47 protein-coding genes and 3 pseudogenes (1 of these 50 running past the window's edge) are annotated in these 57127 nt (G+C 65.0%); 22 read left to right on the forward strand and 28 right to left on the reverse strand.

Annotation, left to right across the window (positions count from 1 at the left end):
• Positions 1-188: 188 nt before the first annotated feature.
• Together ACVWW1_RS31965 and ACVWW1_RS31970 are read left to right on the forward strand one after the other, a co-directional pair.
• The gene (locus ACVWW1_RS31965) at positions 189-1829 is read left to right on the forward strand and encodes a flavin-containing monooxygenase (protein WP_456658609.1); all 1641 of its coding nucleotides are present in this window, start codon (positions 189-191) and stop codon (positions 1827-1829) included.
• A gap of 90 nt (positions 1830-1919) precedes the next feature.
• Positions 1920-3113 carry a serine hydrolase domain-containing protein gene (locus ACVWW1_RS31970; RefSeq protein ID WP_456658610.1) on the forward strand — a complete coding sequence of 398 codons (1194 nt, stop codon included), beginning with the start codon at positions 1920-1922 and terminating at the stop codon, positions 3111-3113.
• Positions 3114-3242: 129 nt separating this feature from the next.
• Here ACVWW1_RS31970 and ACVWW1_RS31975 read toward each other — a convergent pair whose 3' ends face one another.
• Complete coding sequence (locus tag ACVWW1_RS31975) at positions 3243-4610, reverse strand: sensor histidine kinase (RefSeq protein WP_456660722.1); 1368 nt, start codon at positions 4608-4610, stop codon at positions 3243-3245.
• Positions 4611-4615: 5 nt separating this feature from the next.
• Positions 4616-5290 carry a response regulator transcription factor gene (locus ACVWW1_RS31980; protein ID WP_456658611.1) on the reverse strand — a complete coding sequence of 225 codons (675 nt, stop codon included), beginning with the start codon at positions 5288-5290 and terminating at the stop codon, positions 4616-4618.
• A gap of 335 nt (positions 5291-5625) precedes the next feature.
• Here ACVWW1_RS31980 and ACVWW1_RS31985 point away from each other — a divergent pair.
• The 4 genes and pseudogenes from ACVWW1_RS31985 to ACVWW1_RS32000 all read left to right on the forward strand — a co-directional run bounded on the left by ACVWW1_RS31985 (position 5626) and on the right by ACVWW1_RS32000 (position 9026).
• Positions 5626-6205: pseudogene (locus tag ACVWW1_RS31985) on the forward strand (class I SAM-dependent methyltransferase).
• A gap of 260 nt (positions 6206-6465) precedes the next feature.
• On the forward strand, positions 6466-6876 hold the full coding sequence (locus tag ACVWW1_RS31990; protein WP_456658612.1) for a DedA family protein: 411 nt from the start codon (positions 6466-6468) through the stop codon (positions 6874-6876).
• Entirely contained in the window at positions 6873-7997 is a 1125-nt protein-coding gene (locus ACVWW1_RS31995; protein WP_456658613.1) for a UDP-2,3-diacylglucosamine diphosphatase, read from the forward strand. The genes ACVWW1_RS31990 and ACVWW1_RS31995 overlap by 4 nt, the downstream gene beginning before the upstream one ends.
• Positions 7997-9026, forward strand: a pseudogene (locus ACVWW1_RS32000) (glycosyltransferase family 4 protein). Before ACVWW1_RS31995 ends, ACVWW1_RS32000 begins: the two are co-directional and overlap by 1 nt.
• A 103-nt stretch (positions 9027-9129) precedes the next feature.
• Here the strand turns inward: ACVWW1_RS32000 and ACVWW1_RS32005 are convergent.
• From ACVWW1_RS32005 to ACVWW1_RS32015, 3 genes are all read right to left on the reverse strand, one after another.
• Positions 9130-10260, reverse strand: a complete 1131-nt coding sequence (locus tag ACVWW1_RS32005) for a threonine synthase (protein ID WP_456658614.1) — start codon at positions 10258-10260, stop codon at positions 9130-9132.
• Between the two features lie 176 nt (positions 10261-10436).
• Positions 10437-10931, reverse strand: a complete 495-nt coding sequence (locus tag ACVWW1_RS32010) for an HAD-IA family hydrolase (RefSeq protein ID WP_456658615.1) — start codon at positions 10929-10931, stop codon at positions 10437-10439.
• A 17-nt stretch (positions 10932-10948) separates the two neighbouring features.
• On the reverse strand, positions 10949-12109 hold the full coding sequence (locus ACVWW1_RS32015; RefSeq protein ID WP_456658616.1) for a DSD1 family PLP-dependent enzyme: 1161 nt from the start codon (positions 12107-12109) through the stop codon (positions 10949-10951).
• Positions 12110-12180: 71 nt separating this feature from the next.
• On the opposite strand from ACVWW1_RS32015, the gene ACVWW1_RS32020 reads away from it, so the two are divergent.
• Entirely contained in the window at positions 12181-13104 is a 924-nt protein-coding gene (locus ACVWW1_RS32020) for a LysR substrate-binding domain-containing protein (protein WP_456658617.1), read from the forward strand.
• A gap of 16 nt (positions 13105-13120) precedes the next feature.
• Here ACVWW1_RS32020 and ACVWW1_RS32025 read toward each other — a convergent pair whose 3' ends face one another.
• A complete protein-coding gene (locus ACVWW1_RS32025; protein WP_456658618.1) occupies positions 13121-15166 on the reverse strand; it encodes an acetoacetate--CoA ligase in 2046 nt (681 codons plus the stop codon).
• 186 nt (positions 15167-15352) lie between these two features.
• On the opposite strand from ACVWW1_RS32025, the gene ACVWW1_RS32030 reads away from it, so the two are divergent.
• Together ACVWW1_RS32030 and ACVWW1_RS32035 are read left to right on the forward strand one after the other, a co-directional pair.
• On the forward strand, positions 15353-16354 hold the full coding sequence (locus tag ACVWW1_RS32030) for a glycoside hydrolase family 3 N-terminal domain-containing protein (protein WP_207833929.1): 1002 nt from the start codon (positions 15353-15355) through the stop codon (positions 16352-16354).
• 97 nt (positions 16355-16451) lie between these two features.
• Positions 16452-16634, forward strand: a complete 183-nt coding sequence (locus tag ACVWW1_RS32035; RefSeq protein WP_207833927.1) for a hypothetical protein — start codon at positions 16452-16454, stop codon at positions 16632-16634.
• A gap of 88 nt (positions 16635-16722) precedes the next feature.
• Here the strand turns inward: ACVWW1_RS32035 and ACVWW1_RS32040 are convergent, their stop codons facing one another.
• The gene (locus tag ACVWW1_RS32040; protein WP_456658619.1) at positions 16723-17157 is read right to left on the reverse strand and encodes a hypothetical protein; all 435 of its coding nucleotides are present in this window, start codon (positions 17155-17157) and stop codon (positions 16723-16725) included.
• A 580-nt stretch (positions 17158-17737) separates the two neighbouring features.
• Here ACVWW1_RS32040 and ACVWW1_RS32045 point away from each other — a divergent pair.
• The gene (locus ACVWW1_RS32045; protein ID WP_456658620.1) at positions 17738-18346 is read left to right on the forward strand and encodes a helix-turn-helix domain-containing protein; all 609 of its coding nucleotides are present in this window, start codon (positions 17738-17740) and stop codon (positions 18344-18346) included.
• Positions 18347-18460: 114 nt separating this feature from the next.
• Here the strand turns inward: ACVWW1_RS32045 and ACVWW1_RS32050 are convergent, their stop codons facing one another.
• The 3 genes from ACVWW1_RS32050 to ACVWW1_RS32060 form a co-directional block, all read right to left on the reverse strand.
• The gene (locus ACVWW1_RS32050; protein WP_207840509.1) at positions 18461-18709 is read right to left on the reverse strand and encodes a hypothetical protein; all 249 of its coding nucleotides are present in this window, start codon (positions 18707-18709) and stop codon (positions 18461-18463) included.
• A 256-nt stretch (positions 18710-18965) separates the two neighbouring features.
• Positions 18966-19685 carry a Crp/Fnr family transcriptional regulator gene (locus ACVWW1_RS32055; protein ID WP_456658621.1) on the reverse strand — a complete coding sequence of 240 codons (720 nt, stop codon included), beginning with the start codon at positions 19683-19685 and terminating at the stop codon, positions 18966-18968.
• Positions 19686-19933: 248 nt separating this feature from the next.
• Entirely contained in the window at positions 19934-20590 is a 657-nt protein-coding gene (locus ACVWW1_RS32060) for a Crp/Fnr family transcriptional regulator (protein ID WP_456658622.1), read from the reverse strand.
• Positions 20591-21146: 556 nt separating this feature from the next.
• On the opposite strand from ACVWW1_RS32060, the gene ACVWW1_RS32065 reads away from it, so the two are divergent.
• The 6 genes and pseudogenes from ACVWW1_RS32065 to ACVWW1_RS32090 all read left to right on the forward strand — a co-directional run bounded on the left by ACVWW1_RS32065 (position 21147) and on the right by ACVWW1_RS32090 (position 28015).
• The gene (locus ACVWW1_RS32065; RefSeq protein ID WP_456658623.1) at positions 21147-22745 is read left to right on the forward strand and encodes a flagellin N-terminal helical domain-containing protein; all 1599 of its coding nucleotides are present in this window, start codon (positions 21147-21149) and stop codon (positions 22743-22745) included.
• Positions 22746-23132: 387 nt separating this feature from the next.
• Positions 23133-25851, forward strand: a pseudogene (locus tag ACVWW1_RS32070) (hybrid sensor histidine kinase/response regulator).
• 73 nt (positions 25852-25924) lie between these two features.
• The gene (locus ACVWW1_RS32075; RefSeq protein ID WP_456658624.1) at positions 25925-26368 is read left to right on the forward strand and encodes a chemotaxis protein CheW; all 444 of its coding nucleotides are present in this window, start codon (positions 25925-25927) and stop codon (positions 26366-26368) included.
• A gap of 43 nt (positions 26369-26411) precedes the next feature.
• A complete protein-coding gene (locus ACVWW1_RS32080) occupies positions 26412-26801 on the forward strand; it encodes a response regulator (RefSeq protein WP_176534294.1) in 390 nt (129 codons plus the stop codon).
• A gap of 35 nt (positions 26802-26836) precedes the next feature.
• The gene (locus ACVWW1_RS32085; protein ID WP_456658625.1) at positions 26837-27694 is read left to right on the forward strand and encodes a CheR family methyltransferase; all 858 of its coding nucleotides are present in this window, start codon (positions 26837-26839) and stop codon (positions 27692-27694) included.
• A 3-nt stretch (positions 27695-27697) separates the two neighbouring features.
• Positions 27698-28015 carry a pilus assembly protein PilZ gene (locus tag ACVWW1_RS32090; protein ID WP_092121804.1) on the forward strand — a complete coding sequence of 106 codons (318 nt, stop codon included), beginning with the start codon at positions 27698-27700 and terminating at the stop codon, positions 28013-28015.
• 157 nt (positions 28016-28172) lie between these two features.
• On the opposite strand, the gene ACVWW1_RS32095 is transcribed toward ACVWW1_RS32090, so the two are convergent.
• Positions 28173-28481: a hypothetical protein gene (locus tag ACVWW1_RS32095; protein ID WP_456658626.1), complete on the reverse strand. Its 309-nt coding sequence runs from the start codon at positions 28479-28481 to the stop codon at positions 28173-28175.
• A 153-nt stretch (positions 28482-28634) separates the two neighbouring features.
• On the opposite strand from ACVWW1_RS32095, the gene ACVWW1_RS32100 reads away from it, so the two are divergent.
• From ACVWW1_RS32100 to ACVWW1_RS32110, 3 genes are all read left to right on the forward strand, one after another.
• The gene (locus ACVWW1_RS32100) at positions 28635-29267 is read left to right on the forward strand and encodes a response regulator transcription factor (protein WP_173639567.1); all 633 of its coding nucleotides are present in this window, start codon (positions 28635-28637) and stop codon (positions 29265-29267) included.
• Between the two features lie 216 nt (positions 29268-29483).
• Positions 29484-31223, forward strand: coding sequence for an L-arabinonate dehydratase (gene araD / locus ACVWW1_RS32105; RefSeq protein WP_456658627.1), 1740 nt, complete (start codon positions 29484-29486; stop codon positions 31221-31223).
• 153 nt (positions 31224-31376) lie between these two features.
• On the forward strand, positions 31377-32096 hold the full coding sequence (locus ACVWW1_RS32110) for a ribonuclease activity regulator RraA (protein WP_456658628.1): 720 nt from the start codon (positions 31377-31379) through the stop codon (positions 32094-32096).
• A 274-nt stretch (positions 32097-32370) separates the two neighbouring features.
• Here ACVWW1_RS32110 and ACVWW1_RS32115 read toward each other — a convergent pair whose 3' ends face one another.
• The 7 genes from ACVWW1_RS32115 to ACVWW1_RS32145 all read right to left on the reverse strand — a co-directional run bounded on the left by ACVWW1_RS32115 (position 32371) and on the right by ACVWW1_RS32145 (position 40637).
• Positions 32371-34479 carry a S9 family peptidase gene (locus ACVWW1_RS32115; RefSeq protein ID WP_456658629.1) on the reverse strand — a complete coding sequence of 703 codons (2109 nt, stop codon included), beginning with the start codon at positions 34477-34479 and terminating at the stop codon, positions 32371-32373.
• A 177-nt stretch (positions 34480-34656) separates the two neighbouring features.
• A complete protein-coding gene (locus ACVWW1_RS32120) occupies positions 34657-35433 on the reverse strand; it encodes an ABC transporter permease (RefSeq protein ID WP_456658630.1) in 777 nt (258 codons plus the stop codon).
• Positions 35352-36380, reverse strand: coding sequence for an ABC transporter permease (locus ACVWW1_RS32125; protein ID WP_456658631.1), 1029 nt, complete (start codon positions 36378-36380; stop codon positions 35352-35354). Before ACVWW1_RS32125 ends, ACVWW1_RS32120 begins: the two co-directional genes overlap by 82 nt.
• 158 nt (positions 36381-36538) lie before the next feature.
• Complete coding sequence (locus tag ACVWW1_RS32130) at positions 36539-37603, reverse strand: ABC transporter substrate-binding protein (protein WP_456658632.1); 1065 nt, start codon at positions 37601-37603, stop codon at positions 36539-36541.
• Between the two features lie 23 nt (positions 37604-37626).
• Positions 37627-38679 carry an ABC transporter ATP-binding protein gene (locus ACVWW1_RS32135; RefSeq protein ID WP_456660723.1) on the reverse strand — a complete coding sequence of 351 codons (1053 nt, stop codon included), beginning with the start codon at positions 38677-38679 and terminating at the stop codon, positions 37627-37629.
• Positions 38680-38944: 265 nt separating this feature from the next.
• The gene (locus tag ACVWW1_RS32140) at positions 38945-39253 is read right to left on the reverse strand and encodes a GIY-YIG nuclease family protein (RefSeq protein WP_456658633.1); all 309 of its coding nucleotides are present in this window, start codon (positions 39251-39253) and stop codon (positions 38945-38947) included.
• A 199-nt stretch (positions 39254-39452) separates the two neighbouring features.
• Positions 39453-40637: a pyridoxal-phosphate-dependent aminotransferase family protein gene (locus ACVWW1_RS32145; RefSeq protein ID WP_176534284.1), complete on the reverse strand. Its 1185-nt coding sequence runs from the start codon at positions 40635-40637 to the stop codon at positions 39453-39455.
• 171 nt (positions 40638-40808) lie between these two features.
• Between ACVWW1_RS32145 and ACVWW1_RS32150 the strand changes: the two genes are divergently transcribed.
• Complete coding sequence (locus ACVWW1_RS32150) at positions 40809-41966, forward strand: IS110 family RNA-guided transposase (RefSeq protein ID WP_456655413.1); 1158 nt, start codon at positions 40809-40811, stop codon at positions 41964-41966.
• A gap of 493 nt (positions 41967-42459) precedes the next feature.
• Here the strand turns inward: ACVWW1_RS32150 and ACVWW1_RS32155 are convergent, their stop codons facing one another.
• The 3 genes from ACVWW1_RS32155 to ACVWW1_RS32165 form a co-directional block, all read right to left on the reverse strand.
• Positions 42460-43290, reverse strand: coding sequence for an LssY C-terminal domain-containing protein (locus ACVWW1_RS32155; RefSeq protein ID WP_456658634.1), 831 nt, complete (start codon positions 43288-43290; stop codon positions 42460-42462).
• Between the two features lie 132 nt (positions 43291-43422).
• A complete protein-coding gene (locus tag ACVWW1_RS32160; protein WP_456658635.1) occupies positions 43423-44148 on the reverse strand; it encodes a thermonuclease family protein in 726 nt (241 codons plus the stop codon).
• Between the two features lie 166 nt (positions 44149-44314).
• The gene (locus tag ACVWW1_RS32165) at positions 44315-46042 is read right to left on the reverse strand and encodes a hypothetical protein (protein ID WP_456658636.1); all 1728 of its coding nucleotides are present in this window, start codon (positions 46040-46042) and stop codon (positions 44315-44317) included.
• Between the two features lie 360 nt (positions 46043-46402).
• Here ACVWW1_RS32165 and ACVWW1_RS32170 point away from each other — a divergent pair, with 360 nt between their 5' ends.
• Positions 46403-47257 carry a caspase family protein gene (locus tag ACVWW1_RS32170; protein ID WP_456658637.1) on the forward strand — a complete coding sequence of 285 codons (855 nt, stop codon included), beginning with the start codon at positions 46403-46405 and terminating at the stop codon, positions 47255-47257.
• 183 nt (positions 47258-47440) lie between these two features.
• On the opposite strand, the gene ACVWW1_RS32175 is transcribed toward ACVWW1_RS32170, so the two are convergent.
• From ACVWW1_RS32175 to ACVWW1_RS32200, 6 genes are all read right to left on the reverse strand, one after another.
• Positions 47441-48361 carry an efflux RND transporter periplasmic adaptor subunit gene (locus tag ACVWW1_RS32175; protein WP_456658638.1) on the reverse strand — a complete coding sequence of 307 codons (921 nt, stop codon included), beginning with the start codon at positions 48359-48361 and terminating at the stop codon, positions 47441-47443.
• A 20-nt stretch (positions 48362-48381) separates the two neighbouring features.
• Positions 48382-49302: an alpha/beta fold hydrolase gene (locus ACVWW1_RS32180; protein WP_456658639.1), complete on the reverse strand. Its 921-nt coding sequence runs from the start codon at positions 49300-49302 to the stop codon at positions 48382-48384.
• 664 nt (positions 49303-49966) lie between these two features.
• Positions 49967-50215, reverse strand: a complete 249-nt coding sequence (locus tag ACVWW1_RS32185; RefSeq protein ID WP_456658640.1) for a hypothetical protein — start codon at positions 50213-50215, stop codon at positions 49967-49969.
• Between the two features lie 233 nt (positions 50216-50448).
• Positions 50449-50658 (reverse strand): cold-shock protein, encoded by a 210-nt coding sequence (locus ACVWW1_RS32190; RefSeq protein ID WP_029084280.1) that lies wholly within the window; start codon positions 50656-50658, stop codon positions 50449-50451.
• Between the two features lie 315 nt (positions 50659-50973).
• The gene (locus ACVWW1_RS32195; RefSeq protein ID WP_456658641.1) at positions 50974-53472 is read right to left on the reverse strand and encodes an adenylate/guanylate cyclase domain-containing protein; all 2499 of its coding nucleotides are present in this window, start codon (positions 53470-53472) and stop codon (positions 50974-50976) included.
• Between the two features lie 137 nt (positions 53473-53609).
• Entirely contained in the window at positions 53610-55673 is a 2064-nt protein-coding gene (locus tag ACVWW1_RS32200; protein ID WP_456658642.1) for an AsmA family protein, read from the reverse strand.
• Positions 55674-55883: 210 nt separating this feature from the next.
• Here ACVWW1_RS32200 and ACVWW1_RS32205 point away from each other — a divergent pair, with 210 nt between their 5' ends.
• Positions 55884-56558 (forward strand): Crp/Fnr family transcriptional regulator, encoded by a 675-nt coding sequence (locus ACVWW1_RS32205; RefSeq protein ID WP_176534276.1) that lies wholly within the window; start codon positions 55884-55886, stop codon positions 56556-56558.
• 244 nt (positions 56559-56802) lie between these two features.
• Here ACVWW1_RS32205 and ACVWW1_RS32210 read toward each other — a convergent pair whose 3' ends face one another.
• Positions 56803-57127 carry the final stretch of an AraC family transcriptional regulator gene (locus ACVWW1_RS32210; protein ID WP_456658643.1) on the reverse strand. 494 nt of this gene lie beyond the right edge of the window, so only the last 325 of its 819 coding nucleotides appear in the window; its start codon lies beyond the right edge, outside the window; the stop codon is at positions 56803-56805.

Raw genomic sequence — 57127 nt, forward strand, 5'->3', positions numbered from 1 at the left:
ATGGCTCGATTGAGCGGCCGCGTTCCAGAGATTGTCGGTTTCATCCAAGCCGCTCGGTCGCACAATCCGTAGCCTGCTCTGCGTCTCGGCGACAACGCCAGTCGCCGAGACCCAATTGACGCAACGCACCATCACCCGGCGACACGGCGGGTATGAGCGAGTGCGAAGCAAGACAACAGGAGGAAACGATGGCCGAGACCGTCACAAGGTCGAATGGAAGCAATGGTGCGCGTGCAACGACCAGGCTCGACGCCGTGGTCGTCGGCGCCGGCGTCGCCGGTCTCTATCAATTGTTCCGCCTGCGTGAGCAGGGACTGAGTGTGAAGGCGATCGATGCCGGTTCAAGCGTCGGCGGCACCTGGTACTGGAACCGCTATCCCGGCGCCCGCTTCGATTCCGAAGGCCACACCTATCAGTACCTGTTCTCCGAAGAACTCTACAAAGGCTGGAGCTGGAGCGAGCGGTTCCCGGGCCAGCCGGAGATCGAGCGCTGGCTGAACTACGTCGCCGACCGCCTCGACCTCAGGAAGGACATCCAGTTCGGCACCACGGTGAAGAGCGCGCACTTCAACGAGGCGACGCAGCGCTGGCAGGTCGCGACCGACAAGGGCGAGGTGATCGACACCCAGTTCCTGGTCACCTGTTGCGGCATGCTCTCGGCGCCGCATGTGTCCTTCCCGGGACAGGAGACCTTCAAGGGCGAGTTGTTCCACACCGCGCGCTGGCCCAAGGGACCGATCGAGCTCGCCGGTAAACGTGTCGGCGTGGTCGGCAACGGCGCGACCGGAATCCAGGTGATCCAGTCGATTGCCGGCGAGGTCGGTCATCTCAAGGTCTTCATCCGCACCCCGCAATACATCATTCCGATGAAGAACCCGAAATGGGACGCGGCGGATGCCGAGGCCTACAAGTCGAAGTTCAAGTTCCTCACCGAACGGCTGCCGAAGACGTTCACCGGATTCGAGTTCGACTTCGAGTACGTCTGGGCTGACCTGACGCCGCAGCAGCGCCGCCAGGTGATCGAGGACTGCTGGAATGACGGATCGCTCAAACTGTGGGTTTCGTCCTTCGCCGAATTGTTCTTCGACGAAGCCATCAACGCCGAGATCACGGAGTTCGTGCGCGAAAAGATGCGCGAGCGGATCAAGGACCCCAAGCTGTGCGAGCAGCTGATTCCGTCCGACTACGGTTTCGGCACGCACCGGGTGCCGCTGGAGAGCAATTTCCTCGAGGCCTTCCACCGGCCCAATGTCGAGATCGTCAGCGTCAAGAACAATCCGATCGCCCGCATCACGCCGGAGGGCATCCAGACCGCCGACGGCACGGTGCACGCGTTCGACGTCATCATCCTGGCCACCGGCTTCGACGCCGGAACGGGGGCGTTGACGCGCATCGACATTCGCGGTCGCGAGGGTCGATCGCTGAAGGATGATTGGGGCAGGGACATCCGCACCACGATGGGCTTGCAGGTTCACGGCTATCCGAACCTGTTCACGACCGCGGTGCCGCTCGCGCCCTCGGCCGCGCTGTGCAACATGACCACCTGCCTGCAGCAGCAGGTCGAGTGGATCGCCGACTGCATCAAATATCTGCGCGGCAAGAACCTCAACGTCATCGAGCCGACCAGGGATGCCGAGGATCAGTGGGTGGCGCACCACGACGAGACCGCCAACGCAACGCTGATCGCCAAGACCAACTCCTGGTACCTCGGCTCGAATGTCGAGGGCAAGCCGCGCCGGGTGCTGTCCTATTGCGGCGGCGTCGGCACCTATCGCCAGAAATGCGACGAGGTCGCCGCGAGCGGCTATCAGGGCTTTGCCGTGCAGTAGCTCCTGATCGCGATCCGGCGCTGCGGTTTCGATGACCGCATCGCCGCTCACGATTGATCACATCACAAAGCAGAATATGGGAGGACGACAATGAGCATGAATTTTGGTGCGGCGGCAGATGCGATTCTCGACGGCGTCGTGACATCCAACCCACGCGTTCCCGGCGTCGTTGCGATGGTGACCGACCGCCATCGCAACATCTACGAAGGCGCCGCCGGCAAGCGCCGCCTCGACCAGGCCGCGGACATGACGACCGACAGCGTGTTCGCCATCTTCTCGACCACCAAGGCGATCACCGGGACGGCCGTCCTGCAACTCGTCGAGGAAGGCAAGCTCGATCTCGATGCGCCGGCCAAGACCTACGCACCCGACCTCGGCAAGCTCCGGGTCATCGAGGGTTTCGACGACAAAGGCGAACCACGGCTGCGCGCACCGAAGCGCGACATCACCACGCGTATGCTGATGGTTCACAGCGCAGGCCTGGGCTACGACTTCATCAACCACACCTACAATCGCCTCGCGCAGGAGAAGGGGCAGCCCAGCGTGATCACGGCGTCCAAGGCTTCGTTGATGACGCCGCTGCTGTTCGATCCCGGCGAGCGATGGGAATACGGCACCAACCTGGATTGGTGCGGCCAGATCGTCGAGGCGATCACGGGCCGGCGGCTCGGCGAGGTCTTCAAGACACGGATCTTCGAGCCGCTCGGAATCCAGGACACGGCATTTGAGCTCACCGACGCGATGCGCCGCCGGCTCGCCGGCATTCACGCCCGCAACGCCGACGGCTCGCTCACGCCGATGGATTTCGAGCTGCCGGCCAATCCGGAGATCCATATGGGCGGTCACGGACTCTACGGCACCATCGGCGACTACATGCGCTTCATCCGGATGTGGCTGAACGACGGCGCCGGCGAGCATGGCCGGGTCCTGAAGGCCGAAACTGCGCGGATGGCGGAGAAGAACCATCTCGGCAACAGCAAGGTCACCGCCATCACCGGCGTGATCACCTCGCTCGCCAACGACGCCGAGTTCTTCCCCGGCCAGTCGAAATCATGGGCGCTCAGCTTCATGATCAATGACGAGCAGGCTCCGACCGGCCGTCCCGCCGGCGCGCTCGGCTGGGCCGGCCTCGCCAACCTGTTCTACTGGATCGATCGCCAGAATGGTTTCGGCGGATTCTGGGCGACGCAGATCCTGCCGTTTGGTGATCCGACATCCTTCATCGGCTACATCAATCTCGAGACCGCATTCTACGAGGCCCTGAAACTGCGCAAGGCGGGCTAGAACATTTTTGAACGGCCTGGACGCAGCTTCGCGTAAAGAAAACGCGCCAAAGCAAGAAACGAGAGCGCCGTTCCGATTCCATCGGAGCGGGCTCTTGTTTCGCGGCGCGCCGCGGCTAGTTCCGCTCGATCAGCACGCCGGCTGAACCTTCGGGAACACCATGCGCATGCAGGCGCCGCCGGACGGTGCCTGATCGACCTCGATCCGGCCGCTGTGCAGACGCATGATGCTCTGCACCAGATCGAGGCCGAGGCCGGCGCCGCGTCCGCCGGGATGTAGCCGGCGGAACGGCTCGAAGATCTGCTCGCGCTCGTCGGGCGGAATGCCGTCGCCGTCGTCGCAGACCTCGATGCAACCGGCTGTCGTCACCCGAACCAGGATCGTGCCACGCCGCTGTCCATGGTCGATGGCGTTCTGCACGAGATTGGTGAGGGCACGTTCGAGTGAGGTCTGGTCGCCGCTCACCACAATCGTCCCGTCCTTCTGCTCAAAGGACATTTCATATCCTGCCGCGAAGGCGAGTGGCGCGAGGTCGAGCACGACCTGTCGGGCAACGCCGACGAGATCGACGGCGGTGAACACGTCGGTCTGCTGATCGAGCCGTTGCAGGTCCAGCAGCTGACCGGCCATGACGCTGAGGCGAGTCGCGTCCTCGAGCAGATAGGTCTTCTCCGGGCCGGCCTGCAGTGAGGCGACTCGTGTTGAAAGAATCGCGATCGGCGTCCGGAGCTCGTGTGCGGCATCGGCGAGGAAACGCCGGTGGCGCTCGTAACCCTTGTCGAGGCGTTCGAGCGCGGCGTTGATGGCCTTGACCAGCGGGGCAATCTCGACCGGCACTTCATCGAGCGGCAACTGCGCGCCGCGCTGGTCGATGTCGATGCGTTCGGCCTGCGCGGCGACTTGGCCAAGTCCCTTCATTGCCCGGCGCACCACGAATGGGGTCGCGACCAACGTCGCCAGCGTCATCAGCACGACGATCGGCAGGATCATGTTGAGGAACAGCTGCGGGGTGATCTCCAGCGCTCGCCACATCGAGAGCTCGCCGTATGTTCCGGTCAGGATCTGGATCCGTCCAGCCGACGTGTCGACCGATTTGACGAGACCACCGGGGCGCGGGGCCTCGGCGGCGTCCCATTTGAGCACGGCCTCGCTGACATGGTCGAGGGCCGATGCGATCGGTGCGAATTGCGCGGGCACGGTGCCCTCGGAGATTTGGTGGCCGTCAGCGTCGCGGATGATGAACCAGAGATCGGCGTGCTCGGCGCGCAGGGCGGCCAATTCCGGCGTCTGGCGCAGCGTCAGTCCGCCCGCTTCATCGCGGGTGATGGCGTCCCTGAGCGTATCGAGGGTGCTGCCTTGGTACTCGCCGATCAGCAGCCCTGCCCACAGCAGCCCGATCGCGGCGGCCCCGATCAGCAGGATCAGGAGGGTCAACGCAACGGCCTGCAGACCGGCGAGGCGTCCGACGAGGCGCCAGGTGAGGGATCGCGGTCGCAGCACGCTCACGGTGTCTCTCGCAGCACATAGCCGAGGCCACGAACGCCGTTGATCGTGACGCCAGCGTCGGCCTCGGTGAGCCTGCGGCGTAAACGCGACACATGACTGTCGAGTGCATTGGGCTGCACCTCGTCGTCGAGGCCGTAGACCGCCTCCATCAGCGCGGAGCGCTGCACCATGCGTCCCATCCGATGCAGCAGCGTCTCGAGCACCAGCCGCTCGCGACGCGGCATCTCCAGCGGGCGTCCGTCGACGCTGGCCTCACGATGGGTGAAGTCGAACGACAGGCGGCCGATCCGCGCAGCATGCTGCTGCACATTGGCAGGCCGGCGCAACAGCGCGCGCAACCGTGCCAGCAACTCCTCGAATGCAAACGGCTTGCCGAGATAATCGTCGGCGCCGCTGTCGAGACCCGAGACCCGGTCCGCGAGTTCACCGCGGGCAGTCAGCACCAGCACCGGCACGGTGTTGCCGCTCGCGCGCAATTTCGGAATCAGCGACAGCCCGTCGCCGTCAGGCAACTGGCGATCCAGCACGATGGCGTCGTAACTTCCCGCAGCGGCAATCGCCTCGGCTTCCAAAAGATCCGGCGCGTGATCGACCAGCATGTCGTGGCGCGCGAGTGCCGCACGCAGCGCCGCGACCATGTCCGGCTGGTCCTCCACCAACAGCACGCGCATTCGTCGTCCCTATCCCTGCATCGGTTCGTCATTCGATCCGCCGGCTTTATGCCCGATTCATTGCGGCAACCTTGCGGTTTTCTCCGCGCGAATGCGTCGCGGACCGAAATTTCGTATGCGCGCGCATTCGCGACAGGCTGACGCAAGCTTCGCATGAGACAGAGGCGTCGGTCGGAGCGGGTCGAATCGTCCCGTCACGGTCCAGCACTGCTCAACTGGCGGGAGCCTCCCACACACGGTGGTGGGCACCCACAATGTGAAAGACACGCGAATGGCCTTGTTAATGAATCCGTGGCGCCAGACCGATTGCGCGCTCATCGTGCGGGAGCTCCAGCATGTCGGCCGCTGACATCCTGCCGTTCGTCCGCGCCTGGGTGCGTAATCCGTTGCGTGTCGCCGCGGTCGCTCCGTCCGGGCCTGCTGTCTCGTCGCTCATGGCGCAGGAGATCACCGCGGACACTGGCCCCGTGCTCGAGCTTGGCCCCGGCACGGGCGTCTTCACCCGCGCGTTGCTAAAGCGCGGCGTCAGGCAGCAGGATCTGACACTGGTGGAGTACGGCTCCGAGTTCATCCCGCTGCTGCAGCGGCGCTTCCCGGGCGCGCGGGTGCTCTGGATGGACGCGGCCTGGCTGCGGAGGGAAAGTCTGTTCGACGGGGCGCCCGGTCGGTGCGGTCGTGAGCGGCCTCGGGCTTCTCATGATGCCGCCGGAGAAAGTCATAACCATCCTCCACGGCGCCTTCGGCTATCTCCGCGCCGGCGGGGCGTTTTACCAGATCACCTATGGTCCGCGTTGCCCTGTCGCAGACGCGATCCTGGATCGCCTCGATCTGCAGGCGAACTGCATCGGGCAGACGTTCCTCAACCTGCCTCCGGCATCCGTGTACCGGATCAGCCGCCGCCACTCCCACGCTTGATCGAGGCGCTATGGACACGTCGAGCACGATCGCGATGTTTCTGCACTTCGGCCTGGTGGGTATCGGCTGCCTCGCCGTCGCCGAGAAGTTCATTCCGCTGCTGCCGTCCTACGTGCTGCTGATGCTGCTCGGCCTGACGGTCTCCGACGGCACGATGCTTGCGATGACCATCCTCGCGACCAGCGCCGGGTCGGTCGTCGGTGCCATCGGCTGGTACGGGCTCGGCCGCGTGCTCGGCTCGCGGGCGCATCGAAGGGCTGGTGGCGCGCTATGGCAAGTTCGTGTTGCTGCGGCCCTCGCTCTATCGACAGCTCACCGACGCCTATCGTGGCAATCATTTCTGGGTGACGCTGATCGGTCAGACCCTGCCCACCGTGCGGATCTACCTTGCACTCCCCGCCGGTGTGCTGCGGCTGGAGCCGCGCGCCTTCGTGATGGCGACGGCGATCGGCACCGTGATCTGGAACATGCCGTTCCTCACTCTCGGCTATGCCCTGCGCGGCAGCGGCCACGATCCGGTCAGCCTCGGCTTCTGGGTGGTGGTCATCCTGGTCGCCGTGGAGGTCGCGCTCTTCCTCGGATTTCGCTTCTACAAGCGCTCGCTCGCGCCGCGCCCTCTCGGGGAGCCGCGCGTACTCCCCTCACGCTCGCCGGTGGAGGAAGGCGTATGAGAGCCCTGTTGTCCCGCCTGCGGCCCGGCTCGGATACGCTCGAGCGTGCAGCCGCGACCCTGCTGGTCCTGGCCGCGAGCTATCAGTTCGGTCACGCTGCTTCCGGCGGGCGATATCGCGCGGCCGAGTTCGCGCTGCTGGTGCTTATCGCAGGCATCTATTGGCACCGCTCGATCTTCAGGCGATGCGCCAGCCGCGATGTCACGAAGGTTCTCGCGGGATTGGCCGAGGCCATGGCGGCGGCGTTTCGGCCGGACGGCGGCAAGGCCGACTCCCAATTTGCGATGCATAGGGCAAGCGATCGCGCGGATGGGAGGCGGGTCGCGCCGCGGGATGTCGTCAAGGTCAGGAGCCTGTTCATCTCCGACGTCCATCTCGGAACCCGGGGATGCCAGGCCGAGCGGTTCATCGACTTCCTTCGTCACCATGATGCCGAAACCGTGTTCCTGGTCGGCGACATCGTCGATGGCTGGTGTCTGCGGTCCAGCTGGTACTGGCCCACGGCGCACAATGCCGTTGTGCGGGAGCTGATCGAGCTCGCGCAACGGGGCCATCGCCTGGTCTACATTCCCGGCAATCACGACGAGTTTCTGCGTGACTATGCCGGCGCGGCGTTCTGCGGCGTCGAAATTGTCGAACGGGCGATCCATCGTGGCCTCGACGGTCGCGACTACCTCGTCGTTCACGGCGATCATTTTGATCTCGTGGTGCGGCATGCGCGCTGGCTCGCGCTGATCGGCGATGTCGGGTATCGGGCCGCGCTGGCCTGCAACGTCTGGCTCAACTGGATCAGGCGCCGATTCGGTTTCGGCTATTGGTCGTTCTCGTCCTGGGCGAAATTGCGGGTCAAGAATGCGGTCAACCACATCGGCCGGTTCGAGGAGGTGCTGTCATCGGAAGCCGCGCGCAGCAACGTTCGAGGCGTGATCTGCGGCCACATCCACCACGCGGCGCTGCACGATGATTTCGGCGTCCGCTACATCAACACCGGGGATTGGGTGGAGTCGTGCACGGGCGTGGTCGAACGCTATAACGGGCAGTTTGAAATCGTCAGATGGACGGAAGCGCGGGCAGCGTTGGATAGGGCAGACCTCGCGCCGCTCACGCAGGCGGTCGCCTGATGCGCGTGCTGGTGGCAACCGACGCCTGGCGGCCGCAGATCAATGGTGTGGTCCGCTCGCTCGAATATCTCGCCAGTGAAGCGCCTTCGCTCGGCGCGGAAATCAGCTTCTTGACGCCGGTCGATTTCCGCACCGTGCCGTTGCCCGGCTATCCGGAAATCCGGCTCGCGCTGCCGACGGTCGGGCGTATCGCGCGCGCGATCGCGGCTGCGCGCCCGGACTCGGTGCACATCGCGACCGAAGGTCCGATCGGCTGGATCAGCCGGCATGTCTGCCGGACACGCGGCTATCCGTTCACGACCAGCTATCACACGCGCTTTCCCGAATATCTCGCCGCGCGGCTGCCGGTCCCGCTGCGGTGGAGCTATGCGGCGTTGCGCCGTTTCCATAATGGTGGAGACGGCATCATGGTTGGCTCGCCGTCGCTCGAGCAGGCGTTGAAGGCGCATGGCTTTCCGCAAATTGATGCCATGGTCGCGCGGCGTCGACGCCGAGCTGTTTTGCCCCCGTACGGAGCGGCCGCTCGCCTTCCCGGCACCGGTGTTCCTCTATGTCGGCCGCGTTGCGGTCGAGAAGAACCTCGACGCCTTTCTCGGTCTCGACCTGCCGGGCTCGAAAGTCGTGGTCGGGGACGGGCCGCTCCGCAGCAGTTTGCAGACCCGGTTTCCGCACGTCCATTTTCTCGGCACGCGGACGGGCCGGGCGCTCGCCGATGTCTATGCGTCCGCTGACGTCATGGTGTTTCCAAGTCTGACCGATACGTTCGGGATGGTGATCCTCGAGGCGCTGGCCAGCGGCCTGCCGGTTGCGGCCTTTCCGGTGATGGGACCGCTCGACGTGATCGGCAAGTCGGGCTGCGGTTGCCTCGATCACGATCTGCGTCGCGCGGCGCTCGGTGCGCTGCTGGTGCCGCGCGAGAAATGCCGCGCCCACGCCCTGACCTTCACCTGGCAGGAAAGCGTGCGTCAGTTCCTCGACAATATCGGGCGGGCGCACGCCTCACCGACGCGCGCGGCAGCTGCGGGCTGACCAGAGCATTTTCGGTTCTGATTGAATCAGAACCGAAGCTCCAGATTCTTGTTTTGACGCGTTTTCTTCACGCGAACCGGTGTCCACTTCGCTCGAAAACGCTCTAGCTGCCGAGCAGCTCGGTGATCAGCCCGGCTGCCTTGATCCCGGTCCCGCTGATGATGACGACGGTGCGCTCTGCCGGCCGGATCGCGCCGCGCGCCGCCAGGACGTCGAGTGCGGCGGCGGCCGAGGCCGAGGTCGGCTCGACGAACAGGCCGGTACTCGCCAGCCGCTTCAATGCGGCGACGATGCCGTCTTCGGGAATTGCGACGGTGCCGCCGCCGCTCTCCTTCAGCGCCGCGATCATTTGCTTCAGGCGCAGCGGATGCTTGATCGCGGTGCCTTCGGCGATGGTCTTGCGGACCGCGCGATCGACCGGCGTGTCGACGCCGGCGACGAAGCTGGCATCGACCGGCGAGCAATTGAGTGGTTGTGCGGCAAAGAGGCGCGGCAGCCGCGCGATCTGTCCGGCCGCGAGCAGCTCCTTGAAGCCGATATAGCAGCCGAGCAGGCTGCTGCCGGCACCAACCGGCATGATGACATTGTCGGGCGCTGTGAAGCCAAAGTCTTCCCAGATCTCGTAGCCCAGCGACTTGGTGCCTTGCAGGAAGAACGGCTGCCAGTTGTGGCTGGAGTAGAAGATCTGCTTCGACTGGCGGATCGCCTCCGCCTCGGACTCCTCGCGCGGGCCTTCGACCAGCTGCACCTCGGCGCCGAAGGCGTGCATCTGCGCCACCTTCATCGGCGATGTCGTCGCCGGCGCAAGGATCCTGACCCGCATGCCGCCCGCCGCGCCATAGGCCGAGACCGACGCGCCGCCATTGCCGGAGCTGTCCTCCAGCACCGCGTCGACGCCGAGCTGGCGCAGGAACGACAGCATCACCGTGGTGCCGCGATCCTTGAAACTTGCGGTCGGATTGAACCATTCGAGCTTGAAATGCGGCCGCAGATCGCCCCACGCCTTTTCGACCGCAGGCGTGCAGCCTTCACCCATCGTGATCGGCTGCTTGATCTCGACCGGCAGCGCCGCGCGATAGCGCCACAGCGAGCGCGTCCCGCGATCGACCTCGTCGCGGGAGATGCCGGGCAGCGCTGTGACGAGCAGCGGCTTGCCCTCGTCGGAGCACCAGCGCGGGACATCCAGCGGATAGAGCTTGCCGTTGAGCGGGTCGATGTAGCTGGGTGATGGCATCTCGGTTCGGTCCTCAAGGGGCGCGCCGGCCGGACAAGTCGCGACCGAGCACGAAAGCCGGCAAGGTCGCAAGGCTGTCACGAACCATGGTCGGGGCGGGCGCCCCTTCCGGCAGGTTCATTGCGGCCCGATTATGCCACCAAGTTGGCAGATGCACACGTGCCGTGCCGAACAGATCATAGGCTGACCCCCGCGACGAACAGGCATCGATTGGCCGGAACCGGCAGTTCATCGAGCGCGAGCTGATAGGGTTGCGGCTGCGGCTTGTAATAGCCGGCGCGCTCGGCCGTCACGAACACCGTGAAGGGAACGCCGATGCGATCGGCGGCGATGCGGCCGAGCCGCTCCGAGCAGTTGGTCACGACGCCGAGCGCGACGCCGGCGCCGTGCAGCGTTTGCAGAACATCAAAAACCTCGGGCCAGGGATCGAGCTCCGCATAGCGTGCGCCAAGCTCCGCAGCCCGTTCGAACGGCAGCCCGACATTGCGCGCCGCCTCCCCCACCAGATCCTCATAGGGACGATAGCGTCCGGTGGCGTAGGTGTTCTTGAGATACTCGGCCCGCCAGCGCAGCCCTGCTTCATCGGAGCCCGCGACCTTGTTCCAGAGCGTCCAGCTGTCGAGCAGCGCCGTCAGCAGATCGAACAGAATGGCGTCATAGGCTCGGGTCATCGGCTGCCCTCCGTCTGCTACCATCCGCGAAATCGCTCCCATTGCCTGACCGTGTCGGAGCCGGCGGCGACGACATGATAGCGGTCGTGCTGCGCTCCGGTGGCGCAGGCATGGTTCGGCAGGATCCGCACCTTGGCGCCGACCGGCAGCATCACCTGCGGCGCCGTGCTGCCGGGACGGCGGGCGATGATGCCGTGCTCCTGATTGGTTTCGGTCACGATCAGGTCGGGATAGGGCCGTCCATCGATGTCGCAGACGATGCCGTAGCCCTGGTCGATCGGCTGCTTCGCGGTGCCGCGATCGCGCGACAGCGCCATCCAGCCGGCGTCGATAAAGGTCCAGCCGCGATCGGCGCGATGGCCGATCACCGTCGCGAGCACCGACAGCGCGATGTCTTCGACCGCGCAGACCCCGATCCCGGCCATCACCAGGTCGAACATCACGAACACGCCGGCGCGCACCTCGGTGACGCCATCGAGCCGGCGCGCGAAATGTGCCGTCGGCGTCGAGCCGACGCTGACCACGGGGCAGGGCAGTGCGGCCGCGCGCAACGCCTCGGCGCAGGCGACCGCGGCGGCGCGCTCCTGCTCGGCCGCCTGCTCGAGTGCCACCGCGCTGCAGCAGGAATAGGATTCGCCGGCATGCGCCATAACGCCACGCAGTTCTGCGCCGCCTTGATGCAATGCGCGACCGATCTCAACGAGCAGCGGGTCGCGCGCGCGGACCCCGGCGCGATGGCCGTCGCAATCGATCTCGATCAGCACGGGAATGCGGTCGTTCGTCATGCGCACCATCGTGGTGACGGCGGCCGCCTGCTCCATGCTGTCGAGCACCACGGACAGGTCCACGCCCTGCCGCCGCAGCGCTGCGACGCGGTCGAGTTTCTGCGGCGCGATACCGACGGCATAGAGGATGTCCTTGACGCCTGCCGCGGCAAACAGCTCGGCCTCCTGCAGGGTCGAGACCGCGGCCGGGCCGCCTGGGCCGTTCATCACGGCGCGGGCCGCCGGAATGGATTTCGCAGTCTTCAGATGCGGGCGCAGCGGCACGCCGAGTCGCGACAGCCGCGTCTTCAGGCGGGCGATGTTGTGCAGCATCCGGTCCTCGTCGAGCACGAGGCAGGGCGTCTCGATATCGGCAAGCGGATGCGAGGCGTTCAAAACAGGGGCTGATGACATCCGGCGAGACTAGCCGTTTCCATGCTAAGTACAATTTACCGAATGTCATTGTTATATTAAGTCTGGACTTAATGCTCTCGACCGACGACATCCGCTTCTTTCTGGCCATCGCTGCGGCCCGGTCGCTCGCGGCCGCGGCGCGTGCGCTCGACGTGACGCCATCGGCGGTGTCGCAGCGGCTGCAGAGCCTCGAGCAGCGCCTCGGCGTTCAACTGGTCGGCCGTTCGGCCCGGCGGCTGACGCTGACCGACGAGGGCGAACTCCTGGTGCTGCGCGGCGGCACGCTGCTCGACGAGACGACGGAATTGACGGAAGCGCTGCAGGCGCGCCGCGGAACCATCGCGGGCCATCTGAAGATTCTCGCGCCGCTCGGCTTCGGACGCCACTACGTCGCCCCGGTCGTTGCGGCCTTCCGATCCCGCCATCCCGACGTGTCGGTCGAGCTCGAACTATCCGATCGGCCGGGACGTGCCGCCGCGAGCGCATGGGACGTCATGATCCATATCGGCGCGTTGAGGGATTCCACGCTTCGCTTGCTGCGCCTTGCGTCCAATGAACGCTTGCTCTGTGCCTCGCCGGCCTATCTGAAGCGCCGCGGGACGCCGGTGAGCCCGCAGGAGCTGCGCGGGCATCAATGTATCGCGTTGCGCGAGAACGAGGAGGACGTGACGCTCTGGCGCTTCTCGCGCAGGCGGGCCGCGTCGGAGCCCGACGTCATCAGGATCGAGCCGATGCTGTCGAGCAATGACGGCGAGGTGGTGAAGGCCTGGGCGCTGGCGGATCACGGCCTGATCGTCAGATCGGAGTGGGATGTCGCCGAGGATCTCGCCGGTGGCCGGCTGGTGCGTGTCCTGCCGAACTTCCGCCTGCCGCCCGCCGATATCGTCGCGCTGCTCAATCCGGGCCGCGGTGGGCGGGCCAGGCGCACGCAGGCTTTCGTCGAGCATCTGCGCACCGCCTTCGCGCCGCCGCCCTGGCGCAGCAGGCCGCGCTGACAGGCGGCGCGATCGCTTAGGCCGCGCCGGCCTGCCTGCTCAGATAGCTCTTGGCAAAGTCGAGATACCAGTCGAGGCAGCCGGGATTGGCCATCGCGTCGCGGTTGATGACCTTCTCGACAGAATGGCCGAGCAACAGCTTCTTGACCGGCAGCTCCTGCTTCTTGCCGGACAGCGTGCGCGGAATTTCCGCCACCACGAAGATGTCGTTGGGCAGGAAGCGGCGCGACAGCCCGGCTTCCACGGCCTTGTTGATCTTCGCCTTCATCGCGGCATCGAGGACAATGCCCTCGCGCAGCACCACGAACAGCGGCATGTAGCTGTCGCGGCCGAGATATTCGAGGTCGACGACCATCGAATCCAGCACCTCCGGCAGCGCCTCGATCGCCGAATAGAGCTCGCTGGTGCCCATCCGCAAGCCATGGCGGTTGATGGTGGCGTCGCTGCGGCCGTAGATCACGCAGGATCCGTCGGGGTTGATCTTGAGCCAGTCGCCATGCCGCCACACCGGGCCGCGGCCGGTGCCGTCGAAATTGTCGTGATAGGTCTCGAAATAGCTCGCCATGTAGCGCGCGTTGCCGGGATCGTTCCAGAAGCGCAGCGGCATCGAGGGCAGCGGCTCGGTGCAGACGAGCTCGCCGACCTCGTCGATCACGGCGCGGCCCTGCTCGTCGAATGCTTCGACCGCACAGCCGAGCAGCCGGCATTGCATGATGCCCGGGGTCTGCGGCAGCTCGCGATTGCCGCCGATGAAGGCGCCGGCGAAATCGGTGCCGCCGGAGATATTGGCCCACCACATGTCGGCCTGCGCTGCGTTGCCATTGCGCTTCGAAAGCGCGGCGAAGCGCTCGTTGAACCAGGCTTGTGTGTCGGCGCTGAGCGGCGAGCCGGTCGAGCCGAGCGTGCGCAGGCCCGAGAGGTCGCCAACGGCAGCGAGATCGATCTCGGCCTTGGTGCAGTTGGCGAAGAACGCCGCGCCCGCGCCGAAGAAGGTTGCCTTTGCATCGGCGACGAAGCGCCACAGCGTGGTCCAGTCCGGCTTGTCCTTGGTGCCGCCGGGACTGCCGTCGAAGATGCAACAGGTGGTGCCGTTGAGCAGGCCGTTAGTCTGGCAGTTCCACATGATCCAGCCGGTCGACGAGTACCAGTGGAAGCGTTCGCCGAACGAGTTTCGCTGATAGCTGCAGCCGATGTCGTTGTGCAGGGTCGAGAGCGGCAGCGCCACGACGATCACGCCGCCATGGCTGTGCAGGATCGGCTTCGGCAATCCGGTGGTGCCCGAGGAATAGACGATCCAGAGCGGATGGTCGAACGGCAGCCATTCCGGCTCGAAGGCGTCGATCTCCGCGCTCTGGCCCGCAAGGATGGACGACAATCGTGTTTCGGACGGCGCGGCGTCGCTGTGCAGGATGACATGCTCGACCGTCGGCAGCGCGCGCCGCAACTCCTCGATCACCGACTTCCGGTCATGACGGCGGCCGGCATAGGTTACGGCGTCGCAGGCGATCAGCACTTTCGGCTCGATCTGCTTGAAGCGGTCGATCACCGCGGGTGCGGCCATGTCGGGTGCGCAGACGCTCCAGATCGCGCCGATACTCGCGGTCGCAAGAAACGCGATAATCGTCTCGGGGATGTTCGGCAGATAGGCCGCGACGCGATCGCCGGCGCGGACGCCCCTGGCCTTCAAATGCAGCGCCAGCGCCGCCGATTTGCGCTGCAACTCCGGCCAGCTGGTCTCCGAAAGCTTGCCGTCCTCGCCGCTCGAGATCAGGGCCGGCAGGCCGGCGGCATGCGCCGGCGCGACGTGCCGGAAAACCTGGTGCGCGTAATTCACCGAAGCGCCGGGAAACCACACCGCGCCCGGCATCTTGCGCTCGGCCAGCACCGCCGAATGCGGCGTCGGCGAGCGCAGATCGAAATAATCCCAGACGCTCTGCCAGAAGGCGTCGATATCGGTGACCGACCAGCGCCGCATTGCCTCGAAATCCGCAAACGCGAGGCCGCGCGTGTCCTTCAGCCATTGGCGGTAAAGGGCCATTTGCGGGACGTAAGGTGCTGTCATGGGCGTTTCCGAAATGTCTTGTGTTGTGGCATGCGCGATCGAGGCGTGCTGGCGTGTCTTAACATAGTGATGCGAACGCGGGGAACGCAGTCGAGCAGCAAGCTGCGTCATATTCTTACCGCCGTCGCAGCGTGCTATTCCTTCAGGTGCGGCGTTGATTCCATGCCTATCCGATAGCGAGCGGCCATGACCGTCGGCGAACTTTTCATCCTCGGCTTCTACGGCAAGGTCATCCCGCCCTGGCTGAGGGAGTTTGCCGCGCAGTTCGGGCTCGGCGGGGTGATCCTGTTCGATTATTCCTGCCAGACCCGGCAATACGACAACAATATCGCCTCGCCCACGCAGGTGCAGTCGCTGTGCGCCGAGATCGCAGGCCTGCCGTCGCAGCCGCTGGTCTTCATCGACCAGGAGGGCGGTCTGGTGCGCCGGCTCAAGGACGGGCTGGGTTTCCAGCCGTTGCCGAGCGCGAGGGATTTCAACCGGCTCGGCCATGCGGAAAAGCAGGCGATCCTGGCTGCGAGCTATGACGAGCTGCGTCGGCTCGGCATCCGCTACAACTTCGCGCCCGTCATCGACGTCGATTACAATCCCGACAATCCGAACATCGGCAGGATCAAGCGGTCTTATTCGTCCGAGATCGGTGAGGTCGAGGCCAATGCGCGCCTGGTCGACGCTGCGGCGCGGCAGGCAGGCGTGGGTCTTTGCCTGAAGCATTATCCGGGCATCGGCGGCGCGCACGTCGATTCACATCTGGAGTTCATGGACATCTCCGATGCCCTGCGGCCGGAGCAGGAAGAACTATTCTACGCGCTGGCGCCGCAGATCTTCGGCGACGCGGTGCTGGTCAGCCACGCCATTGTCCGCCAGTGGGACGCGCAGCATCCGATGACCCTGTCGCCGGCGGGAATCGGCCGTCTGCGCCATCGGCTGCCCGCGACGCTGCTGATTACCGACGACATGCAGATGCAGGGGCTGCAGAAGACGCTCGGTACAAGCGCGGCCAGCTTGCAGGCGATCGCCGCCGGCATGGACATGATCTGCATCGGCAACAATCTGCTCGATCAGGAGCTGGCGATGGCCGGCATCGCCACCGCGGTCGAGGGTGCAGCGCACGACGGATCGCTGGATCAGGCCGCGGTGCAGCGCTCCATTGCGCGGGTGCAACAGCGCAAGGCGCTGCTCGCCTGAATGGCATTGAACCAAATTTTGCGCCGGGCGACCATAGGGAGCGGAACCAAACTTTATTGCCGCGATTTAACAAAGACGCTCATCGGGGCTAACAACCATGAAGATGCTCAAGCGTCTCTTCCGATTGACCTGGCTACGCCGCGTCGCACGCAGCCCAGCCGATCTTCCACCTGCCTCCATCGATCCCGACGAATTCAGCCGCTTGCTTTGCAGCGGGCGCCGCCAGGATCTGCGGACACTGGCAAAGCGGCTGAGCCAGCGCACGCGGGCCCACGCATAGGCAGGCATCGGGTCAAAGGTGAGCCGGTTCTGACTGATTCAGAACCGGTAAGTCCGGCGCATGGCTTCAGCTCTACTCTCGCGACCGGCTATTGTTTTGCCTTTTCGTGCTTGTCGACTCCGACCGCCTTGTAGTCGTAGGTCGGATAGAACTCGGTGTGGTAGGCGCCCCAGGCACTGTTCTCGATGACGCGGTTGACCTCGCGCAGCCGCGAGGCCGGTAGCCGCAGGGTCACCACTTGGCCGACCCCCATCATTACGTACCAGCTCACGACCTCGACACCTTCGGGTGGAAACGCCTTGTAGAAGCGCTGCCGCTCGAGTTGCGCATTCAACTCACTGAGCGGGCGTGACTGATCATGCTTGAAGAAGATGGTGACCATGATCGCGCTGTCTGACGTCGGCGCTGCATTGCCGGTCGGGGGCGTGGTCTGGGCCTGCGCCCCGGCGCTGACCGACAGTGCTGCGGCGAGCGCCGCAATCGTCATCCGGAATCCATTCCGCCCGTTCCACCCTCGCTTCATTGTCGCGCCCTTTTGTTGTTGATCGAGAGGCGGCGATCATCGCGGCGCATGCCGGGGCTGTAAATTGACATTCGCCTGCCGCGACGCCCGCCCGCGCCACCCCTGGGCCGATGTGATCCGTCTCATACGCGCGTCGGCCGGCGTGCGGTATGCCGATGCGATCCCGATGCCCGGAGGGTTGATCGATGACGACCCGGCGAATGGCGTATTGGTGGCTCAGGTTCGTCCTTTCGGGACGCTTCCTGCAGAAATTCCTTCGGCTGCGGCGCCCTTGATCTCCGACGCGCGGCGCGCATCTTGCCCATTTCAACCTGAGGCCAGGCGGCGGATGTGGGTGCGGACGCGCCCGGGACCGCGTCGGGAAGGTAAAGATCCACCTGTGGAGATCATCGGGATGAAGCGCCTCGATGTCCCGTAAGACTACTGTCCTTCGGCTCAGACAAGCGAGATTCGTTGCCAAATCAACGGTAATCTGCGCCTGCTTGGCCGATCGGGGCCCGAGGTCACAGTTGCGTCACCCGTAGTTTTACGGAGTCCCGTGTTAACGCGGCCACAAGTTCACCTTCGGTAAACCATACTTATGACGCAACATGACAATCGAGCCGAGGCGCGCCTTCCGCCATGGATGGGCGGAACCGCGACGCTCGAGGCGCAGCCGCCCGAGATTCAGGGAGCCGCCGTGCCGCGACCGCAGATGACCGCGGACGCCGGGGCGGCGATCGTCCGGCAGTTCAACGGGCCGGTGACGGCGCTGCTGCTCTACATGAACGAGCTCAAACAGCACAGTCAGCAGCTCGCGCATGCGCCCGGCAACGGCGTCTATCTGCGGCAGGTGATCGAGAACGCGCTCGAGCAGACCGAGCGGGTGTCCGCGATGCTGAAGCAGATCTCCGATCTCTATCCGAATGCCATACCGGCCACCGATCTCAGGCCGCCGCTTGACGACAAGCCGGCAGGCGCCCGGTCACCCGATGTCATGTTCACGCCGGAGGCAGGGCGCAAGCCGTTGACCAAGCGCGAGCGTGAGGTGCTCAGCCTGATCAGCGACGGTTATTCCAACAAGCAGGGCGCGCTGCGGATGAACATCAGCCCGCGCACGTTCGAGAGCCATCGCGCCGAGGCCATGCGCAAACTGGGTGCGCGCAACACCGCAGATCTCGTCCGCAAGGCCTTGTTGCATTCCGCATAAAGCGTTTTCAAGCGAAGCCTGCCCCGCACTTGATGCGGGGTGGTAGCGGTTCGCGCAAAGAAAACGCGTCAAAACAAAAGTCCAGAGCCCGTCCGATTCCATTCGGAGCGGTACTCAGAAATCGTCTTCCGCGGCGAAGCACAGGCGCGGCGCGAGCCGCGCGGCGGAGGCGGCTGTCTTCGGCTCGTCCGGAACGATCGTGACCACCCATGCCGCCGTCGCGCCGGATTTGCTTTCGACGATCGCGCGCACACGTCCCGTCACTGTCGCGCCGGCGGACCTGATGGTGGCGGGCCGGCCGTTGAACTGGGCCATGCGGAAGCGCCGGGCTTCCTTCCGGTCGGTCGTCTCGTACGTGAACATCGGCTCCCCCGTGCGTCGACGCGACTTTGCGGATGCAGCGTTATCCGACGGTGAAAATCGTACGCCGTAGAAGTACGGCTTGTGCGCCGACTGGAGCGTTTTCGCGCAAAGCGGGTAGCGGTTCGCGTGAAGAAGACGCGTCAAGAATGGCAGCTCTAAAGCATGATCCGGAAAAGTGCGAAGCGGTTTTCCGAAAAGATCATGCTCAAACAAAGAGCTAAAGCGCGATGACGCTTCAACCTGATCTCATCGCGCTTTAGCCGCCGGCTTCCTGGCAGTTCAGCAGCCTCGCATACTGCGCCTTGACCGTGGCATAGCATTCGCACGCGGTCCTGATCAGTCCATCCGCATTGGTGATCTCGATGTGGCCGCGGCTGTAGTGGATGAAATTCGCCTGTTGCAAGGTATGCGCGACCAGCGACACGCTATTGCGGCGTGCGCCGATCATCTGGGCCATCGCCTCCTGCGTCAGGGCGATCTTGTTGCTGCCGGAGAGATCGCGCGTCTGCAGCAGGCATCGCGCCAGCCGCGACTCCACGGTGTGCGCGGCGTTGCAGCCGGCCGTCTGCTGGATCTGGGCATAGACGGCGAGACCGTGCCGAATCAGCTTCGCTCGCAGAGTCGGGCTCTGGCCGGCGGCCGCCCGCAAGGCTTCGACCTCGATCGTCGAAGCGACGCCAGGCACCAGCACCACGGCGCTGTCCAGCGTGGGGGCTTCACCAAGCCCCGCGAACGCACCATAGATGCTGCCGCGGCCGACCATCGCGATCTGCACGCACACGCCTCTTGCCAGCTTGACCACCAGCGAGATCACCCCCTTGTGCGGCATGTATGTCCGCTTGAGCATCTCGTCGGTCTCGATCAGGACCGACTCGGCGGCGAGGTCGATCGTCCGCAAATTGGGCCGGATCAGCCCAAAATCGCTCTCCGAGAGCGAAGACAGAAATCCGTTGGGCGATCGCGGAACCGTATCCAAAGCAACCTCCTGCCTCCCGGCAAAGCTTGTCTCTGGTCATCAGGGCTGACGCGTGCAGTTGAGCCGTTATGCAACTTATTCTGGCACGTCTTGGTTCCAATGGAAACATATCTTGGTTCCATTAGGAATACATATCGCCCCGTGATCGCGTTTGTGTTGCCTGGCAATCAGTTGAGCGTGCGCGCCGCCCCGATCAATCTTCCGGCCCGATCAATTGTTCGGCGTGCGCCTTGACGGTCGCATAGCATTCACACGCCGCCTTCCCGCAGACCGTCGATATCGGTGATTTCGATATGGCCGCGGCTGTAGCGCAGGATACCGGCCTGCTGAAACCCATGCGCGACGATCGAAACCGCATTACGCCGCACACCGATCATTTGCGCCAGCATCTCCTGGGTCAGCGGCAAGGCTTCGCTGCCGCACAGGTCGCGCGCGCGCAGCAGCCAGCGCGACAGCCGCGCCTCCACCGGATGCGACACGTTGCAGGCGACGGATTGCTGGGTCTGCGCCATCAGCGCCTGCTCATAGAGAGCAACCAGGGTCCGGAACTCCGCGCTGCGATTGGCGGCCTCGCGGAAATCTTCCGCCCGCACCATCGATGCCGTGCCCGGCACCACGACAATCGCGTCGGCGAGCAGCAGCCGCTCATGCAGGGCGGCGGATGCGCCGACGATGCCGTCACGACCGATGGTTGCAATCTCGACAGATTGCCCGTCGGACAGATTGACCATCATCGAGACCACGCCGCCGTGCGGGAAATAGACCCGCTGCACCGGCGCGCCGGCATCGGCAAGCACCGTTTCCTTGATCAGGTCGACGGTTTCCAGGACGGGATGAAGTTGCGCGTATTCCGTGGAGGGAAGTGCTTGCAACAGTCGATTGGGCGGACGCGATACCGCAGACATTGGAGCTCCTGCCGAGGGCGGGAGCACTACGGTCTCGCATCACCTACTCTTGGCGTGTGGAGAGCGAACATAGCTTGCCTGTCCAATAGCACAAGGGTTGTGGTGCGAACCTTATACCCTCTAGGGGGCAGACGGTCGGCAATCGCATCGGCGTGCGCGGCGTTCGAGGAGATTCGAATGCCGCGCATCCCGGACGAGACGGTTGCGACATTGTCTCGCATTTATTGATTTCCATTAACTCTGATGCGTACCCAAGCGTGCGCCGTCGCGATGGCCATTACGGATGTCGAAGCCCCCCGTCGGCAGCGCGAGCATGCGGCAAGTCCCTGCAAATGCGAGGACAAATTCGTTGTCACGAGATTGATCCGGCGGCGGATACGTGCCGTTTAGCCGGGCGTCTGCGCGGCGGCCGTAGAATTACCGGCAAAGCCATCTTGGGTATTTGTACGGAGCAGCCCTTTAACGAACGGGTAGCGCGGACGGACCAGTGTGGCATCGGTCGCCGTGCGAAATTTACGGCGTCGCGTCAATCGTGTTCATCCAGAAGGGTATCAGTATGTCCGGCATCGTCCTCTCGGCATCGGTCCGTCAAAACCTGCTTTCGCTGCAGTCGACGGCCGACCTGCTCGCCACCACGCAGAACCGCTTGTCCACTGGCAAGAAGGTCAACACCGCTCTCGACAATCCGACCAACTTCTTCACGGCGCAGTCGCTCGACAACCGCGCCAGCGACATCAACAACCTGCTGGACGGAATCGGCAACGGCGTGCAGGTGCTGCAGGCCGCCAACACCGGCATCACCTCGCTGCAGAAGCTCGTTGACAGCGCCAAGTCGGTCGCGAACCAGGCCCTGCAGGCCGCGGTCGGCTATTCCCAGAAATCGCAAGTGACGACCGCCGTGGTCACCGGCGCGACCACCGACGATATCCGCGGCACCGCCACCTACAGCAACGCCACCCTGGCTGGTACGGTCGTCAACAATAATCTCACGACCCCCGCGCCGATCACCGCCGCCACCAAGCTCGTCAGTGCAACCAACTCCGATACCCTGGCGACGACCCCGTCCGGTACGATCAGCGTCAACGGCAAGACGATCACGTTCTCAACCTCGCAGACCACTTCGACGAGCGATTCGTCCGGCAACGTGACCCTCGGCACGGGCGCGGGCAGCAACCTGACCGTCGGCGACCTGCTCTCGGCGATCGACGGCATCACCGGCGCGACCACGGCCTCCACCGTGTCGGCTGGCGCGCTCCAGATCAGCACCGGCACCAACCAGGATCTCAACATCTCCGGCTCGGCGCTGGGCGCTTTCGGCCTTACCGCCGGAACCAAGGCGCGCACCGTTGCAACGCCTTCACCGCTGGATGGCTTGACGCTGACGATCGGCGCGACCGGCAACGGCATTGCCACCAACATCACGTTTGGTAGCGGCGCAGGCCAGGTCAAGTCCCTCAACGACCTGAACAACGCCCTGTCGGCCAACAACCTGCAGGCGTCGCTCAGCGCGAGCGGTGCGCTCACCATCAGCACCACCAACGATGCGGCGTCCGCGACCATCGGCACGATCGGTGGCACGGCAGCCGGCGCAGGCAAGCTGTTCAACGGCCTCGCGGGCAGCGCCCCGGTGCAGGACCCGAATGGGCTGGCGAACCGCGCCAACCTGGTCAATCAGTACAACAACATCCTGGACCAGATCACCACGACCGCCCAGGACGCGTCGTACAACGGCATCAACCTGCTCAACGGCGATCAGCTCAAGCTGACCTTCAACGAGACGGGCTCCTCGACGCTGAAGATCCAGGGCGTGACCTTCAATGCCGCCGGTCTCAACCTCTCCAAGCTGACCGCCGGCACGGACTTCATCGACAACGCTTCGGCCAACGCTACGCTGAAGACGCTCAACAGCGCGAGCGGCCTGCTGCGCACCCAGGCTTCGACTCTCGGTTCGAACCTGTCGATCGTGCAGATCCGCCAGGACTTTTCGAAGAACCTGATCAACGTGCTGCAGACCGGCTCGTCCAACCTGACGCTGGCCGACACCAACGAGGAAGCGGCCAACAGCCAGGCGCTGTCGACCCGCCAGTCGATCGCGGTGTCCGCGCTGGCTCTGGCCAACCAGTCGCAGCAGAGCGTTCTGCAGCTGCTCCGCTAAGCGTAGCCGCGACAGACAACGACTATCGAGGCGGCGGAGGAAACTCCGCCGCCTTTGTTTTTTGGGTTCGCTTAACCATGCGACCGGTTTCAACCCATGGGCGATCACGTCCTGATGCAGGTGGATGTCCTGGCCGCCAGCGTTTCGCTGGATTTGACGACCCCTCGATCTCATTTCGTTCAAATTGCGACGACAGGTGGAACGGGCTCTTTCCCGTCCGGGTGGTAAGGGCTGTTCTTGTGAAACTGGCCGTGATGTCGTGATGCGTCGTCCTTGAACGGCTTCATCGTCCGTATTTGCACGGACGACGAAATTAACGTCGCCGTGAAGCCGGCCAAGTTATCGATGCGAGGCGTGCGTTCCGTAGCACCTTGAGGGGACCGTTTCATGGACGATCTGTTGCGCGAGTTCCTGACGGAGAGCAGCGAGAGCCTGGATACGGTCGACAACCAGCTGGTGCAGTTCGAGCAGGATCCGAACAACGCGAAGATCCTGGATAACATTTTCCGGCTTGTGCACACGATCAAGGGGACCTGCGGCTTCCTCGGGCTGCCGCGGCTGGAAGCGCTGGCGCATGCCGGCGAGACCCTGATGGGCAAATTCCGTGACGGCATGCCGGTGAAGGCGGAAGCCGTGACGCTGATCCTGTCCTCGATCGACCGCATCAAGGAGATCCTTGGCGGGCTCGAGGCGACCGAGGCCGTCCGAGCCCGAGGGCAACGACCGCGACCTGATCGATCAGCTCGAGGCGATGGTCGAGCACGGGATGGCCGCAATGGCGGCCGGCGAAGAAGCGGTGCCTGTCGTTGATGCCCCGTCGGTGCAACCGGCCATGACCGAAGGCACGCTGGTGGTGCAGACGCTGGAGCGTCCGCTGCGCCCGGGCGAGGTCTCGCTCGACGAACTCGAGCGCGCCTTCCGCGAGACCGAGATCGAAGTCGCAGCACCCGCGCCTGTCCCGGTCGCGAAGCCCGCAGCCGCTGCCCCCGCAGCCGAGCCGGCCGAAGCTGCAAAGAAGCCGGCCCGCAAGGCCGCCACCGAGGATGTTCAGGAAGGCGACAAGATCGCCAACCAGTCGATCCGGGTCAATGTCGATACCCTCGAACACCTCATGACCATGGTCTCCGAGCTGGTGCTGACCCGCAACCAGTTGCTGGAGATCAGTCGCCGCAACGAGGACACCGAGTTCAAGGTGCCGCTGCAGCGGCTCTCCAACGTCACCGCCGAGCTGCAGGAAGGCGTCATGAAGACGCGCATGCAGCCGATCGGCAATGCCTGGCAGAAGCTGCCGCGCATCGTCCGCGATCTCTCCGGCGAACTCGGCAAGCAGATCGAGCTCGAGATGCACGGCGCCGACACCGAGCTCGACCGCCAGGTGCTCGACCTGATCAAGGATCCGTTGACGCACATGGTGCGTAACTCCGCCGATCATGGCCTGGAGACCACCGCCGAGCGGGTCGCCAGCGGCAAGCCCGAGCAGGGCACCATCCGCCTCAGCGCCTATCACGAGGGCGGCCACATCATCATCTGCATCGCCGACAATGGCCGCGGGCTCAACACCGAGCGGATCAAGGCCAAGGCGCTCCAGAACGGTCTCGTCACCGAGGCCGAACTGGAGAAGATGACCGAGGCCCAGATCCACAAGTTCATCTTCGCGCCGGGCTTCTCGACCGCCGCGCAGGTGACCTCGGTGTCCGGCCGCGGCGTCGGCATGGACGTGGTACGCACCAATATCGACCAGATCGGCGGCACCATCGACATCAAGAGCGTGGCCGGCGAGGGCGCCTCCGTCACCATCAAGATCCCGCTGACCCTGGCGATCGTCTCCGCCCTGATCGTGGAAGCCGGCGGCAACCGGTTTGCCATTCCGCAATTGTCGGTGGTCGAGCTGGTGCGGGCGCGCGCCAACTCCGAGCACCGCATCGAGCGGATCAAGGATACGGCAGTGCTGCGGCTGCGCAACAAGCTGCTGCCGCTGATCCATCTGAAGAAGCTGCTGAAGATCGACGACGGCGCCACCAGCGATGCCGAGAACGGCTTCATCGTGGTGACGCAAGTGGGCAGCCAGACCTTCGGTATCGTGGTCGACGGCGTGTTCCACACCGAGGAGATCGTGGTCAAGCCGATGTCGACCAAGCTGCGGCACATCGACATGTTCTCCGGCAACACCATTCTGGGCGATGGCGCCGTCATCATGATCATCGACCCCAATGGGATTGCCAAGGCGCTCGGCGCCTCCAGCGCGGCGGCCCATGACATGGCAGATGACAATGCGGCAGCGCATGCCACGAGCGGCGAGCAGCTCACCTCGCTTTTGGTGTTCCGCGCCGGTTCGAGCCAGCCCAAGGCGGTGCCGCTCGGCCTCGTCACCCGGCTGGAGGAGATCGCAACCGACAAGATCGAGCTCTCGAACGGCCGCTACATGGTGCAGTACCGCGAGCAGCTGATGCCGCTGGTGCAGATGGCCGGGGTCGAGGTGCAGACCCAAGGCGCGCAGCCGATCCTGGTGTTCGCCGACGACGGCCGCTCGATGGGGCTCGTGGTCGACGAGATCATCGACATCGTCGAGGAGCGGCTCAACATCGAGGTCGCGGGCTCCCAGGACGGCATTCTGGGCTCGGCCGTGATCAAGGGCCAGGCCACCGAGGTGATCGACGTCGGCCACTTCCTGCCGATGGCGTTCGCCGACTGGTTCTCGCGCAAGGAGATGCGCCCGTCGGCCACGGCGCAGTCGGTGCTGCTGGTCGACGACTCCGCGTTCTTCCGCAACATGCTGGCGCCGGTCTTGAAGGCTGCCGGCTACAAGGTGCGGACCGCACCGAACGCGCAGGAAGGGCTCGCCGCGCTGCGCTCGGGGCAGGCCTTCGACGTCGTGCTGACCGACATCGAGATGCCCGAGATGAACGGCTTTGAGTTCGCCGAGAACATCCGAAGCGACCACAACCTCGTCGGGCTGCCGATCATCGCGCTGTCGGCGATGGTGTCGCCGGCGGCGATCGAGCGCGGCCGCCAGGCCGGCTTCCACGACTATGTCGCCAAGTTCGATCGTCCCGGGCTGATCGCGGCGCTGAAAGAGCAGACCGCCGAACTGCGCCGCGCTGCTTGAGGGAAGCGAGCATGATCCGGAAAAGTGGGAACCGGTTTTCCGATCCGATCATGCTCAAACAAAAGGTTGAGTGATGACCAGCAAGACCGAGACCAGCGAAGGCGCAATGGCCGAATACGTCACGGCCGTGATCGGCGGGCAGCTGTTCGGCCTGCCGATCTCGCGGGTGCAGGACGTGTTCATGCCGGAGCGGCTGACGCGGGTGCCGCTGGCCTCCAGCGAGATCGCCGGCGTGCTCAACCTGCGTGGCCGGCTCGGCCTGCCGAAGGCCGACGACGGCAAGCCGCCGATGGCGGTCGGCGTCGACCAGCGCGGCGAATCCTATGGCCTCTTGATCGACCAGATCGGCGAGGTGCTGCGGCTGCCCGACGACAGCCGCCAGGACAATCCGGTCAACCTCGATCCCCGCATGGCGAGGCTCGCCGGCGGCGTTCATCGCCTCGACGGACAGCTCATGGTCGTCCTCGATGTCGATCGCGTGCTCGAACTGGTGCCAAAGACACTCGCTGCAGCGTAACGCTCCGCCGCGGAGACGGCGGACTCTACAAGGAGGCCAACATATGAAGACATGTCTTGTCGTCGACGATTCCGGTGTGGTGCGAAAGATCGCACGCCGCATCCTCGAAGGAATGGAATTCACCGTCATCGAAGCCGAGGACGGCGCGGTCGCGCTCGAAGCCTGCAAGCAGGCGCTGCCGGACGCGGTGCTGCTCGACTGGAACATGCCTGTGATGGACGGCTTCGAATTCCTCGTGCAGCTCCGGCGCATGGCGGGCGGGGACGTGCCGAAGGTGGTGTTCTGCACCACCGAGAACGGCATCGACCACATCTCGCGGGCGCTGCATGCCGGCGCCAACGAGTACATCATGAAGCCGTTCGACAAGGACATCGTGATCGCGAAATTCCAGGAAGTGGGTTTGCTGGCGCTCGATGCGTCGGCCGAAGCCTAGTACCCAGTTTCACCCTTTGCGTTTGCGAGGCTCCCGTGACGCCCCCCGACTACGAGTATTTGCGTAAGCTTCTGAAGGACCATTCCGGTCTCGATCTGTCCGCGGACAAGCAATATCTGATCGAGAGCCGCCTGCTGCCGCTGGCCCGCAAATGCGGTCTATCCGGCATTCCCGACCTGATCGCCAAGATCAGGGCCGGCTCATCGACGCACACCGTCCAGGTGGTCGAGGCCATGACCACCAACGAGACGTTCTTCTTCCGCGACAAGGTGCCGTTCGACCATTTCCGGGACACCATCATCCCCGAGGTCCTGAAGGCACGTGCCGCGCGCCGCAGCATCCGGATCTGGTGCGCCGCCGGCTCGACCGGTCAGGAGCCCTATTCGCTGGCGATGTGCCTCAAGGAGATGGGCGCGGCGCTTGCGGGATGGCGGGTCGAGGTCACAGCGACCGACCTGTCGCAGGAGGTGCTGGAGAAGTCGAAGGCCGGCATCTACAGCCAGTTCGAGGTGCAGCGCGGGCTGCCGATCCAGCTGCTGGTGAAGTATTTCAAGCAGTCGGGTGAATACTGGCAGATCAATCCCGAGTTGCGCGCGATGGTGCAGCATCGTCAGCTCAATTTGCTGCACGATTTCTCCCAGCTCGGCACGTTCGATGTGATCTTCTGCCGCAACGTGCTGATCTATTTCGATCAGGACACCAAGATCAACATCTTCAACCGGCTCGCCCGGTTGATGGAGGCCGACGGCTTCCTGGTGCTCGGCGCCGCCGAAACCGTGGTCGGCCTGACCGACACGTTCAAGCCGATTCCCGAACGGCGCGGCCTGTACCGGCCGAGCGGTGTGCGGCCAGCGCTTGCGATGCCGAGGCCTGCCATGGCGATCGGATATTGAGCGATGACGGAGGACGGCAAATCCATTGAGCGTGTCACGTTCAGCCGGGGCGTCGATGTCTGCATCATGGCCATCGACGGCACCTGGCGGCGCGACTGCCAGCTCAATGCCATCTCCGACAATGACGCGGCGCTGACCGTCGAGGGTTCCATTCAGGGGCTCAACCTGAAGGAGTTTTTCCTCTTGCTGTCGTCGACCGGGCTCGCCTATCGCCGCTGCGAGCTGGTCCGCGTCAATGGCACCGAAATGGACGTCAGCTTCCTCAAGGGCAAGCCGAGCAAGCGGCGGTCCGGCTCCGACGAAGAGCGGGCCAGAGCCTGATTTCAAGAAGGCCTGACGTGAAGAAGGCCTGACCCGGCTGGACGGTCGATGCCTGCCGCCAATCCGAACGTGGAACGGATCGTCGCCTCGAGGGTTGGGGCGTCGTCGGCACAATCTGCGTGATGGCGCCGAATTCGGTGGCGGCCGGTCCGGCTGGTCAGTTCAGGAGGCGGGCCGGTGCCCCTGAATCGCGCAGCCAATCGAGCGCCGTGCCGAGGCCGGCGTCGCAGGCTTTCAGGGCCGTGGACGCCACGGCATAGCGCGGGGTGACGTCGTCAAGCACGAAGATGTCGGCGGCGGCGTCCTGCTCGGCCAGAAATGCCTCGCGCGCAATCGCCGCCTCGATCAGCCGCAGGCTCGCCTGGACATGGCCGATCAGCGCGACCAGGTCCGTCACGATCAGGCTGTAGGGATCGCTGCCCTCGTCCAGGCACACCGCAACGCCGTCCGCCTCTGCATTTTCCACGCATGTTTCTCCACTGCCCCCACTTTTAGGGACCGCGGTGCTACTTGTGCGTTAAGCGGACGTCCCGTACAAATACGGGTCCATTGATCGAGATGGTCGAGTTACTTCTTGTGCAGTCTGGGCAGCACGCTTCACCACTGATGGACGAGACATATGGTTGAGAATGGCGCTCCTCGCGGGGAAATCTTTGTAGTTGACGACGACCCCGCCGTTCGCGAGACGCTGTCCGTGGTCCTGTCGACCGCCGGCTACAAGGTGATCTGCTTTGCGGACGGCGCCGCGCTGCTCGCGGTGGCGCGCAGCCGGACGCCGGCCTGTATCCTGCTCGACGTGCATATCCCGGGCAAATCCGGCCTCGATATCCTGAAGGAGCTGCACGGCGAGGATTATCCGGCGCCGATCTTCATGATCTCCGGCCAGGGCGACATCACGATGGCGGTCAGCGCCATCAAGAACGGCGCGCTCGACTTCATCGAGAAGCCGTTCCGTGGCAACGAGATCGTCAGCCGCCTCAATGAGGCGATCGACGCCTATACCAGGCGCCAGGCCGAGACCTCGGCATCGCGCATCGCCTCGCTGCACTTTCCGGGGCGCGAGCCGCTCACCCGCCGCGAACGCGAGGTGCTCGAGCAGTTCACCGCGGGCGCATCCAACAAGGAGGCCGGGCGTCACCTCGGGATCAGCCCGCGCACGATCGAGGATCACCGCGCCAACATCATGAAGAAGCTCGGCGCGCGCAACGCCGCCGATCTCGTCCGCATCGTGATGACGGCGCAGCAGAAGTAAGCCAGGGCCGGCCCCGGTTTACGCTCCGATTTGCACATCGCGGGGTTTGTGCGGCACACGGGCGGCGAACGGCACGTCTGCGCCGCGCGCGGGACGAGACGTCCGGAAATCCTGTATATGCGTGGCGCAGGGCATGCGTGCCGAGACCATGCGTGTGCGAGCAATGTCGAGACACGCGATATCGAAACACGCAATATCGAAGCATATGGCGCCAAGATGACCAAGAAGAACAAGACCCCGGATCAACTGCGCAGCGCGCGCTGGTTTGCGCCCGATGATCTCAGAGCCTTCGGCCATCGCTCGCGCGCGATGCAGATGGGCTACGCGCCGGAGGAATGGCGCGACCGGCCGGTGATCGCGATCATCAACACCTGGTCGGATGCGCAGCCCTGCCACATGCACTTCAAGAGCCGGGTCGACGACGTCAAGCGCGGCGTGCTGATGGCCGGCGGCTTTCCTCTCGAGCTGCCGGCGCTGTCGCTGTCGGAATCGCTGCTGAAACCGACCACGATGCTCTACCGCAACATGCTCGCGATGGATGCCGAGGAGCTGTTGCGCGGTCATCCGGTCGATGGCGTGGTGCTGATGGGCGGCTGCGACAAGACCACGCCCGGCCTGCTGCTCGGGGCCACCAGCATGAACCTGCCGGCGATCTATCTGCCGGCCGGACCGATGCTGCGCGGCAATTGGAAAGGCAAGACGCTCGGCTCCGGCTCGGATGCCTGGAAATACTGGGACGAGCGCCGCGCCGGCAAGATTTCCGACAGGGACTGGGTCGACATGGAGGCCGGCATCGCCCGCAGCTATGGCACCTGCATGACCATGGGCACGGCCTCGACCATGACCGCGATCGCGGAAGCCATCGGCATGACACTGCCCGGCGCTTCGTCGATCCCCGCGGCCGACGCCAACCATATCCGGATGAGCTCGGAAGCCGGCCGCCGCATCGTCGAGATGGTGTGGGAGGACCTCACCCCGCATAAGATCCAGACGCGAAGCGCGTTCGAGAACGCGATCACGGTCGCGATGGCGATGGGCTGCTCGACCAACGCCATCATTCACCTCATTGCGCAGGCGCGCCGCGCCGGCCAGGACATCTCGCTCGACGATTTCGAAGTTGCGAGCCGCAAGGTGCCTGTGATCGCCAATGTGCGGCCGAGCGGCGACCTCTATCTGATGGAGGATTTCTTCTATGCCGGCGGGCTGCCCGGCCTGATGAACCGGATCAAGCAGCATCTGCATCTCGACTGCATGACTGTGTCAGGCAAGACGCTCGGCGAGAACATCGAAGGCGCGGAGGTCCATAACGACGATGTCATCCGCACCGTCGATAACCCGATCTACAAGGAGGGCGCGCTGGCGGTGCTGAAAGGCAATCTCGCGCCCGATGGCTGCGTCATCAAGCCGTCCGCCTGCGATCCGCGCTTCCTGAAGCACACCGGACCTGCGCTGGTGTTCGACGACTATCCCTCGATGAAGAAGGCGGTCGATGACCCCGATCTCGACGTCTCGGCCGATCACGTGCTGATCCTGCGCAATGCCGGCCCGCAAGGTGGGCCGGGGATGCCGGAATGGGGCATGCTGCCGATCCCGACCAAGCTCGTGAAGCAGGGCGTGCGCGACATGGTACGGCTGTCGGACGCGCGGATGAGCGGCACCAGCTACGGCGCCTGCATCCTGCATGTTTCACCGGAATCCTATATCGGCGGCCCGCTGGCGCTGGTGAGGAACGGCGACCGCATCACGCTCGACGTCGCCGCGCGCACCATCGATCTCGATGTGCCCGAGGCGGAGCTGGCCAAGCGCCGCGCGGAATGGAAGCAGCCTGAGAAACGCTTCGAGCGCGGCTATGGCTGGATGTTCTCGAAGCACATCAAGCAAGCCAATGAAGGCTGCGACTTCGATTTCCTCGAGACCGGTTTTGGCAAACCGGTGGGCGAGCCGTCGATCTATTGATGCTGTCATTCCCCGGTGCGCAATTGCGCACCTGAGGGCACCGCGTAGCGGTGAGCCCGAAATCCATCGGGCCGCATGCGCTGTGGTGAAATGGATTCCGGGCCTGCGCCTTCGGCGCATCCCGGAATGACGAATGGAGAGAGCAAGCAAGTCATGTCAAAACTCAGCGACGCCACCCGCAACAGGCTGAAATCCGTTTCCACCGCGACGGTTGCGACCGCGCTGTTCAAGCGCGGCTTGCGCATCCAGATGATCCAGGATGTTCACCCCTTGAGCCCGGATCAGCCGACCATGGTCGGCGAGGCCTTCACGCTGCGCTACATGCCTGCGCGCGAGGATCTCAACACGATCGAGGTGTTCCGCGATCGCGCGCATCCGCAGCGCAAGGCGATCGAGGATTGCCCGCCTGGTGCGGTGCTGGTGATGGATAGCCGCAAGGATGCGCGCGCGGCGTCGGCCGGCGCGATCCTGGTGACGCGGCTGATGAAGCGCGGCTGCGCCGGCGTCGTCACCGACGGCGGCTTCAGGGATTCGGCCGAGATCGCGCGGCTCGGCTTCCCGGCGTTTCATCATCGACCGAGCGCGCCGACCAATCTGACGCTGCATCAGGCGATCGAGATCAATGTCCCGATCGGCTGCGGGGACGCGCCGGTGTTTCCCGGCGACGTGATCCTCGGCGACAGCGACGGCGTCATCGTGATCCCGGCGCATCTCGCCGACGAGATCGCGAATGAGACTTTCGAGATGACCGCGTTCGAGGATTTCGTCACCGAGCAGGTGCAGAACAGCCGCGGCATCTTCGGCCTCTATCCGGCGACCGACGAGCAGACGCTGAAGGATTTCGCGGCCTGGCGGAAGGCGAAGGGGCGGTAGCTCCACCGTCGTCGTCCTGGCGAAAGCCAGGACCCATACCGCGTGATCTATCGAGCGCGGAGGTCGCGGTACCACGGCACGCAACGCTGATCTTCGCCAAACACCTCCCTGTGGTTATGGGCCCTGGCTTTCGCCAGGACGACGATGGGGAGAGGGGTGGCGCCAGTTAACCGGCATCCGAAGCCCGGATGGAGCGAAGCGTAATCCGGGAATCTCGCAGCTGATACGAAGAACCCCGGATTTCGCTGCGCTTCATCCGGGCTACGGGACCTCGCTACACCTCCGCCTTGTCGGCCATCCCCACCGCCCACAGCGCGAAGGCGTAGACGATCGCGACCTCGTCGAGGCGGTTGAAGCGGCCGGAGGCGCCGCCGTGGCCGGCGCCCATGTTGGTCCGCAGCAGCACCGGGCCGCCGCTGCGCATGGTGGCGCGCAGCCGCGCGATCCATTTCGCCGGCTCCCAATAGGTCACGCGCGGGTCGGTGAGCCCGCCCATCGCGAGGATCGCCGGATAGTCCTTTGCCGCGACATTGTCGAAGGGCGAATAGGACAGGATGGTGCGGAAATCCTTTTCGCTCTCGATCGGATTGCCCCATTCGGGCCATTCCGGCGGCGTCAGCGGCAGCGTGTCGTCGAGCATGGTGTTGAGCACATCGACGAACGGCACCTCGGCGACGATGCCGGCGAACAGTTCGCCGGCGCGGTTGGCGACCGCGCCCATCAGCATGCCGCCGGCCGAGCCGCCATGGCCGACGATGCGTTTTTCACCCGTGTATTTCGCCTCGATGAGCGCGCGGCCGGCGGCGGCGAAATCGTCGAACGTGTTGGTCTTCTTCTCGCGCTTGCCGTCGAGGTACCAGCCCCAGCCCTTGTCGGCGCCGCCGCGGATATGCGCGATCGCGTAGACGAAGCCGCGATCGACCAGCGACAGCCGGTTCGCCGCAAACGACGCCGGCATCGCCATGCCGTAGGAGCCGTAGCCGTAGAGCAAGAGCGGCGCGTTGCCATCACGGGCAAAGTCCTTGCGATGCAGGATCGAGACCGGCACCTGCGCGCCGTCATGCGAGGTCGCCATGATGCGCGTGGTGACGTAATCGGCCGGGTTGTGGCCGGAGGGAATCTCCTGCCGTTTGCGCAGGACACGCGTCCGCGTCGCCATGTCGTAGTCATAGACCTCCGACGGCGTCGTCATCGACGAATAGGCAAAACGCAGATTGGTGGTGTCGAATTCGTAGCCGCCCATGGTGTCGAGCGAATAGGCCGCCTCGTCGAACGCGATGGCATGCTCCTCGCCGTTCTTGAGGTCGCGGATGATGATCGCCGGCAGCGCATTGGCGCGCTCCAGCCGCACCATGTGGCCGGCATAGAGCTCGACGTCGAGCACATAGACGCCCTCGCGATACGGGATCAGGTCGCGCCAGTTGGCGCGCTCGGGCGAGGCGAGCGGTGCGGTGACGACCTTGAAGTCGATCGCGTCGTCGGCATTGGTCAGGATGAACAGCTCGTCGCCGCGGTCGGCGATCGAATATTGCACACCTTCCTCGCGTGCCGCGACCAGCCGCGGCGGGACGTCGGGATTGGAAAGATCGATCAATCGCTGCTCCGAGGTCTCGTGGTCGCCGCCGGCGATCACGCAGAAGCGGCCGCTCGCGCTCTCGTGCAGATGGGTGAACCAGCCGGAATCCTGCTCCTCATAGATCAGGGTGTCGTCGGCCTGCTTGGTGCCGAGCCTGTGCCGCCACACCTGCATCGGGCGGTGATTGTCGTCGAGCTTGACGTAGAAGAAGCTCCTGGAGTCCGCGGCCCAGACCACGCCGCCATCGGTTTCCTCGACGAGGTCGTCGAGGTCGCCGCCGGTTGCCCAGTCGCGCACGCGGATCGAGAAATATTCGGAGCCCTTGGTGTCGGCACTCCAGGCGTGCAGCCGGTGATCGTTGGAATGCCGGCTGCCGCCGAACTTGAAATATTTATGGTCCTTTGCCAGCGCGTCGCCGTCGAGCACGACATGCGCCTCGCCGCCATCGCGCGGCGTGCGGCAGTACAGCTCGTGCTGGCCGCCCTCGCGGAACTTGCGGAAATAGGCGAACGGGCCGTCCGGCGACGGCACGCTGGAATCATCCTCCTTGATCCGCCCGCGCATCTCCTTGACCAGCCGCTTCTGCAAGCTGTCGGTGTGGCCGAGCAGGCTGTCGGTGTAGCCGTTCTCGGCTTCGAGATAGCTGCGGATGTCAGGATCGAGGATCGAGGGATCGCGCAGCACCTCCTGCCATTTCGGATCCTTGATCCAGGCATAGTCGTCCGTCACCGTGATGCCGTGGGTGGTGAAGGAATGCGGCCGGCGCGGCGCGACAGGGGGCGATGTTGTGGTGGCGGATTTGGTCACACGATCCTCATGGTGCGGGGTTCCGCCTTATATCGGGATGAATGTGGCGATTGCCAGATGGGAGCGCTCCACGGTTTTCCCGTCATTGCGAGGAGCGCAGCGACTAAGCAATCCATATTTCTCCTGGCGGTGAGGTGGATTGCTTCGCTTCGCTCGCAATGACGGTGCGGAAAAGCGTCAGCCGTTCCGCAGCTTCGCGCCTGCGTTGCCGCCGGACATCGGGATCTGGTTCACCGCCAGCACTACTGCGAATGTGATCACCAGCATCGCGATGCCGAGCACGGCGATCGCGGCGAGGTCGCCGCCTTCGTTGAGGTCGTAGATCAGGACCGACAGCACCTTGGTCTGCGAGGTGAACAGCACGATCGCCGCCGACAGTTCCCGCATCACGCCGATGAAGATGAAGCACCAGGTTGCGATCACGCCGGTGCGCAGCAGCGGCGCGGTGATCTGGCGAAGCGCCTGCAGCCGCGTCGCGCCGAGGATGCGGCTCGCTTCCTCGAGCTCGGGATGAATGGTCGTGAATGCCGCCTGCAATTGCTGATAGGCCGACGGCAAATTGATGGTGAGGAACGCCAGCAGCAGGATCCAGAGCGTGCCATAGAGCACGAAGGGCGGCCGCGTATAGCTTAAGAACAGGCCGACGCCGAGCACGATGCCGGGGACGGCGACCGGCGCCGTGGCGAGGAACCCGAGGATGCGGTGGCCCGCGATCACCTTCCGCGTCGTCACATAGGCGATGACCAGCGCGAGGATGGTGCCGATTGTTGCGGTGGCGGTGCCGAGGATCACGGTGTTCTTCAGCGCGAGCTGGGTCGACGACAGTTCGGTGAATACGAAGACGATGTTGTGCAAGGTCAGTGTCGACGGCGTCACCAGCGTGGTCGCGTTCGGCGAAAACGCGGCGTTGAGCAGCGCGAGGTAAGGCAGGAAGACGGGATTGAGCAGGACCACAAGGCAGAAGCCAAGTGCGCGGCCCAGCGCCAGCCGCGCAACTCGACCCGGCGCGGCGCGCCATATTTGCCGCCGATCACCGAATAGCCGCGGCGGCCGAGCAGCGCCTTCTGCCCTTGCAGCAGCAGGATCGTCAGCACCAGCAGTGGCACCGCGGCGGCGGCCGCGAGCTCGAGCTTCGGCGGATACTGGAATAAGCTCCAGATCTTGGTCGTCATCGTGTGGAAGCCGGCCGGCAGTGCCAGGATCGCCGGCGAGCCGAACAGCGTCATCGCCTGCAGGAAGGCGATCAAGGCGCCCGCGACCAAAGCGGGCAGCGCCAGCGGGATGGTGACCCGCCGCGCCGTGGTCCAGGCATTGCCGCCGAGGATCGCGGAGGCGTCCTCCAGCTCGCCCGGCATGGTGTCGAGCGCATTGGCCACCAGCACGAACACGAACGGGAACGTGTAGCAGGAGATCACGAAGATGATCCCGGTCATCGAATAGATGTTGAACAGCGCGTCGGCATCCTCGCCCGCGAACAGCCGGTAGAGCTGGTTGAGCAGCCCGGAATTCGGCGCCGCCAGCAGTTCCCAAGCGACCGCGCCGAGGAACGGCGGCGTCACGAACGAGGCCGTCACCAGCGCGCGGATGGTCTGCCGGCCCGGCATGTCGGTGCGCGACACCAGCCAGCTGAGCGGCGCCGCGACGATGCAGCAGATCAGCGCCGACGTTGTCGCGATGATCGCGGTGGTCAGCAGCGGATCGAGGAAATCGGGATTGCTGAACAGCGTAACGAAGTTCTCCAGCGTCGGATGGCGGTTCTTGTCGGTGAAAGCGTAGACTGCGAGCCACGACAGCGGCAGCAGGATCAACAGCACGAGCACCGCCGCGAACAGCCACAGCACGGGGCGCGTCCAGTCGATGCGGGCGCGGGTGGTGGGGGAGATGGTGGGCGTGAGGATCATGCGAGACATCTCTCCTCGTCATTCGCGGTGCGCAATTGCGCACCTGAGGGCACGCAAAGCGCGAGCCCGAAATCCATACTCATGATCGCGGTTATGGATTCCGGGCCTGCGCCAAGAGGCGCATCCCGGAATGACGATTGTTGCGAGGGCCGTACCATCTAAACCCTGAACAGCCGCGCATAGCGCGTCTTGATCTCTTCGGTCATCGCCTCGACCGCCGCCGGGTTCTCCTTCATCAGCTTGATGTCGGAGAGCTTGCGCCGGCCGGCCTTCGGCTGCACCTGCGCGTGCACCGAATACTGCCCGGTGAAGTCGACGAAGAATTGCTGGGTCTCGCGGGTGTGCAGCCAGGCCTGGAACAGTCTTGCGGCGTTCGGGTGCGGCGCGCCGGCGAAGATGCCGGTCGGTCCCGAGATCGTCGGCGTGCCTTCCGTCGGATAGACCGGCTCGACCGGCTGTCCGGCTTCCTTCAGGAGCACGATGCCGTATTCATTGCCATCGGCCATGACAGCGCGCTCGCCGAGCGAGAGCTTCTTCGGCGGATCGGTCGAGGACTGCACCTGCATCACGCGCTGCTTGGCGAGTTTCTCCAGATAGGGCCAGCCGAGCTCGCGGACGATCTGGAACGTGGCGGTCATGATGGTGCCACTATAGGCCGGATGGCCCTTCACCATCTTGCCGGCCCATTTCGGGTCGAGCAGATCGGCAAAGCTCTTCGGCGCATCCTCCGCCTTTACCAGATTGGTGTTGTAGGCGATCGACGACAGCCACAGCCGCGTGGTCACGGCCATGCCGTCCGGCTCGCGATATCCGTCGGGAAAATGCTTTGCGACTTCCTCGGGGACGAACGGCATCAGCCAGCCGCTCTTTTTCCACGGGATGAAGTGCGAGGCATCGGCGCTGTTGACGACGTCGGCGGCGTGGATGTTGGCGTCGAATTCCTGTGCCACGCGCTGGAACAGCCGCTCCGAGCCCGAGCGCTCGATCTCCACGGCGATGCCCGGGTAGGCGGCCTCGAACGCCTTGCCGAGCTTCTCGCCTACCGGCAGGTCCATCGACGAATAGAACACGAGCTTGCCTTCTTTGGTCGCGGCCGCCACCAGATCGGGCGTGATCGCGGCCGGCTCGGGCGGCGCCGCGCGCGCAGGCGACGCGAATACCTTGCCGAGCGCAAGCGCCGCAGAGCCTTTCAGGACGTGGCGTCTGGAGATTTGTTTCCGCATCGCGTCCCTCCGTTTCTTGTTCGTTATCGACTGAGCGCGCGGCAGCGTTCGGGCGGCAGTGTCAGCCAGACCTCGCTGCCCTTCTCGACCGCGGTCTCGGTCGGCGTGGTCACCCGCAGCGAGGTGCCGTCAGGCGTTTCCACCATGTAGTCGCGGTTCATGCCGAGATAGACCTGCCGCGTCACGACGGCTTTCAGCGTGTTCTGCGCTGCGGCGGGGGCTTGCGTCGAGAGCTGGATCTCATGCTGGCGGATCGCGACCGGCGCGCTCTGGCCGGCCGTGAGCCTGGCGCCAACCACCGCGAGCGTCGCGCCGGAGAACTCGACATGGGTCGCATCGCGCGCGGTGCCCTTGATCACGTTGGCCGCACCGATGAAGCGCGCGACGAATTCGGATTCAGGCCGCGCATAAATGTCCTCAGGGCTGCCGAGCTGGTCGATCTTGCCGGCATTCATCACCGCGATCAGGTCGGCCGTCGTCATCGCCTCGGATTGATCGTGGGTGACGTAGACGGTGGTGTAGCGATATTCGTCGTGCAGGCGGCGGATTTCGAACCGCATCTCCTCGCGCAGATTGGCGTCGAGATTGGACAGCGGCTCGTCGAGCAGCAGCGTCTCGGGGCCGACGATCAGCGCGCGTGCCAGCGCGACGCGCTGCTGCTGGCCGCCGGAGAGCTCGCCCGGATAGCGCTGCGCCAGCGGTTCCAGCTTGGTGGTCGCCAGGATCGCGGCGAGCTTCTTGGCGATGGCGTCGCGATCCATTTTGCGCAAGCGCAGCCCATAGACGATGTTCTCGGCCACCGTCATATGCGGCCACAACGCGTAGCTCTGGAAGATCATCGACATGTTGCGCTGCTCGGGCGGCAGCGTGCGCGCCTTCGATGACACCACGCGGTCGCCGACACGGATCTCGCCGCCGGATGGCTCGAGGAACCCGGCGATCAGCCGCAGCGTCGTGGTCTTGCCGCAGCCGGACGGCCCGAGCAGGCAGACCAGCTGGCCGTGATCGATCGTGAGCGAGACGTCATCAACCGCGACAAACGATCCAAACCGCTTGACCAGGCCACGCAGCTCCACCGATGCCAAGCGATCCCTCCATCTTGTTATGTTGCAGGGATCCGCGCCCGGCTGTTGCCGGCAGTAAAGCGGAAAATGATGACGGCGAATAGTGTTGATGCATCTCTAGCAATGCGCCTCGCGCAATTCCCTTCCCGTCATCCTGAGGAGCGCGCTCTTGCGCGCGTCTCGAAGGATGGACGCCCCGGATTTCTCGGCGCGCTCATCTTGCCGCGCGGCGGCAGCTTGGCCGTCGATCCTTCGAGACGGCCGCTGCGCGGCCTCCTCAGGATGACGGGGAAGGAGTTGCTCCGCGTCGATGGGCCAGTTGGCTGATCGTAACCCAATCCGATCGGATCAGCGCTTCCTTCTTCGCCCGGCTCCAGCCTTTGATCTGCCGTTCCGCCGCGATGCCGTCGGTGATGCGCTCGAAGTACTCCGACCAGACGAGGACGACTGGTCGCCGATTGTAGGTGTAGCCGGGGAAGGTGCCCGCGTTGTGCTGCTCGATGCGCGGTGCAAGGTCATCGCCCGTTGCGCTGCCGACATAGTACGAGTTGTCGGCGCAGCGAAGCATGTAGACGTAGATGCCCATTGTGATGACCCCGTGACCAGTGTCCCGCCATCCTGAGGTGCGAGCGGAGCGAGCCTCGAAGGATCGACGGCCCGGATATCTCCGCGCGCCTGTGTCAGCTTCGCGGCGGCAGCTCGGCCGTCGACCCGTCGAGACGCCGCGCGAAGCGCGGCTCCTCAGGGTGACGGATTCGGCGGCGGCTCGATCTGCTGCTCGCCCGTTACGCCTTCACGTTCTCGCCGAGCCACTGGATGGCGGCGTCGGCGCCGGCCTTGCCGTGCGGGATATTCAGCGCGGTGAGCGCGACCTCGACGACGCCGAGCGTGCCGAGGATCATCGGCGCGTTGACGTGGCCCATATGCGCGATGCGGAAGGCCTGGCCCTGCAGGTCGCCGATGCCGGTGCCGAGCACCACACCGCATTTCTCCTTGGCGTAGCGCTGGATCGCGGCGGGATCGGCGCCCTTCACGGTCACGGTCGTCACCGTGTTGGAGCGCTCGGCGGGTTCAGCGATGTTGAAGCCGAGCACCTGGCCCTCGCCCCAGACGGCGACGGCGCGGCGCACCGCTTCGCCGAGCAGCCGGTGCCGTTCGAAGGCATTCTCCAGGCCCTCGGCGTGCAGCATGTTGATCGCCTCGCGCAGCGCGAACAACAGATGCACCGGCGCGGTGCCGGCATATTTGCGGTAGTGCTCAGAGCCCTCGCGTTCGGTCCAGTCCCAATACGGCGTGCGCAGGTCGGCCTTCTTGTGCGCGTCCCAGGCGCGGTCATTGGCGGCGACGAAGCCGAGGCCGGGCGGCGTCATCAGGCCCTTCTGCGAGCCGGACATCGCAACGTCGACATACCATTTGTCCATCTCGAACGGCATGCAGCCGAGCGAGGCCACGGTATCGACCATGAACAGCGCGGGATGGCCTGCCGCCTTGATCGCCTTGCCGATCGCCTCGATGTCGTTATAGGCGCCGGACGCGGTGTCGACCTGCACCGCGAGGATCGCCTTGATCTTGTGCTCCTTGTCGCGGCGCAGCCGCTCCTCGACCTCAGCCGGGCGGATCGCGCGGCGCCAGTCGCCCTTCAGCACCTCGACATCGGCGCCCATCGCGGCCGCCGCCTGGCCCCAGCCGATCGCGAAGCGCCCGCTCTCCAGCACCAGCACCTTGTCGCCGCGCGACAGCACGTTGGAGAGCGTCGCCTCCCAGGCGCCGTGGCCGTTGGCGATGTAGATGTAGGATTTGCCCATGGTGGCGAACAGCTTCGAGAGATCGCGCAGCAGGCTTTCGGTCAGTTCGAACATCTCGGCGGAGTAGATATCGAGCGCCGGGCGATGCATCGCCTGCAGCACCTGATCAGGCATCGTGGTGGGCCCGGGGATGGCCAGAAATTCCCGGCCCGCGCGAACGGTCATCGTCCTGTTCCTTTTGGGTAAAGCTACGCAAATCATGCGTCTGAGGGGTCAAGCGTGAAGGATATGCCATCGCGGCCGCGATTGCGAGCCGGACGAAGATTCCATGGGGAGTGGATAGCGACCAAGTCTGAGGCCAGACTGAGGTTGCACCCATTCAACCTGGAGACGACGATGTTGCTCGATCATCCTTCCGACAAACTGGCCGCTATCCGCACTCAGTTTGGCGCAATTTTCGCGTCATTGGAACTGAGCCGTTCGACTTGGCTGGTCACCTCGCTTTCGCCGGGCAAAGGCGAGAAGATGTCCAAACACAGCGTGGTGGCCGGCGATCTTGCGGAACTGCTGAAGCTGTTCGCGGAGCTGAAGCGCAAGGCGCAGGCGCGCACGGGCGAGAGTTATCCGATCATCACCATCCAGGAGGCGGGGCTGGATGGGTTCTGGCTTCACCGGGCCCTGCAGCAGGAAGGCATTGAGAGCCATGTGGTGGATCCGGCCTCGATTGCGACGCCGCGCCGGCGCCAGCGAGCCAAGACGGACAGGCTGGATGGGGAGACACTGTTGCGGACGCTTCTGGCCTACAAGCGCGGCGAGCCTCGGGTCTGCGCCATGGTTGTTGCTCCCTCTCCCGAAGAGGAGGATCGCCGCCGGCTGTGCCGCGAACGGAGGACATTGATCGCGGAGCGGGTCGAGCATGTGAACCGGATCAAGGGTCTTCTGTTCGCGCAAGGGATATCGGGTTATGCGCCGTTGCGGCGGGATCGACGGAAGCGGCTGGAGGCCTTGCGGACTGGAGACGGGCGCGCATTACTGCCGCATCTGAAGGCGCAGATCGACCGTGAGCTCGACCGGCTCGAACTGCTGCTGGAGCAGATTGCGGCGGTGGAGCGCGAGCAGGATGCGTTGCTGGCCGCGAGCAAGCCGTCGGGCGGGAAGGCTGCATCGACCCCGGTTGCGATGCTGCTCGGTCTGAAGAGTTTGGGCTCGAACTTCGCTGCCGTTCTGTGGTCGGAAGCCTTCTGGCGGCAGTTCGCCAACCGCCGTCAGGTCGCATCTTATGTCGGACTTGCGCCGACGCCCTGGCGCAGTGGTGGGATCGAGCGCGAGCAAGGCGTGTCGAAAGCCGGCAATCCGCGCCTGAGAACCACGATGATCCAGCTCGCTTGGCTCTGGGTGCGCCACCAGCCGCAATCGGCGCTGACCCAATGGTTCAAGGCGCAGTGCGGCCGCAAGCGCGCGATCGTGGCGCTGGCCCGCAAGCTGCTCGTGGCACTGTGGAAATACGTGACCGCCGGCGTCGTGATCGAGGGGGCCGAGATGAAGGCCGCCTGATGCGTGGCTTCCTGCAAGCTTAAAACCAATCTGCCGAGGTTGATCAGCCTCGGCCGATCCGGGCGGACGAACCGATGGATTGCATGGCTTCAAACGCCGCAACGAAGAATGGTCCCGTCCTCTCGAGCCTGCCCGCCGCAAGCGGAATGTTGGTGCAGTCGCCACCGAGCGACGACCGAATGTGAGTTTGATCTGGCATGCAAACCAGATTGCCCGAACTGGCTCGACCCTTGGATCGCCGAACATAGGAGGAGTTCACGCCGCACTTCCCGACCCGACGAGCCTGAAGGCGTGCTCGCTCAGCTCAAGACCAAGCCGCTTCGCGGCGGCCCTGCCGGGCCGGTCTTGACCTGATCTGCGCGCGCCTTCCAAACCGGCCCATGGTCGGGACGAAGAGCTGGCCCGAAAATCGAACAAAGAGCTGACCATAAATCTTGACACACCAAATCCCCATGTGAGCAATCCAGCGTTTCCAAAAGCGCGGGACACAGCCTTATTTGTCGATGGTCTCGATCACCGCACGCCAGATCTGGTCCTTGAACTCGGTTGCGGCGGGGCTTGGAATCTGCTCGACGGTGCCGTCGTTCTTGCGGCAGGCCTCGACCAGCCGCATCACCCAGATTTCACCGTCGGTGTAATAGAGGTCGCCGCCGCCATTATGCCCGTCGAAGGTCGGGCCGATGCCGGTCACCTGGTATTTCGCGGTGACCATGCCGGCGGATTCGAGATCGGTCGCGAGCAGCGCGCGCTCGGCGTCGAGGTCGGGGGCGATATGATGCGTCACCGCGCCGGTGTAGCGACTGATGCCGACACTGCGGTCGAGCGTCGCAGCACCAAGCCACACCGGGCGCTTCTCCTGACCCTGATCGAGCACCCGCCAGAAACGGACATGGTTGCGGCGATCCGCGCTCGATCCGACCGGCCGTTCGAAGGCGAGGTCCTCGCGGCGGCCGAGATAGAACAAGTTGCTCACCGGCGCATCCTTGTAGGGACGGTCGAGCAGCACGCTGCCTACGATTTCGATCGAGGATTTCAGCGTGACCGGATCGGCCGGGAACCAGCCGGCCTCGTGCATCGCGCAGACCACGTCCTTGGTGTCGCCGATCAGCCCGACATTCATCGGGTCGCCGGGAATGCCCTGCGCGGTGCGGGTCACCATCGGTAGATTGGCGAGGCCCTTCTGGTGCTCGTAATGCGTCCACAGCGCCGGCAGCACCAGATAGGCCGCGATCAGATAGATGACCAGGACGAACAGCAGCAGCTGCAGATAGCGCACGCGTTTGCGACGGCGCGCCGCAGGCGGGTTGATTTCGACGTCAGTCACGGCACACGCTTCCGGATCAGTGCGTGGCGCCCTAAAGCGCGATGAGATTGGGTTGAATCGTCATCGCGCCTTAGCTCTTTGTTTGAGCATGATCTTATCGGAAAACCGCTTCGCACTTTTCCGGATCATGCTCTAGCGCCGCGTCTCGCGGCAGCCGGCGGCTACGGCTTCCTCGACCGAGCAGAACCAGCGCGTGCCCTTGCTGATCTTCATCTCGATCTTGGCGTACCAGCGGCTGGTCGGCTGGTGAAAGATGCATTCGCCGGCGCGGTTGACGTTGCCCTTGATGGTGCAGTCGGGCGAGGGCGCGACCGGGCCGGAGGCCGAGGCGAGCAGGATCGAGTGTGCACTCTCCGGCACTTTCACGGTGCCGAGCACGGTGGTCTTCTTGTTGCGCACGCGCCAGTCCCACGGCGCGATGAACGCGCCCTGCCACATCCCGGCCTTGGCCTCGCGCGCCGCCTTCTCGTCCGGCTCGTAGTCATGCGAGATGCGGGTGTAGGCCAGCGCCCAGCCATTGCTGACCATCCATTTCTGGATGTCCTCGCCGTCGACCTCGCAGCGCGCAATGGTGCGGCCGCGGCGATCGACCGAACGAGCGTGGCAGGTCCAGCTCTTGTTGCCGGCATGCTTGATCAGCTCGTCGCGCGCGGCGACGCCGCAGGTCCAGCGCTCACCCTTGGTGTTGAGGCAGAGCTGGTCGGTCGACGGCGCGTCGATCCCGCCGAGCCGGATCTTGACGTTGCCGATCATGAGCTGGTCGCCATCGCGGATCTTCGGCACGCCGGTGATGTCGGCGGCGACAGCCAGCGTCGGCAGCGACAGCAGCAGGCCAGCAGTGAGCAGCGTCTTGAGCATCGGCGTTTCCGGCCAGTCTTTCGTTCAGCGTTTCGAGCCCAAAGGATCGGCGAGGATTGTGCGGGCAATTGGGCAACCCTGCCAGTGGTGTTGCGTTTCCGCCAGTTTCAACTTCGCGTCATCCCGCTCCGCGATGTCATCCTCCCCCTCCTGCGCTCTACCCATCCTACGCCGCAACCATCCGCTTCCTGGCCAGCGCCAGGGCCATCAGCACGAAGGCCGACGTCACCTCGGGCCCGCCGACCAGGATCCGCGTCGGGGTCTTCATCTTATTCCATTCATAGGCCCTGTAGGGTCCCTTGCGGCCGCCTTCGCCGAGGCCTTGCACGATGCAGTGCAGCGCCGGCGTGAAGGTCGAGACCTCGGCGCCAAGATGCGCCAGCGCCATCAGCGCGAGCGCGGCGTCGAACGGGTTCATCTCATGCGCGATCAGCTCGCCCTGGACGTAGCCGAGCACGCGGGCGCGGATCAGCGCGAACACATTGCCGGGGTCGATGACGCGCTGCGCCGCCAGCGGCAGCGCGATGAAGGCGGCGTAGCAGCGGCCGAAATAGGCCGAATAGAGCTCGGGCAGATAATAGATGTGCGAGCGCGGATTGCTGAACGCGCCGCTTTCGACCAACCTCTTCTGGAAGGCGATGATGCGATGCACCGTCTCGAGCCGCTGCGGCGTCTCGATGATCCGCCAGCGGGCGAGGTTGCGGAACGAGACCTCGAGGATGTCGAGGTTCAGCGTCGGATCGAGGTCGTTGCCGTAAGGCCGCTCGCCCCCGAGATTGTCGATCCAGGTGACGACACCGCCCTCATAGTCGATGTTATCGTTGAGCGGCACGGTGACGCGCGGCTCGTTGGCGCCCGCGCGGACCTGGTAGCCGCGGTAGAAATCCAGCAGCGGTTGCTGCAGGATCGGATCGTCGGAGCCGGCTTGCGTCGCGGCCGAGAACGCGCACGCCGTGGTGTCGCAGTCGGGCACATAGACGCCGAAGCCGAGGTCCTGCTTGATCTGGGCGAAGAAGCGCGAGAAACGCGGATGCTGTCCCGGCGCCAGCGCGGTGACCACCTTCACGACCGAGCCGTCATGCGACGGCACCTCCTCGGCGCTGGTCTTCAGGCAGAACTCCACCATCTCGGCGACCGCGCGCCGCGCCGCGCCTGCTTCGTCCGGTGACGCGAGCCCGGTCTCGACATAGCTCAGCAGCGCCTCGGTGAAGAAGGCATCGTAATAGGCTGAGCGATGGCGGATCTGCACCGGCTCCCACATCGGCTCGGCGATGCCGCGCCATGGCGGGTTGATCAGCGCGCGCGCCGGCGAATGCGCGATGAAGACCCGCGCCAGGCTGAACAGCAAGGTCGAGTTCTTGTAGCCGCGCGCGTTCAGCCCGGTCAGTGCCATCAGCATCTCGCGCCCGCCGATGTCGGCATCGCCGATCAGGTTGAAGGCGGCATAGGTCGGGATGAAGCCGCATCGGCCGAACGAGCCGAGCAGATGCGCGCCGGTTAAGCGGATCACACGGTCGATCTCGGCCGTCGCCGGCGGATGGCAAGCCGTCGTCGCGGCCGGCGGGGCGGGGTGGTGCACGCCGATGCCGTCCATCAGGTCGGCGACCGGGGCGCCGACCGCGGCCCAGTCAGGCGCCGCGGCGTCGCGCGCCTCGGTCAACGCCGCGCGCAGGCCCGCCAGGCGGTCGGCGTCGTTGAGGGCGGGCAGGCCGGTGCGGCGGAGCAGCGCGCGCAGCGCCGGATTGCCGAGCGCGGTCCGGTAGAACTTCCCGAGATGGGCATCGCCGCCGCGATAGGCCTGCAGCACGGGGTCGCAGACGTCGTAAAGCGACGGGCCGTCCTTCTTGGCGGTCAGCGCCCGGCATACCGCGCCAGCGATCTCGTGAAGGCTCATGAATCCCTTTCTCAAGGAACCGGTTAACGCCGCCGCCCCCGGCAGTGTTTCCTCCGGTCCTCCCCCAAACTCGCAAGCCGTTGGAAAGCTACATGAATCCGTACAGAATACAAATGTGATCGAAGTCACGTAACGGGATCTTAACGGCGTCAATGGCCTGTGCCGGGCGGCAGCATGCTGCAAACCGGGTTGCTCCGGCGGTCCAGCCGGGTTAAGGGAGTGTTTGTTGCGGCGCCGCAAATTGAGCTGAATTCAACGGCACACACACCTCAACCCCATTAAACCTGATCGTCACTGACGCGACTAACTGGCGCGATTTCGCTCGAACGCCATCGGGATAGAGATTGGGACTAGAACGTTATGAACCTTAGGCAGCTTCATATTTCCCGTCGCACCATCGCCGTCTGCGTGGCGGTGGCCGGCACGGTGTCGCTGGCGATTGGTGCCCACGCCGCGCTCAACAAGCGGACACCCGATGTTGCCAGGGAGACTGTCGCCGGAGCCGTTACCGCCGGGCAGACCGGCAGCATTGCGGCCGGCACTTCCCGTCTCGCGCTGGTCATCGGCAACGGCCATTACCCGGACGCTGCGGCGCCTTTGGCCCAGCCGATCAACGATGCCCGCACCCTGTCGTCGGCGCTGCGCCGCGAAGGCTTTGACGTCGACGTGGTCGAGGACGCGACCAAGGACGACATGTTCCGCGCGGTCGAGCGCATGAAGGCCAAAATCCGGCCCGACACCGTCGTGATGCTGTTCTTCGGCGGCTACGGCGTGCAGGTCGGCCGCGAGAGCTACATGATCCCGGTCGATGCCACGATCTGGAAGGAAGCCGACGTCAAGCGCACCGGCGTCAGCGTCGAGTCGGTGCTCGATGCGATGAAAGAGCGTGGCGCCAAGGCCAAGCTCGTCGTGCTCGATGCCTCGCGCCGCAATCCCTATGAGCGCCGCTTCCGTGCGTTCTCGCACGGCCTCGCCCCGATCAGCCCGCCGGAGAATACGATCGTGCTGACTTCGGCGACGCCGGGCAAGGTCGCCGACGATTCCAAGGCGCCGAACAGCGTGCTGGTCTCCGAGCTCATCAACAACCTCAACGCCCAGGCCGGGGCCGAGACCGCCTTCAACAAGACCCGCGTCGCGATCTCCCGCGCCTCTGAAGGCGAGCAGGTGCCGAGCGTGTCGTCCTCGCTGCTGGAAGACATCAAGCTCGGCGGCTGAGCCAAGCTCTTCCCCCACGTAAAGCCGGGACCCATGGGCTGCGTTGTTGAAGCGCGCTGTGGCCACAGCTCTTCAAGACAATTCGCATTCGTGGTTGGGTCCCGGGTCGCGCTTCCGCCTTCGCTCGATGAGCTACGGCGGACAAGTCGCTTGCCCGGGACGACGGTGTGGATGCAGCGCTGGCTACTTCGCGTCCGCGCTGGCGCCCACCGGCCTCACCGGATCGCCCTCGCGCAGCAGCGCGCCGGCGCGGGCGACGACGATGTCGCCTTCCTGGATGCCGTCGCGGATCTCGACCTGGCCGGCCGACATCAACCCGGTCTCGACCCGTCGCGTCTCGACGCGGCCGCCGCGCACCACCTGCACCACGGTGCCGGCGGTGGAATAGAGGATCGCGGTCAGCGGCACCGCGACGCCGCAGCTCTGCCCGGTCGTGATCTGCGCCCGCCCGGACGAATTCACCAGCAGCCGCTTATTAGACGTGATGCCGACGAACACTTGGCCGAGCTGGCTGTTCGGCTCGATGGTCGGCGCGATCGTTCGCACCTTGCCGTCCATGTCGCCGGCGCCGATGATCTTCAGCCGCGCGGTCTGCTCGGTCTTCAGCTTGGCGATGTCGCGGGTCGGCACCATGCCGACCAGGTCGTATTCGTTTCTGGCGATGATCGAGAACAGCGCATCCTTGCCGGATGCCGGCGCGCCGACGATCGCCGTTGACGCCGATATCGTCCCCGCCACCGGCGCCGTGAGGTTGATCGCGTTGGCGCCGTCGGTTAGCCGCGCCAGCACCTGGCCGGCGGTGACGGTGTCGCCGGGATCGGCCTTCACCTCCGCCACCTTCAGCCCGAACCGATCGGGCCGGATCTGCTGCTCGTCGCGCGGCAGCACGATGCCCGAGACCTCGACGATATTGCCGAAGCAGAATTTCGAGGCCTTCAGCACCGTCACCGCCGCGCCCTTCGGCACCGCGTCGGCCTCGCCCGCGGCAAGCGCGGGAGATGCCGCGAGCAGAAGCAGCGCGACGACAATCGACGGTCCGTAGGATGGGTAGAGCCAACGGGTCCGCGCAACGCGCGGCCCGATGATAAACTCCGCGAAACCCATGAATCGCTCGAGCCTCAAACTCATCTGCAAACTATTCCCAAAATGAGGGCCTCCTGAATACCAGATGCGGCCTCGCCGAGCCAGCCGCGCTGCGCCGCGGCGGCAACCGTATCGGTAGGTGCGGCACACGCGGCGAGCTCAAGCTTTGCCAGCTCCTCGGCACGCCAGATGTGCCGCAGGATCTCCGGATTGACCCGCTCGGCATGCGTCACCGGCAGCATGTGGCCGGCCGCCGGCAGATGCCGCACCTCGGCGCCATCAATGATCGCGGCGAGTTTTGCGACAATGCGCTGCGTCACATAGGGCGACAGCCCGCCCGACACCAGCAGCGTCGGCACCCTCAACGCGGCCGCGGCGGCTGCCACGCCGTCGAGATCGAGCGCGGCGTTGAAATCGTAAGGCAGCTTGTCGGCCTGCTCGATCATCCGCAGCCGCCCGCTCGGCGAGAACTGCTCGCGCGGGCCGGAGCCGGCCCAGAACGCGGTGAACGCTTCGACCGCCTCAAGCACCGCGCCGTCGAAAACATCCTGCGACACCACCTGCGCGATCCGCGCGAAGCGGTCGTACAGCCGCACGTCGGCGCCCCCCTCGCGCAGCAACGTCGGCAACACGGGCTCGATTAGCGTCAGGCTGCGGATGCGCTGCGCATAAGGCGATGCCGTCGCCAGCCGAAACGCGATCGCCCCGCCATAGGAATGCCCGATCAGATGGATCGGCCCCCTGGCCTTGGCGAGCCAGGGCTCGAGCCGCGCGATCTCGCCATCCAGCGTCCGCGGCCAGTCGCGCCCGCAGGCGGCGACGCCATATCCGGAAATATCCGGCGCCATGAACGGCGTGCCACTGAGCGCGCCCGCAAGCTTCGTCCATTGCCGTCCCGACCCCAGCGAGCAGTGCAACGCCACCACCGACGCCGCCGCGTGCGTCCCGTCCAAACCTGTCATCAAACCCATTCCTCGCGTGTTCTCACGCACGCGCAGTTCCGCGCGCCCGTCATGACGCGAGCGAGGTGGGGGAGGGGTTATTCCTGGAAACGAAGGCAGAGGTCGCGATCGTGATCACGGGGACAACCAGATTCACCGGATGGTGATTTGAGGCTCGCGGGAGTTCGCGGAAATGCAAGCAATTTCGCAACAATTGCTATCTTCTAGCCGCTTACATTATTCTGAGTATCAGAATTTGCCTTGACATCCAAACTCGGCGCCCGGCCTTCCCTGCGCCCGCTCACGATCAATGAGGGTGAGTTGATCGCATCCCTCGGGCGCAACGCGCCGCGAGATCGCGAACGCATATCCCCTCCGCTGTTTGACAATGTTGATCGGGACCTAATGCGATTCGGTCATGCTGCCGCTCGTCATGTGGAGAAGGCCGTATCGCGGCCGTCTCGAAGCACGATGGCCACCAGCGGGGCCGTGCATCCTTCGAGGCTCGCTGCGCTCGCACCTCCAGCGACAAAGGCGAAGCCTTTGCGCGGGGATGACGGAATTGATACCGTCATTGCGAGGAGCGATAGCGACGAAGCAATCCATCGTTCCGTGCGCGAGGTGGGATCGATTGCTTCGCTTCGCTCGGAATGACGGCGGTCATTGCAGCAGCCACAGCGCAGCGTCAGCGCACGATGCGCTTCACGCGCGCTTTCTTCTTGGCGGCGGGTTGTGCCGGCGCCAGCTCGGCTTCGGCCGCAGCCTTGGCCTCGCGCGCTTCGCGCAGCGCCCGCAGGCGCTCCATGTTCTTGCGGATCGCGGCTCCGTCGCGCTCGACCTCGGCGATGGCGCGCGCGCCTTCCTCGGCAGCCAGGCGCTGGCGGTCGGCCCTGGCGAGGCTCGCGGGCGATGGCGTGGGCTTCCTGGCGGTCATTGGCATTCTCTCCAAGGCATCATCCCTCTGCGAACGCTTCGCGTCTGTTGCACGGAACGGCGCGATGCAGCGTGCTTTGGGATCACGCGCAGCAAGACATGCTAAAACCCGCCCAATCCGGGTGGATCGAGCGGGCAGCAACGTCATCCCAGTACATCCGTGGAATGACGAACCGGCATGATCGCGACAAACGCGGAACGCGTTTGCGCGGAAATCACGCCGAAGCAAAAAGCTCAGACGATCTGAAGATTCTCGGCGCTGGTCTTGCCGCGCATCTTGTCGGTCTTCAGCTCGAACGAGACCTTCTGGCCTTCAGCCAGGCCAGTCAGACCGGCACGCTCGACTGCGCTGATGTGAACGAACACATCCTTGCTGCCATCGCTCGGCTCGATGAAACCAAAGCCCTTCTGACCGTTGAACCACTTCACAGTACCTGTCGCCATCTTCTCTTCTCCAAAATGCGCATCTGCGCATGTGTTGCGCAGAATCGCGCGCCATCCATTCAACTGACGATGTCTTTGGAGGAGGGCCGTTCTGACCATTCAACAAGGCGCAACGGCTAATCGAATGGCGGGTACTATACACACTTTCCGCGCGAATGCAAGGTTCCGACGGTAGTGGGTTCCCGCCGGTAGACGGGGCCGCCAGTCTCTCCCCGTCATTGCGAGCGGAGCGAAGCAATTCATTCCACCGCGCATGCGGAAAGATGGATTGCTTCGTCGCTTCGCTCCTCGCAATAACGTGGAGAGCGGCGCGGATCACTCCGCCGCCGCTTCCGCTGACGGCTCGCCCTTCCAGCGCAAAATCTCCGCGGCGAGGATCGGGTGATTGAAACCCTTCAGCACGAGGTCGTCGATGGCGCGGCCTTCGACGTGCGGTTCGACCATGCCGTAGACGCGGCGGCTCACCACGATCTGGCCGGCCTTGGCCTCGCCGCACAGGCGGGAGGCGAGGTTGGTGACGCTGCCGATCGCGGCATATTCCAGCCGCTGCTCGAAGCCGACCTGGCCGAGCGTGGCATAGCCGAGCGCAATCCCCATGCCGAAGCCGAGGCTGTGCCCGCGGTTGCGCCACTTCTCGGTCAGCGCGCCGATGGTGTCGCGCATCTCGACCGCCATCTTCACGGCGCGCAGCGTGTGGTCCGCGAGTTGGATCGGCGCGTTGAACAGGATCATCACGCCGTCGCCGGCATAGCGGTCGAGCGTGCCCTCGTACTTGAAGATCAGCTTGCCGAGCGCTGCGTGATATTCGCGCAGCACGTTCATCGCCTCTTCCGGCTCGGTCGCCTCGGTGAAGGCGGTGAAGCCGCGCAGGTCGCAGAACACGACCGTGACCTCGCGGCGGTGGCTGTCGAGCAGCCCCTCATGGCCATCGGAGGAGGCGATCAGCTGCGCCACCTGCGGCGCCAGGAAACGCTCGAGCTTGCGGATGCGTTCGATCTCCGTGAGCTGGGTCTCGACGCGTGCCTCCAGCGACTTGTTCCAGTCGGTGAGCTCTTCGGTCTGCTGCCTGAGCTTGTCCGCCTGCTCGCGCACGGTGGCGTTGGCCTGCTCCAGCGCGTGGCTCTTCTGGTCCACCTCGGTGAACAGCCGCGCATTGCGCATCGCCAGCACCGCCTGGTGCGCAAAAGTCTTCATCAGGCCGATCAGGCTCGCGGGAAAATCGCCGGCCGCCTTGCGCAGCACCACCAGCGAACCGAGCACGCCCTGTTGGTCGACCAGCGGCACCACCAGCACCGAGTGGAAGCCGGCGCCGACCACGACATCGCGCAGCGGATGATCGGGACTGGATTCTTGTCCTGACGCGTTTTCTTCACGCGAACCGGTATCCACTTCGCTCGAAAACGCTCTAGTGGCGAGATCGGGGAAGGCCAGCGGCTCGCCCTTGGCCGCGGCTTCGCCGAGCGGGCTGTTCGCGGCGTCAATCGCGCGGTGATGGCCCTCGGCCTCGGCGTCGATGCCGATCGATTGCGTCAGGTTGAACGTGCGCTGTGCGGCGTCATAGCCGTAGATCAGCACGGCGTCGGCATGGGTGATCTCGAGCGCGCGGGCGGCGACCGTCGGCAGCACGGCGTTGAGGTCGAGCGAGGACGCCACCGCGCGGCCGACCTCCTCCAGCACCTTCAGCTCGTTGATCGATTGCGCGAGGTCGCGGGTGCGCTCCTTCACCTTGCCTTCGAGGCCGGAATAGGTCTCGGCAAGCTGCGAGGCCATGCTGTTGAATTGCCCGGCGAGCTCCTCCAGCTCATCCGCGGTCTTCACCTCGATGCGGTGGCCGAAATCGCCGGCCCCTAACCGCCGCGCGCCGGTGCGCAGGGCGGTGATCGGCACCAGCATGCGCCGAGCGAGGATCGTGCCGGCGATGATCGCGACCACGAGGCCGAGCGCGATCAAGAGGGCAATGCGCACCAGCTGGTCGCGGATCGGGGAGAGCGCCTGCGCGGTCGGCTGCTCGACAAAGACGTGCCAGCCGAGGTCCGGCGCTGCTGTCGCAGTCGTCAGCACCGCGTTGCCTTCGACATCCTTGCCGGAGGCGATCCGTCTGCCGCTCGCCGACAGCACCGCCGCGACCTGCGGCAGCGCGGCAAGGTCCTTGCCGACCTCGGGGCCCTTCGACGAGCTCGCCAGCACGCGGCCCTTGGCGTCGACGAGATAGGCATAGGCGGTGCGGCCGACCTGGGAATCGCCGAAATAATCGTTGAGGAAGCGGAGGTCGATCTCGGCGACGGTGACGCCGGCGTTGAAGCCGGAATGCTGCTCGCCGATCGACATATAGGGCCGCTCGTCGCGAAAGTATGCCGGCGCGTAGGCGGTGCCGCGCTCGATCGCCTCGGTGAAGCGGAGGTCGCGGGAGAAGTCGGCGTTGGAGTTCAGTGTGTAGGTCTGGCGCGACAGCCGCAGCACCTCGCGGCCCTGGCCGTTGATCAGGGTGAGCTGGTTCACTGCCGGCACCTGGCCGAGCAGCTGGGCATAATCGGCGCGGCGCAGCTCGATGGTGTTGGAAGACGCGCGGGTCACCCAGGAGATCTGCCGCTCGAGATCGGAAATCGATTGCGCGATGTGCTTGGCGGTGGCGTCCGCCTTCTCGCTCATCGCATCCGTCAGCGTGCTCTTGATGCCGCGGTAGCTGATCCAGGTCTCGAGCGCGCCGTTGACCGCGAGCACGAACACGACGAGGCCGACCAGCGCGAGGACGTATTTGGCGAACAGGCCGCCGCGCAGGAACCAGTTCTTGCCCTTGTCCGTAGCCCCGTTCATCCAGCCTCGTCCGTCCCCCTCCAATCAGTCGGGTGCGCCACTGTATCCGCTGCTGTTTAGCACGGATCGACGGGGCGAGGCGGCCCCTCGGGCCGCATGGTTAGCCCTGCATTCCGGCGGGGGATATGCGGGAATATTCAGCGGTTGAACAGCTGTCGCAGCACGTCGTTCATCGCGGGATTGTCGTGTTGCTCGGCGGTGTCGGCCGGCGGAGGGGAGGGCGGTGGCGTGGCGGCCGGCGGCGCGTCCGGAGTGGGATGGGCGAGGCTGCGGCTCGGCCGGGAGGAGTTGCCCTGATTCAGGGTGGAGAGGCCCTGCTGCAGCAGGTTACCGATGGTGTCGCCGAGCTGCCCGCCGAGCGGGTTGTTCTGGCCGGCGGTCGCACCGCCAGGCGCCTGGCCCGTGCCGGGCTGTGTGGCGGTCCCACCGCCCTGCAGGCCGTTGAGGAGGTTGGTCAGTCCATTCAGACCTTGGCTCAGCCCCTGGCCGTTCGCGCCGAACAAACCCTTGCCCATCTCCTTGAGCTTGGCATAGGCGGCCTGGGGATTGTCGAGGATGCCCTGCATCTCCGGATAGATCCGCGGGGACACCCAGGGCCCCTCGATCATCACGGGGATGCCGAGGCCGACCGGATTGCCGACGCGGCCCTGGCCTTCGGTGGTCATCACGAGCTGCGGCTCGACCCGGAACCCGATCTGGCGGGTGTTGATATCGACGGTGCCGACCCCGCTCATCTTCACCAGCGGGCCGATCAGATTGAGATCGGTGGTCACGGCCTGGCCCTTGTCGAGCTTGAACGAGGCCGAGAGCTGGCTGAGATCGGTCGACAGCTCCTGGCCCTGTTGCCAGCCCGACAGCGTGCTGGTGGTGAGGTTGCGGATCATTTGCGCGACGTTGAGGCCGAGGATCTTGCCGTCCTGGAATACGACGAAGGCGGTGCCGCCGAGATTGCCGACGATCGCGCGCGCGCTCGTGCCTTGCGAGGTCAGCGCGATCTTCGCCTGCATCTTGCCGTCGAGCTTGTCGAATTCGGCGAGGCTCTTCAGCACCGGCAGCGCACGCACGCCGGCGAGATCGAGCCGCAGCGCGTAGCTTGGAGTAGCGCCCCGCGCGTCGATCGTGAGGTCACCATTGGCGGTGCCCTCATAGGCGCCGAGATTGGCGAGCCGGGCCTTCAGCACGCCGCTGTCAACAGATGCATCGATCGCCGCCTGCGCGAAGCGGCCGTCGCCGATCACGAGCTCCGCCGTCGAGATGCGCGCCTGCGCGTCGACATAATTGAGCCCGCCAAGATCGATCGTCGCGTTGCTCCAAATGTTGGTGCCCAATGGCTGCGTCGCATCGGGCTGGCTCGGCGTCAGCGCCATCGTGATGCGCTGGAAGTCGAGATCGAGCTTCACCAGCGGCTTGTTGCTGGCGAAGTCGACCGAGGCCCAGCCGGTGAAGCCGCCATCGCCGAGCGTGCCGGATACGCCGTTGAACATCACCACCGTGCCGTTCAGGCGCACTTCCGCATTCGCCTTGATCGCCGCGGGCAACAGGCCAGGTGCGTCGATGTTGAACTCGGCCGGCACGTTCTGGCGTTCCAGCGGCGCCTGCGGCGCGGTCGCGCGGATCTCGAACTTCAGCGGCTTGCCACTGGCACTCGCACTCCCCATGACGACGATCTTGCGGTCGTTGCCGATGGTCGCATCGGCATTGAGCGTCTCGATCCGGCTCTCGACCCGGTCGCGCACATTGGAGAACACGATGGTGCCGCCGGTGACGCTGACATGCCGGATCGTGAGGCCGCCGCTGCCGGAGGCGGAAGACTTCGCCGGCGGATTATGGTCGCGGGTGCGCTCGCGCTGCAGCGGCAGATTGATCACCGGCTTGACGATCACGAGGTCGGTGACGTCGGGCTGGCCCGACCACAGGCTCGATAGCGTCATCTCGGCTTCGACCCGATCAGCCGCGAACCGGTTGTTGGCCTCGCGCTCCCGCGGATCCTGCAACACGACGTCGCTCAGCGTCAGAGTGGCGGTCGGCCAGAGGCCAATCTTGGCGCCGCCATTGATGCTGAGCGTGTAGCCGGTCTCCCGCTCGACCCGCTCGGTGATGGCCGACGTGAGGAACGAGGACGGGATCCCGACCGCGGCCACCAGCGCGATGATCACGATCACGACAGCGATGGCGGCCCCGGCGAATTTCAGTGCTCTCATCTCGATATTCCAGGCCGGGCAGACAGGGTTCCGCCGCGGAAAGGCACGGCCGATCGCGCAAGATTATCCCGCAAACGGGATCTCGCTCCAACGGCCGGAAAAATAATCCGTTACCAGCATGAACTTATGTGACCTCTCACACACTCTTATGAGGGTGATTGTTGCTAACCGGCGGAGGGGACCGCTCGGATGGATTTGGAAGGCAATACAATGAGCAAACAGGCCGAATTTGCGGTCATTCTGAAAATGAACCCGATGTTCGCCGATCTCGGTGCGGACGAATTGGCGCGGCTTTCGGGTCTCTGCCACACCCAGCAGCTCGCCACCGGCGAGGTGCTGTTCCAGAAAGGCGATCCCGGCGACGCCCTGTTTGGGGTCCGCCGCGGCCAGATGCGCATCGAAACTGGTGCCTCCGACGGCAGCCGGCTCACACTGAACTTCATGGGATCCGGCGACCTGTTCGGCGAAGTCGCCGTCCTCGACGGTCAGGAGCGCACCGCGGATGCGACTGCGGGCGAGCCCACCGAATTGTTCGTCCTGCGGCGGGAGGATTTCCTGGGCTTCCTCGAGCGCGAGCCGAAGGTCGCGGTCCGCCTGATCGAATTGCTGTGCCAGCGCATCCGCTGGCAGAGCGAGCGGATGGAAGAATCTGTGCTGCAACCGTTGCCGGTCCGGCTCGCACGCCGGCTGTGCGCGCTGGCTGAGGATTTCGGTTCCGAGGTGCACATCTCGCAGGAACAGCTCGGCATCTTCGTCGGCGCGGCGCGCGAGAGCGTCAACCGGCAGCTGCAGACCTGGCGCAAGGACGGCATCGTCGACCTGCAGCGCGGGCGGATCATGCTGCACAACATGACCAAGCTGACGGCGGTCGCACGCAACGACTAAACGATTGCATGCAACGCGCGCGCGAGGATCGCCGTCCTCTCGCGCGCCTTGCTTGCGAATGTTGACGCACTCCTGCCTAAAAGACTTGCTTGCATGACGAGGCGGGTATCGCTTTCATCCGCGTGCCGGTCCTTGGGGTGACACCCAGCCTTGCTGGCCTCACGCCATCCACCTGCAAACCCCTGCGGTCTTTCCCGTTGACCGCAGGGGTTTTGCGTTCCGCAGATGCGTGACGCGAATTCGCCTACCTCAACTCCAGTTCGGGATTGGCCCAGCGCAGATACTGGCGCGGCGCGGCGCCGAGTTCGCGCTTGAACATCGCGGCGAACGCGCTCGGGCTGTCATAGCCGACGTCGAGCGCGACGCAGGTGACGGCCTCGCCGGCGCCGAGCCGCGCCAGCGCTTCAAGCAGCCGCACCCGCTGGCGCCAGGCCGCAAAGCTCTGTCCGGTCTCGCGCCGGAACAGACGCGTCAAGGTCCGCCGGCTGAGCTGGATGCGATCGGCCCATTGGTCGAGCGTCAGATCGGAGCTCGGATCGACCAGCACCGCTTCGCAGATCGCGGCGAGC

It is taken from the genome of Bradyrhizobium sp. JR3.5 (genome assembly GCF_054057015.1).

What these genes read in the sequence shown, in the direction of transcription:
- ACVWW1_RS31965 (WP_456658609.1), top strand. Translation starts at nt 189, where the DNA reads ATGGCCGAGACCGTCACAAGGTCGAATGGAAGCAATGGTGCGCGTGCA.
- ACVWW1_RS31970 (WP_456658610.1), top strand. Translation starts at nt 1,920, where the DNA reads ATGAGCATGAATTTTGGTGCGGCGGCAGATGCGATTCTCGACGGCGTC.
- ACVWW1_RS31980 (WP_456658611.1), bottom strand. Translation starts at nt 5,290, where the DNA reads ATGCGCGTGCTGTTGGTGGAGGACCAGCCGGACATGGTCGCGGCGCTG.
- ACVWW1_RS31995 (WP_456658613.1), top strand. Translation starts at nt 6,873, where the DNA reads ATGAGAGCCCTGTTGTCCCGCCTGCGGCCCGGCTCGGATACGCTCGAG.
- ACVWW1_RS32005 (WP_456658614.1), bottom strand. Translation starts at nt 10,260, where the DNA reads ATGCCATCACCCAGCTACATCGACCCGCTCAACGGCAAGCTCTATCCG.
- ACVWW1_RS32010 (WP_456658615.1), bottom strand. Translation starts at nt 10,931, where the DNA reads ATGACCCGAGCCTATGACGCCATTCTGTTCGATCTGCTGACGGCGCTG.
- ACVWW1_RS32015 (WP_456658616.1), bottom strand. Translation starts at nt 12,109, where the DNA reads ATGTCATCAGCCCCTGTTTTGAACGCCTCGCATCCGCTTGCCGATATC.
- ACVWW1_RS32020 (WP_456658617.1), top strand. Translation starts at nt 12,181, where the DNA reads ATGCTCTCGACCGACGACATCCGCTTCTTTCTGGCCATCGCTGCGGCC.
- ACVWW1_RS32025 (WP_456658618.1), bottom strand. Translation starts at nt 15,166, where the DNA reads ATGACAGCACCTTACGTCCCGCAAATGGCCCTTTACCGCCAATGGCTG.
- ACVWW1_RS32030 (WP_207833929.1), top strand. Translation starts at nt 15,353, where the DNA reads ATGACCGTCGGCGAACTTTTCATCCTCGGCTTCTACGGCAAGGTCATC.
- ACVWW1_RS32035 (WP_207833927.1), top strand. Translation starts at nt 16,452, where the DNA reads ATGAAGATGCTCAAGCGTCTCTTCCGATTGACCTGGCTACGCCGCGTC.
- ACVWW1_RS32040 (WP_456658619.1), bottom strand. Translation starts at nt 17,157, where the DNA reads ATGAAGCGAGGGTGGAACGGGCGGAATGGATTCCGGATGACGATTGCG.
- ACVWW1_RS32045 (WP_456658620.1), top strand. Translation starts at nt 17,738, where the DNA reads ATGACGCAACATGACAATCGAGCCGAGGCGCGCCTTCCGCCATGGATG.
- ACVWW1_RS32050 (WP_207840509.1), bottom strand. Translation starts at nt 18,709, where the DNA reads ATGTTCACGTACGAGACGACCGACCGGAAGGAAGCCCGGCGCTTCCGC.
- ACVWW1_RS32060 (WP_456658622.1), bottom strand. Translation starts at nt 20,590, where the DNA reads ATGTCTGCGGTATCGCGTCCGCCCAATCGACTGTTGCAAGCACTTCCC.
- ACVWW1_RS32065 (WP_456658623.1), top strand. Translation starts at nt 21,147, where the DNA reads ATGTCCGGCATCGTCCTCTCGGCATCGGTCCGTCAAAACCTGCTTTCG.
- ACVWW1_RS32075 (WP_456658624.1), top strand. Translation starts at nt 25,925, where the DNA reads ATGACCAGCAAGACCGAGACCAGCGAAGGCGCAATGGCCGAATACGTC.
- ACVWW1_RS32080 (WP_176534294.1), top strand. Translation starts at nt 26,412, where the DNA reads ATGAAGACATGTCTTGTCGTCGACGATTCCGGTGTGGTGCGAAAGATC.
- ACVWW1_RS32090 (WP_092121804.1), top strand. Translation starts at nt 27,698, where the DNA reads ATGACGGAGGACGGCAAATCCATTGAGCGTGTCACGTTCAGCCGGGGC.
- ACVWW1_RS32100 (WP_173639567.1), top strand. Translation starts at nt 28,635, where the DNA reads ATGGTTGAGAATGGCGCTCCTCGCGGGGAAATCTTTGTAGTTGACGAC.
- araD (WP_456658627.1), top strand. Translation starts at nt 29,484, where the DNA reads ATGACCAAGAAGAACAAGACCCCGGATCAACTGCGCAGCGCGCGCTGG.
- ACVWW1_RS32110 (WP_456658628.1), top strand. Translation starts at nt 31,377, where the DNA reads ATGTCAAAACTCAGCGACGCCACCCGCAACAGGCTGAAATCCGTTTCC.
- ACVWW1_RS32125 (WP_456658631.1), bottom strand. Translation starts at nt 36,380, where the DNA reads ATGATCCTCACGCCCACCATCTCCCCCACCACCCGCGCCCGCATCGAC.
- ACVWW1_RS32130 (WP_456658632.1), bottom strand. Translation starts at nt 37,603, where the DNA reads ATGCGGAAACAAATCTCCAGACGCCACGTCCTGAAAGGCTCTGCGGCG.
- ACVWW1_RS32140 (WP_456658633.1), bottom strand. Translation starts at nt 39,253, where the DNA reads ATGGGCATCTACGTCTACATGCTTCGCTGCGCCGACAACTCGTACTAT.
- ACVWW1_RS32145 (WP_176534284.1), bottom strand. Translation starts at nt 40,637, where the DNA reads ATGACCGTTCGCGCGGGCCGGGAATTTCTGGCCATCCCCGGGCCCACC.
- ACVWW1_RS32150 (WP_456655413.1), top strand. Translation starts at nt 40,809, where the DNA reads ATGTTGCTCGATCATCCTTCCGACAAACTGGCCGCTATCCGCACTCAG.
- ACVWW1_RS32160 (WP_456658635.1), bottom strand. Translation starts at nt 44,148, where the DNA reads ATGCTCAAGACGCTGCTCACTGCTGGCCTGCTGCTGTCGCTGCCGACG.
- ACVWW1_RS32165 (WP_456658636.1), bottom strand. Translation starts at nt 46,042, where the DNA reads ATGAGCCTTCACGAGATCGCTGGCGCGGTATGCCGGGCGCTGACCGCC.
- ACVWW1_RS32170 (WP_456658637.1), top strand. Translation starts at nt 46,403, where the DNA reads ATGAACCTTAGGCAGCTTCATATTTCCCGTCGCACCATCGCCGTCTGC.
- ACVWW1_RS32175 (WP_456658638.1), bottom strand. Translation starts at nt 48,361, where the DNA reads ATGGGTTTCGCGGAGTTTATCATCGGGCCGCGCGTTGCGCGGACCCGT.
- ACVWW1_RS32180 (WP_456658639.1), bottom strand. Translation starts at nt 49,302, where the DNA reads ATGACAGGTTTGGACGGGACGCACGCGGCGGCGTCGGTGGTGGCGTTG.
- ACVWW1_RS32185 (WP_456658640.1), bottom strand. Translation starts at nt 50,215, where the DNA reads ATGACCGCCAGGAAGCCCACGCCATCGCCCGCGAGCCTCGCCAGGGCC.
- ACVWW1_RS32190 (WP_029084280.1), bottom strand. Translation starts at nt 50,658, where the DNA reads ATGGCGACAGGTACTGTGAAGTGGTTCAACGGTCAGAAGGGCTTTGGT.
- ACVWW1_RS32195 (WP_456658641.1), bottom strand. Translation starts at nt 53,472, where the DNA reads ATGAACGGGGCTACGGACAAGGGCAAGAACTGGTTCCTGCGCGGCGGC.
- ACVWW1_RS32200 (WP_456658642.1), bottom strand. Translation starts at nt 55,673, where the DNA reads ATGAGAGCACTGAAATTCGCCGGGGCCGCCATCGCTGTCGTGATCGTG.
- ACVWW1_RS32205 (WP_176534276.1), top strand. Translation starts at nt 55,884, where the DNA reads ATGAGCAAACAGGCCGAATTTGCGGTCATTCTGAAAATGAACCCGATG.